This window comes from Phormidium tenue FACHB-1052 (assembly GCF_014696675.1).
Taxonomy (GTDB): domain Bacteria; phylum Cyanobacteriota; class Cyanobacteriia; order Phormidesmidales; family Phormidesmidaceae; genus Nodosilinea; species Nodosilinea tenuis_A.
Window position 1 is genome coordinate 112,415 of the sequence record NZ_JACJQN010000007.1, and the last position, 55,889, is coordinate 168,303.

Consider the following 55,889-nt stretch of genomic DNA (forward strand, 5'->3'; position numbering starts at 1 on the left):
GCACAGTCCGCGCGTCCTGGGTGGGAATGTAGCCCTGGCAGATCAATTCGCCCTGGGCAGCCTGACGCCAGTCGTCGCCCACCACCAAAAATTTGCGCTCAATTTCCTGTCCCATTGGCTTACGCTATGGAGCTACCTTCGCAGCCTAGCCTAACCTGCTCTGGCCGCAGAAATTTGGTTACAGCCGTGCATAGGTGCTCCACACCCCTAAGAAATTCGCCGCAGCACGTAGCTAGTCAGGTCTTGGAGAGCCTGGCGAGCAGCGGAAGGGGGCAGATGCTCCAGACAAGCTGCCGCTAGGCGGGCATGGGTGGCGGCGAGTTCGCGCGATCGCACAATACCGCTGCTCTGATGCACTAAGTTAATCGCCTGGTCAAAGTCATCGGTCTCAGAAAACTCCCGCTCAATCAGAGTCGTGAGAAAGGGATGCTCAGCCATGGCGTAGAGCACAGGAGCTGTCAAATTGCCGCTCCTGAGGTCAGAGCAGGCAGGCTTACCCAACACCTCATCAGAACTGGTGAAGTCGAGAATGTCGTCAACGATCTGAAAAGCCAGACCCAAATGCCGACCGTAGTCGTAGAGCTGCTCGATCACGGTTTCCGACATGTTGCTCAGCACCCCTGCCGCCTTGGCGCTGTTGGCCATCAGCGATGCAGTTTTGAAATAGCTCTTGTCTAGATAGGCATCAATCGAGAAGCTGGTATCAAAGCGGTTCAAACCCTGCTGGATCTCGCCCTCGGCCAGATCCATAATTACCTGGGAGAGCAGCTTGACCACCCGCAGGTTGTCGAGATTAGCCAGATACCATGACGCCTGGGCAAACAAAAAATCACCGGCCAGCACCGCAATGCGGTTGCCAAAGCTGCTGTGCACGGTGGGCACTCCACGCCGCACGCTGGCTTCATCGACCACATCGTCATGCACTAGGCTAGCCGTGTGGATCATTTCGGTGATCTCGGCCAGGCGGCGGTGCTTGGGAGTGATCTCTTGCCCTGGCAGGGTGGCCTTAGACAGCAGCAGCACGATGGCTGGACGCACCCGCTTGCCCCCAGCGCCAAACAGGTGTTCGGCCGCCGCCGACAAAATGGGATGCCGTGACCCAACTAACCCCTTGAGATTTTGGGTCATCAGGTCAAGGTCGGACTCAACCGGCGCGAAAAGAGAAGTTACTGAAGTCATAGACCCCGGCAAGAGCGCTAAAGTTACGAATTTTTACATATTCTATCGTCATTCTAAGACAACCCCAGGAGGAGTATTGGTAAAAGCTCAGCCTTTTTTGTTGTCTACCAGACTATGACCGCAGCTTAGTGAGCTGTTGACACTAGTGCTAAACCCGCCGACAGACCTGGGTTACACCCTTAAAGCCGGTACCGCAGCGATGGCTAAATGGCCCAAACCAATTGGCAAAATCAGCCCAAAATTTAAGCGATTTTACACCTCATATTTCTCACCCGACCGCAAAATACCGTGATAGGATTAATTTAAGAATTTCTCAAGAAACAAGCAAAGCCCGCAAGCTTTTTGTCTGACTTTGTCTTGTTCACTTAATTGAGTCGATCGCGGTGCTAAGTGGGTTTCTCACTGGTTTCCTAGGCGCTCGGTCGTTTTTACTAGCTTCTACGGGCGTGCCAGCGCCCAAAATTGTTGGCGAGCAAAGTTCCTTCTGCGCAGAAGGATCTGGTTTTTGGTAGCACCTGCTGCTGCCTTTGGCCATATCTATGCTCGTCAGACATTGATGGTCTTCTTCTATCTGCTGCTGCCGACTATGACCTATTCTGCCTCTCTAATCGTTATTCCTCTGCTAGCGATCGCCTATCTACTCCTGATCTACGCCATGCTCGTGCTCGCCCAGCGCTTGAGCATCCGGCGTCGCTCCCAGGGTTAGCCCTTGGGGTTAGCCACCAGTTCTGGCAGACGAACCTGGCGCACGGTGGGCTGGTGGCCCAACCATTGCACCGCCAAGCGCTTAAACTCAGGAGCCGAGCCACTCACGTAAAACTCTGTCGACCAAGCAGGGGTACTGCTGCGCAACCCTAGGGCATCAAGCTCTTTGGCAGCCGCTGCCACCATAGAAATCGCTGGATCAACGTACTGCATGGTGGCAGGCAAAATTGGCTTCAACACTGGAGCCAGGTGAGGATAGTGAGTACAGCCGTACACCAGGGTATCAATGTTGGCGGCAATTAGCGGTTGCAGATAGGTAGCGGCAACCCGCTGAGCCTGGACATCTTTAATTTGATTTTGCTCGACAATGGGCACAAAGTTGGGACAGCCGACCTCCCACACCTGACAGGTCGGGTTGATCTCTTGAATGGCATGGGTATAAGCGCGGCTGGTGACCGTAGCCTGGGTAGCAATCACACCGATGCGACGCCCCTGCAAAGCTGCCGCTTGAGCCCCTGGCCGAATTAGCCCCAGCACCGGAAAGGGAAACTCACCCTGCACCGGATCAAGGGCCAAGGCTGAGCTAGTGTTACAGGCCATGATTACCATCTTCACCCCCTGCTCAGCCATCCAGGTCAAGATTTGGCGCACAAAGTAGAGAATTTCTTCGGGCGATCGCGAGCCGTAGGGCAGTCGCGCCGTATCGCCAAAATACAGGACTGACTCGTTGGGCAACTGGCGATAGATTTCTCTTAGCACGGTGAGGCCACCTACACCGCTGTCGAAGATGCCAATAGGAGCCGGGCGCGTAGCCAGCAGGCGATGGTCTAACCCGTTGTTCATGGGTGCTTATGCTTAGGGATGAAAAATAATCTCACTGAGTCTACCGGTTTTTGAGCAGTCGCTAACAGGTTGTGTGCCAGTGCCGGGAGATCAGGTTGAGGGAGTTGCCAGGTTGTAGTATGCTGCCAGACCTGCCATAGAGTTGCCATACCGCCGACACACCCTTGCTACACAGTTTCAGTAACCTGGGGCTTGAAAAGTTGCGATCTACTCCTACAGCTAGTTACTTCAGCAGGTTCGGTTTTCTCAGGAGGGAAACCCCCATGCCTCAAGGCCTCGATCGTTGAAAATGAAGATGTTCTTAAAAGCATCAACCTCAAGCCCAGTTCGGAACTGAAACATCTGATGCAGACCGCTCTGCCGCAGTTGGCTAACCTAACTCCTTCGGGAAACAAAGTGACCCCTACCCCCGTCAAACGCATAACTACACCTGTAGCACTTTACGCAACCAGAAAGTTGTTATATTCTGGAGGAGTAAACTCGTAATGGCTTCGAGTTTTGTTGAGAACTCTAGCCATCTGTGTCAGCCTTAGGCTTTGCAACGTTGATCAACCGCAGCTTCAGCAGATACAAGTCTGGACAGCCGTTAGATTGGTGACTCTGTATTGCAAGTGATTAACTTAGTCCTGATCTTTAAGGATCAAGGATGAAAATTGCAGAACCGCATCTTGTTAGAGCAGCAAGGATGCGTGTCGAGGCAGAACTCGAGTTTGATTGCTCTCAGTTCAGTATTGGAGCCGATATAAGGCCGAGAAGCTCGCTATCTCTCCGTGATTCGGCCTAGGCATTTTTGAAAGGTGATCGTTTTTTTATCAGTTTTTGGGTTTCAGCATTCAGCGTTTGCCGCATCGTCAGTGGAGGACAAAGGTTAATTCATGGCTAAAACAAAGACCCGTACGTTAAAAAGCAAGCCCCTCTACAGTGCTGACGCTGTACGAACCTACCTCCATGAGATTGGCCGAGTACCGCTGCTCACCCACGAAGAGGAGATTATCTTCGGTAAGCAGGTGCAGGCCTATATGGCGCTGCTCGAGCAAAAAGAAGGTCTGACTGAGACATTGGGCCATGAACCCAGTTCAAACGAGTGGGCCGAAGCCGCTGGTTTAGACGAAGCTCAGCTTAACCATACGGTGCGTCAAGGCGAGCGAGCCAAGCGCAAAATGATTGAGGCGAATCTGCGTCTGGTGGTGGCGATCGCCAAGAAATACCAGAAGCGCAACCTAGAATTTCTAGACCTCATTCAAGAGGGCACCCTGGGCCTGGAGCGCGGTGTTGAGAAGTTTGACCCCACTAAGGGCTACAAATTCTCAACCTATGCCTACTGGTGGATCCGCCAAGCTATTACCCGGGCGATCGCGCAGCAGGCGCGCACCATTCGCCTGCCCATTCACATCACCGAGAAACTCAACAAGATCAAGCGAGTGCAGCGCGAGCTGTCTCAGCAGCTAGGCCGCAGCCCCAACGCCAACGAAATTGGTGAGGCGCTAGAGCTAGAGCCCAAGCAAATTCGTGAGTTTTTGGTGCTGGCGCGGCAGCCCATTTCGTTGGATGTGCGCATTGGCGACAACCAGGATACGGAGCTGCAAGAGCTGCTGGAAGACGACGGCATTTCGCCTGAAACCTTCACTGCTCAGGAGTCGCTGAAGCAGGACATTCGCAATCTACTGTCTGAGCTCACCCCTCAACAGAAAGAGGTGATCACTCTGCGCTACGGTCTTGAGGATGGCAACGAGCTGTCGCTGGCCAAGGTTGGCAACCGTATGAACATCAGCCGCGAGCGGGTGCGTCAGCTAGAGCAACAGGCTCTCAAACACCTGCGCCGCCGCAAATCCACCATGCACGGTTACATTGCCAGCTAGGTGATTGCGCCGACTGCTTACCGCCCCTTGCTCAGGACAGGCTGTCCTAGCAAGGGGCGGTTTTTGCTCTATACAATTTGGCTGCTCACTGTAGAACCAAGCTACGCCATAGGTAGCGCTATTGGGGTACGAGCGCTTAATTTCGCCACCTCTAAAGGGATTAGGCGGACTAAAACTCGCCAGTGACGCGCTTCTCAAACTCTTGCCGCACGTCCTCAGCAATTTCGAGCGCTTTGGGATAAACGTCAGCATGAGATTCCTTGAGCCAGGCGAGCAGGCGACTGAACTGGGCGTTGCGCAATTCTAAATCGGCCTGAAAAATAGAAGCAGTAGCCATGTGCTGGGCATAGCTAGGGGGATGGCCCTGCTTAACAAACTGGGCTGTCAAGGCCACAAGGGCTTCTTTGCGAACATCGGGCTGGCTAGAGGCCATCGGAAAGTCCATGTGCAATCTCTCCTTGGGTACAAAAGCCCGCAGCCGTCAGTCAAGTCTGTGACTCGAGCAATAGGCTTAGGGTGCCCATCCTTCAGCCACTACCCTGATATGCAAGAAAATGTAACTCGGCAATCCAGCACTTAACGACAGCGGCTATGCCCTTTTGCTAGCGGCGTTTGAAAAGGATTGAGTTTTAAAACGCTACAGCTAACTATCAATTGTCTCCAGTTTGGCAGGATCTGCGTTAGACCCTAGGGGTGGTTATTTTTTTGGGAAGTCCTGATTTCTTGACGACTTTAGAAGTTACGTAACTTTACAAAGATGACGCGGTTCGTTGACAGAGTTGAAGCAAATCAGAAGTTTCTTAAGCCAGACTGGATCTGACCTTTAGCATGCAAAGAGACATGGCTGATGGTTTTTTAGCCCTGGTAGTTAATTCGCACGTTCCAGGTGCATATCCTCACGAGGCTGAGGTTTGCATCTTTCGCAACATCTCCCTAGGAGAGTAGCCATGAAACAAATTCCCGCCCCCTTTTGGACGCTGGTTCTCGGTATCGTTGTCACCCTGGTCAGTCTTTGGGTGGGGCAAAACCACAATCTACTGCCGGTGCAGGCGTCTGAGCAGGCCCCATTGGTGGATGACCTGTTCAACGTCATGATGACTATCGGCACAGCCCTGTTCATTGTGGTGCAGGGAGCGATCGTCTATTCACTAATTCGCTTTCGCCAGCCCAAGGGCGATGATACCGACGGCCTGCCCATTGAGGGTAACCTGCCCCTAGAGGCATTTTGGACCGCCATTCCCGCTGTGATTGTGGTGGGCTTGGGCCTGTACAGCGTTGTGGTCTTTCAGGAAATGGGCGGCTTTTCGCCCGGTGGCCACCACGGTCACGGGGCTATGGTAGCTATGGCACCACAGCAATCGGTGATTGATGTAGCGCCCCTGCTACTAGCCCAGGGCGTTGACGATGACACCGTCTTTGGCAAAACCCAGGTCTATGGCTTTGGGGCCAGCCCCTTGGGAGCCATGAACTCGCCAGACGTGACGGTAAACGTTACCGGCATGCAGTATGCCTGGATCTTTACCTACCCTGGCACAGGCATTGTTGATGGTGAATTGCACATACCCGTGGGTCAGGATGTGCAGCTATTGATCGAAGCTAAGGACGTGATTCACTCCTTTTGGGTACCGCAATTTCGCCTGAAGCAAGATGCTCTGCCTGGCGAACCGGCTGAGCTACGCTTTGTGGCCACCCGCGAGGGCACCTATCCCGTGGTCTGTGCCGAACTTTGCGGCGCGTATCACGGCGGCATGCGCACCCAGGTTATCGTGCAGTCTGCAGAAGATTACGCCGACTGGGTAGCCAGCCGGGTAGCTGAAGCGACGCCTACCACCACTGTGGCTCAACCCAGCGAGAATGCCACTGATGCCGAGTACTTGGCGGGAATTGCCCCCGATCTCGCGAGATCTCCGGTTCAAATTGCTCAAACCGGTTTAACGAATCATTAACGCTAATCTCGTCGGGTTCATGCAAAACGGTCTAGGACTGGGTCAGGGTTAATTTGTAAGTTGACAGCCACCTTAGCCGCCGTGCCCCGCAGTTTTTATAGCCTTCATTAGCAAACGATCTATGGCTCAAGCAGATATTTCGATCAAACCCACGGAGCTCCAGGGTGGCCACGGCCATCCGGACAAGTGGAAGTGGTACGACTACTTCACCTTTAACGTTGATCACAAGGTGATTGGCATTCAGTACCTGGTGACATCGTTTTTGTTTTACCTGGTGGGCGGCTTTATGGCAGTGCTGATGCGCACTGAGCTAGCCACCCCCAACTCTGACTTTCTGAGCCCCGAACTCTACAACGCCTTTTTGACTAACCACGGCACCATCATGATCTTTTTGTGGATCGTGCCGGCGGCGATCGGGGGGTTTGGCAACTTCCTGATTCCGCTGATGATTGGGGCGCGGGACATGGCGTTCCCTAAGCTCAATGCCCTGGCTTTTTGGCTTAACCCACCTGCGGGTGCGGTACTGGCCGCCAGCTTTTTCTTGGGCGGTGGTGCCCAGTCGGGGTGGACTTCGTATCCGCCTCTGAGCGAGATTACCGCCAACCTGCCCCAGACTCTGTGGTGCGTGGCCTTGATTATGGTGGGTACCTCATCCATTTTGGGGTCGGTGAACTTTCTGGTTACGATCTGGAAGATGCGGGTGCCCAGTATGGCCTGGGATCAGATGCCGCTGTTTTGCTGGGCCATGGTGGCCACATCTGTTTTGGCGCTGTTTGCAACGCCGGTACTAGCGGCAGCCATGGTGCTGCTGCTGTTTGACATCAACTTTGGCACCTCGTTCTTTAAGCCCGATGCGGGCGGCAACGTGGTGGTGTATCAGCACCTGTTCTGGTTTTACTCGCACCCGGCGGTGTATCTGATGATTTTGCCGATTTTCGGCATTATGTCGGAGGTGATTCCGGTGCATGCTCGCAAGCCGATTTTTGGCTATAAGGCGATCGCCTACTCGTCGCTCACCATTTGCCTGGTGGGGCTGTTTGTGTGGGTACACCACATGTTCACCAGCGGCACCGCCCCCTGGATGCGGATTTTCTTCACTATCTCAACGCTGATTGTGGCGGTGCCGACGGGGATCAAAATCTTTAGCTGGGTGGCGACGCTGTGGGGCGGCAAGATTCGCTATACGACCGCCATGCTGTTTGCGGTGGGCCTGCTGTCGATGTTTGTGTTTGGCGGCCTCAGCGGCGTCACTCTGGGTGCAGCGCCCTTTGACATTCACGTGCACGATACTTACTACGTGGTGGGCCACTTTCACTACGTGCTGTACGGCGGCTCGGTGTTTGGCATCTACTCGGGGATCTACCACTGGTTCCCTAAAATTACCGGGCGCATGCTGAATGAGCCCCTGGGCAAGGTGCACTTTGTGCTGACGTTCATCGGCACCATTCTCACCTTTACCCCCATGCACAACCTGGGTATGCAGGGCATGCCTCGGCGGGTGGCGATGTATGACCCGCAGTTTGCTGGCCTGAACCAGCTGGTGACGGTAGGAGCCTACATTCTGGCGGTGTCGGTGATTCCTTTCTACTTCAATGTGATTTGGAGCTGGATGAAGGGTAAGGAGGCTGGCCCTAACCCCTGGAATGCGATGACGATGGAGTGGACTACCGACTCGCCGCCGATTATCGAAAACTGGGAGGTGCTGCCGGTGCTTACCCACGGGCCCTACGCCTACGGTATGGAGCAAGCCGACAAGGTTGGCCCAGCGGGTGAGCCTTTGCCAACACCGCGATCGTAGCGATCGCATCCCCCCATCTACTCCCTGCCCTTTACCCCGGATAACCTTATGCAAGGCGCAATTGATTCTACCCCCGTGGTCACTGGCCACGAGGTGGCGGCCCACGAAGAGCACCAGGATTTGCGGGTGCTGGGCCTGATTACCTTCTTGGCCTCAGAATTTTTGATGTTTGCGGGCTTTTTCGCCGTCTTTCTCGTCTTTCGCGGCAGCCATGTGCAGTGGCCACCGGAGGAAACCGAGGTTGAGCTACTGCTACCGGCGGTGAACACCCTCATTCTGGTGTCGAGCAGCTGGGTGATTAACCTGGGTACCAAGGCGATCAAGAAGAACGACCTGGCGGGCATGCGCAAGTGGTTTGGCATTACCGCTGCCATGGGCGCAGTATTTTTGGTTGGCCAGGTGTATGAGTATATGAACCTGGGCTACGGTCTCAAAACCAACCTGTTTAGCAACTGCTTTTATCTGACAACGGGCTTTCACGGAGCCCACGTGTTTATTGGGCTGGTGCTGATTTTGGGGGTGCTGTGGCGATCGCGCCGCGCCAACCACTACACCGACATCACCCATACTGGCCCTGAGATGGCCGAAATCTACTGGCACTTTGTGGACGTCGTGTGGATTGTGCTGTTTAGCTTGATCTACCTGCTGACGCTGATTTAGGCTCATTGGCTCACAACAAAGAACCCCGTTTTCTTGAGAAACCGGGGTTCTTTTTGCGCTATGCCCTACCGTTTGGGTTGCTTAGGCGATCGCTACTTCTCTAGCGCGGTGAAGCGGTCTTTGGGAATCACGCCGTGGATGCCTTTGACGATATCCACCACCTGAGACACCTCAAAGTCAATATCGGCACTGGCGTAGAGCAGCGCGTCAGCTTTGGTGAGACCATACTTCTCGTTCACAATGCGCAGGTATTCGCGCACCGACTTCTTCATGGCTTCGTTGAGGTCAACGTCGAGGCCTACAGCAATCCAAGAATCTGCGGTTTCGCCCATGGGAGCGGGCAGCTCCATATCTTTGTGCAGTACCAGCTCAAAGGTCGGCAACAGAGAACATTCGATCGCCGTCAACGCCACTTCGCCATTGCCCTGGGCACAGTGCGGGTCGCCCGAGTAAAACAGCGCTCCCGGCACCTGCACCGGCAGGTAGAGGCTGCTGCCTCGACCCAGGTGCTTGATATCGACGTTGCCACCGTAGAGGCCAGGGGGTACGGAGTTAGCCGCGTCTTCTACCGCCGCCGGTACTACACCCATCAGACCCATGAACGGTTTGAGGGGAATTTCGAGATCGGGTAGCCCGTTAGAAGGTTTAAAGATACCAATTTCTCGCTCAGCGTCGATGGGAATGATTTTGGTGTAGATCGGCGCTTCGTTCTCGGGATATTCGCCGGGCAAAGCGCCCTTGCCGTGGCGGTTTGAGATCACGCCGTAGGGTGCCCGATACTCAATATCGACGGTTCTGATTTCCAACACGTCGCCAGGTTCTGCCCCTTCGACGTAGATCGGCCCAGTAATCACGTGGGGGCCTGGCCCAGATTTGGGCACGGCACCCTTAATGGTGATCTGATCGGGCAAAATGTCTTCTTCTTTGATGCCACCGCCGGTGAGAAACGCAACGGTATCCCCCTGGTCGGGGACGATGCCCTCGTGGGAGACGGTTTCCATACGGATGCGATCGCCCGATTTGACCGTGAGAATCGGCTCGCTGTCGGGCTTGAACAGTTCGCCCCAGATCACATTGCCGGGGACTGACTTGACCTCATAGGTTTCATACTGGGCGGCGGCGGGCGAGAACCACGACGACCAAACCGTCGCCACTAGCAGACAAACCCCTACTCCACTCACAACCTGTAACAGCCGTTTAGACGCTTTCAGGAGCGGCTGGCGCTTAATTCGCTTCAACAATTTCATTGCGTAACTGACCATAAATGCCTAATTGACCAGATCCAGTGAACAGGCTTCTAGGCACCGCCGTTGTAATCTTTACTACCTAAACTGCAGCAAAAAGCACCTTTAACCCCACCTTTGCAGTCAAGACAGGAAAAACAGCCGTTTTTGCGGAGTGCACTTCTACAAACGCTCAGCACTCAATCAGAACGCTGGGGCTGAGAGGCGATCGCTTTGACCGTGAACATTAACCAGCACAAGCTTTAGGGCCTCCTCTGCCCCCTGTACCTGAAACCCTAGCTACGGCGAAGTGTCTGGAGCACTAAATTCCCAGCCGACCCTTCAGTACCTCGTAGAGCACGCGAGACAGTTCGCGGCGCTGGAGATTCTGGCGATCGATGGGGGTGCGGCCAAAGGCCTTGTCGTAGACCTCGGGCATGGCTCGCTTGACCAAAAACGAGAGCTGTTCGCGGGTGATGGGAGCATCGGGGGCAAAGCGGTCTTTGCCGACTCCGGCGATCATGCCATGGGCGTAGAGGGTTTCGATGGGCATGTAGGCCCAGTGTTTACCGGGAAGCACGTCCTTAAACGTCGGCCCCGAGGTGGACGGGTCAGGCAGGGTTGTAGGCAGCTTGAGCACGTTGACCAGAGCTGTGGCTACCACCGCTCGGTTAACCGGGGCATGGGGTCTGAAGCGGAGATGCCTGGGGTCTTCGCTGCGGATAATGCCTGCCGCCGCCAGCACCTGAATGGCCTCAAAGTCGGCGTCATCGTGGCTGATGTCGTTGAACCAAAAGATAGGAATGCCGCTGCGAGCCATGAAGCCCTGGATCTTGCGAATGTGTCGTTCTTCGGTGGCTAACACTCTGGGATCCAGCCCTGTCCACACAGCAAATACTGCTAGGAAGCCGCTGGCTTCGCCGATCGCCCACTCCATCGGGTGCATGCGGTAGGCAGCGTTGGTAATGTGGGTGGTGCCCAGGCTCTTGGCCGACAGCACCAGGCCATCGGTATCCCGAGGCACTAGAGAGCCTAGGGGCAGGCTAAAGGGCAAGGCCACCACATCTTTGCCCCGAGGGCTGACGTGGCCCTTGGCGTCGTTGCCGTGCAGATCCATGTAGTGGTATTGGCCAATGCCTACCGAATCGTCGAAGCACCGCGCCCGCGCCTGGTCAGGGAAAAAGGTTTCAGCTACATCCTCATGGCGAACGGTGGTGAGGGCAATGCCGCGTCGGGCTTCGCGAATGTAGGGTTCGAGGGCAATGCCGTCGTTGGTCCAGGTGAGGTCGCCCCGGGGTTTGAGGTCGGCAGCGCCGTGGGTTTGCAGGTAGTGAACGTAGGCCCGCGCCCGCTGCCGCGCCCGCTGGATATGCAGCTGCCGCTCTTCGCGACTCACGCCCACCAGCCGCCCAGGACGGTAGTCGTTGCCGCAGCAAAAAGCGCGATCGGGCTCGCTAGAGGTGCCCCAGTTGAGTACGGCAACATCGCCGGGGACGACCTTTTTCTCATTGGTTTGCGACCTGAGCAGCCTGCGATAGCGAAAGATGCCAAAGTCGCTAAAGAAGCCCCACTTTTGCCACTGATCGGGCTTAGCTTTAGTCCAAAAGTTGCTGGTAAATTCTTTGAGGCCAATCCAGCCCTCGGTTTCAAACCCGTCGGGCTTGCCGATGGGCACCCCCTTACCCCGCGCCGTGTGCTCGACCACCACATCGAAGGTGATCGACTGCTGGCATTGAGGCCGGGCATCTTCGGGCAAAATGGCCTCGCCGGTCTCATGGCGGGCCTCCTGACCCACGCGGGAGGGGATGTTGCCGACCTCCAGCAGATCCCCCAGGTCGGTGGCTTCGACGGTGACTTTGGCATTGACGGTGAAGGTGTGGCCCGCCTGGGTGTCGCGGCAGACAACGGCCTGCACGCGCGATCGCCCGTTCACCGTCTGCATCACCACCTGCACTGGCTCCGCAAACGGAATCAGGGTGAGGCGACCATCGCGCAGATAGGGCAGCAGCGCCTCGTTCATGGCTGTCGCGGCCACCACTGGAGTGGTTGCCAGCGGGCTCACCCAGCCGCCACCGGGGTTGGCTACCTTTTGACCACCCACCGGTTGCAGCTCACGCTGGCGATCGCGAAAGGCCCGCTGCGCTTTAGAAATCGCAAATTCTTCGCCATCGACCGTGTAGAGCGTCGCCTTGGCCTGGAGCAGGTCACCGTCGTCGGAGGCGGGCAGCGCCTGGGCGGTAAATTGTCCCCCCACCACTTTGTGGGGCTGCACCAGGCACACATCTAGATTGAGCCTTAAAGCGGTCAGCGTCGTGGTGTAGGCCGCCGTCGATCCACCGACCACGAGAATCGAGCAGGTCAGCGCTGCCCCGCTGGCTGGGCGAGTAAAAGCCCCCTCCGAAAAAACGCCATTTCGCTGGGTGATCGGGTTAGAGGCATTGGCCATAGTGAGGGTAAGACTTTAGATTGCAACGATTTTAGGCTAGGCGACCCGTGGTGCGCTAGAGCTGCCCACGGGCGACACGAAGATTTATGGCACGAATATTTTGTTGATAGAGCGTCAGTCAAAAGTAAGAGACAGGGTAGCTTCAATCTGTAACTAAATTGCTAAATCAGATCTACCCGCTGAGCGAGGTCTTGCTGCCCCTGCTGGCCCTATAACAAGACAAGCACCAACACTTTACTCTTTACTAATTACTGGTGAGTGTGACTTTTCTCAGGAGACTTTTCATGACTGTTAATGCGATCGCGTCAAAACTTCAGCGCCTTCTGTGCGTTGGCCTCGCTACGCTGGTAATTGGCTCTGGCCTGTTGTTTGGCTTTAGTACCCCCGCCACCGCCCTGGGTAACGAAGCTGGAGATATTGTGCAAGGGCGGGCTGAGCGTGAACTTGACCGCATTACTAAGGACGGCGACACCGTCAATCAGGTCAAGCTCCGACTTCAAGAGGGTCTGGGTGGTGTGCCCGCTGATGTAGACAAAGGCACCGATCGCGGCCTCAGCGATCGTGAGATCAACCGGGCCAAGCAGGGTCTTGATCGCAGCCAAAACGCTGTTGAAGATGCTGGCAACGCCGCTAAAGACTCCGCTGAGGGCGTTGTCGATTCTGTCAAAGGTTTCTTTAACCGGTAGGGCAGTTGCCTCGGCAAAATTGCTTTTAATTTTTCGTAATTGCTCAACTACCCCCTCCTCCCTGGAATCCCTTATTTGGTGTGCTTTTTAGATGATTGTCAATAAGCCATCTTATAGAGAATTTGAACGTAAAAATGCCTGAAACCCTCATTCTTTCGTTGAATCGCCTCTAACTAGGTGGATTTGCCCAGTCCCTGAATCCCTTGCCATTAATAGGTTTCAGATTTGTCTACCTAGTTGAGCAATTACAATTTTTCATTTTCGCTGATTTGCTTGTAGCAGCTTCAACTTTGAGGCTGCTTTTTTGTCGTTTTTTATCACTACCCTCAACTCAACAGTGCTGTGTAACTACTGCCGATTCGAGAGCTAGTAATTAGGCGTTGCTGAATTGAGGAATGAATCTGCAAAAGCAACATACTTTTGTAGCCCCCTAAATCCCCCAATTCTGGGGGACTTTGAGATTCCGGCTCCCCCCAAAATTGGGGGGCGGGGGGGCAAATCATACCTGCGTTAAGCAACGCAAGTAATTGCCAGGTTAGTTCGAACAGACTGGATTGCTGCGATCGGCGATCGTCTATGCGCTGGCGGCCCCAGGTTTGCCAGCGCCAGCCCCGTAGTTCAAGTGATTTAGTTTTAGACTGGAAACAGTATTCTCTGGCCTTTTGCGGCATTTTATGAGCCTGACTGAACAAATGCTCTCTGGCCTACCAGGCCATCCTTTAGCAGGGCTTCAGCGGGCTGACGACCTGTGGCTGCGCTATCGCACCGGCAACCTACCCGAGCAGCAAGTAATTCACCCAACTGAAACACTGCTGGAATCGGTTGAGTGGGATGTCGTGATTTGCGGCGGCACTCTGGGGGTGCTGGTGGGGGCGGGGCTGGCCCAGCGGGGTTGGCGAGTGGCGCTGCTCGAGCGCGGCCCGTTGCAGGGACGCGAGCAAGAGTGGAACATCTCTCGCCGCGAGTTGGCGGCCCTGACCGAATTGGGATTGCTGACCTTAGACGAACTAGATGCCGTCATCGCGTCGGAATACAACCCGGCCCGCATTCAGTTTGGCGATGGTGAACTGCTGTGGGTCGAGGACGTACTCAACGTCGGGGTTGATCCCAAAGGCTTGCTAGAGCGGCTCAAGGCCAAGTTTTTGGCCGCTGGGGGCAAGCTGTTTGAGCACACTGCCTTCGACTCTGCCCAGGTACACCCCAATGGCGTAGCGGTGACAGCCGGACAGCTATTCACCACTCGCCTGCTGATTGACGCGATGGGCCACTTTTCGCCCCTGGTGCAGCAGGCGCGGGGCAACGCCAAGCCCGATGCGGTGTGTCTGGTGGTGGGCACCTGCGCCCAGGGCTATGCCCAAAACGACACGGGGGATCTGATCGCGTCGTTTACGCCGCTGCGGCACCAGTGCCAATACTTTTGGGAGGCGTTCCCGGCTCGGGATGGCCGCACGACCTATATGTTTACCTACACGGATGCCGACCCGCGGCGGCTGAGCCTGACAGATTTTTTTGAAGAGTACTGGACGCTGCTGCCGGACTATCAGGGGGTGAGTCTGGCAGATCTACGGGTGCAGCGGGCGTTGTTTGGCTTCTTTCCCTGCTACCGCGATAGTCCGCTGCGATATCCGTGGGGGCGTACCCTGGCGGTGGGCGATAGCAGCGGCAGTCAGTCGCCCCTGAGCTTTGGCGGCTTTGGGGCGATGATTCGCCACTTGGAGCGGTTGGTGGCGGGCATTGATGAGGCCTTGGGGTGCGATCGCCTCGACTCCACCGCCCTAGGCGCGCTCCAGCCCTACCAGCCCAACCTGTCGGTCACCTGGCTCTTTCAAAAATCAATGAGCGTCGGGATGGATCAAACCCTCGCCGAGCAGCACATCAACCGCATGCTGACGGCGATCTTTGCCGCCATGGCTGGGCTGGGCGAGCCTACCCTCAAGCCCTTTTTGCAGGATGTAGTGCAGTTTCCGGCCTTGGCCAAGACTTTGGCAGTTACATCTCTCAAATATCCGGCGCTGGTGGCCAAGATTATTCCCCAGGTAGGTTTGGGGGCTTTGGTTAGCTGGCTGGGGCACTATAGCAATCTGGCTGGATACAGCGCGTTGGAACCCCTGGCCCGCGTCCTGAGTCCAGTAATTGAGTCACTGCCACCGGTGCCGCGATACTATAGCCATCGGTGGCGCGATCGCCTGCTCTATGGCAGCGGAAAGGATTACGACGTTTAAATGACCTATTCTGCATTGCCCCGCGAGCGCCTCTATCAAGAACTGCAACGGCCCACAGCTCAGGTGAGCCTGGCCCGAGCGGCGCTATACATTGCCCAAGAAGAGTATCCCCGTCTGGTGGTGAACGACTACCTGGCGATGCTCGATCGCATGGCTGAAACTCTGCAACAGCGATTGCCGGAGGATCGCTACCCCCTCAAAGTGATTCAGGCGATCAACGACTATCTGTTTGGCGATCTCAACTTCAGCGGCAACAGCGTTGACTACTACGACCCACGCAACAGCTTTTTCAATGACGTGCTTGAGCGCCGGGTAGGCATCCCGATCACGCTGTCGCTGGTGTATTTGGAACTCGCCGATCGCATTGGTTTCCCCATGGCGGGGGTCAGCATGCCGGGGCATTTCTTGATTCGCCCCACAGTCCAAGAAATGGACATTTTTGTGGACCCGTTCAATCGGGGCGAAATTATGTTTGAGCAAGACTGCCGCGAGCGGCTCAAGCAGATGTTTGGCGACCCCGCCCAGCTAGAGCCCCAGCAACTGCTCCCGATTACCCCGGCCACCTTTTTGGTGCGCATGCTGACTAACCTGAAACTGATCTATCTGCAAAATAGAGATGTGCCCAAGGTGCTAGATGCCATCAACCGGATTTTGCTAATTGCCCCTGAGGCCGTGGGTGAATGGCGCGATCGCGGCCTGATCCACTATCAGCAGGGGATGCTCGATCAGGCTCGGCTCGACCTAGAGCGCTACCTCCACCAGCACCCCAACGCTGGCGATGCCTTTGAGATTCGCCGGGTGATTGAGCAAATCGAGCGCGTGCAAGACGAACCATGACCAACACCCTCAAAGCCCCCCAACAAAAGCCTGAACGGCCTGCCACTGGGGCCTCGCCCCTGCTGAGGTTCTATCGCTCGTCAATCGGCAAAAAGCTGATCACTGGGTTCACCGGGCTGGCGCTAGTCACCTTTGTGCTGGTGCACATGGCCGGCAATCTGCTGCTGTTTGTCGGTCGCGATGCCTACAATGCCTACGCCCTGCTGGTGAGCAACTTTCATGTTGTCTACTACGCGTTTGAGCTGGCGCTGACGGCGATCGTGGTGCTCCACGCTTGGGTTGGCATCGAGATTTTTTGGCGGCGGCGGCAGGCGCGGCCCGAGGGCTACAGCACCTACCAGTCGGCGGGCGGCAATAGCTATCAAACGCTCAGCTCGCGCACCATGATTGTCACCGGCTCGGTGCTGGCGGTGTTTTGGGTCACCCACCTGATGACGTTTCGCTTTGGCACCCACTACACCACCGAGCTAGGCGGCGACACCGTGCGCGACCTGGCTCGGCTGGTGATTGAGAAGTTTCAGACGTTGCCCTATGTTTTGGGCTACACGGTCATTTTGGTGCTGCTGGCCTCGCACCTGCGCCACGGGTTTTGGAGCGCGCTGCAATCGATGGGGCTATTAGATCGAGGGATTCGGCCTTTGGCCTATGGAACGAGTGCGGTGGTTGGCGTTGGCATTGCAGCAGGGTTTTTGCTGCTGCCCTGGGCGATCTATTTGGGTTGGGTGAGCTAAGCCTGAACTATAGACTCGCTTCGCCAATGCGCAGCCTCTCCAGCAGAGAATCGCTCGTACTTGCTTCGCGCTAGCCTGTGCTTGCTTCGCGTTGACCCGTACTTGCTTCGCGTTGACCCGTACTTGCTTCGCACTGGACTGCACTTGCTTCGCACTAGCCTGTACTTGCTTTGCGCTGGTCTGTACTTGCTTCGCGTTGGCCCGTACTTGCTTCGCGCTGACCTGTACTTGCTTATCACCAAGCTGTGATTACTTGTTACCAAGCTGTGATTCCTGGTGCCCAGACTCTGCCTGAGCATCAATCTAGTGGGGTACGACCAGTAGGGTGGGCACCGCCCACCTTCCAACGCCCTCTCTCACCAGGGATTTTGGGCGTTGCTGAATCGAGGAATGAACCGGCAAAACCTTTAGACGCTGCATGCCCCCCTAAATCCCCCAATTTTGGGGGACTTTGAGACTCTGGCTCCCCCCAGAATTGGGGGGCTGGGGTGGCAAATCATACTTGCGTTAAGCAACGCCGGATCTTGATAGCAAGGGTTTGATAGTGAGTGAATGTGTTGGGTGGTGGGCATTGCCCACCCTAACCCACTGTGCCAGTTTGCGATTAGCAACCGGGTGTCTGCCGCTTGTAGCCAGACTGGGCAAAAACAGCAGACACCCGAGTTCGCCGACAGAAACTACTCAATCAGCAAAATCTTGGTCAGTATCACCATCCACTGGTTGGGTTGGTCGGTGGGCAGCGGGTCGCTCCAGTCGTTGGGGTCAGCGTAGCCGTAGGCGTGGAGGATTTTGATGGTGCGGTCTATGGCGGCCCGGCTGCCGTAGAGCATATGGCGCACCTTCTCAGGACGGGGATGTGATTTAGCAGGCTGGGCAGGCGGAAGATTTGACGCACCAGAGGCGTCAGGGTCGAGATATTCAAACATCGGTTCTGTCTCCAGTTTTGGTGTAGGAAGACAAAACGCGAAAACCCCAGCCACCCGCAGTTGAAGTGCAAACTGAGGGGGCTAGGGTACGATGAGCCTAGCCTCGCAATCTGCTGTCTAGATTTGCGGGGTTAGCTGTCTGTTGGTGGTTCCAGCACCAACCGGCAGCGCCAAGATTTTCGAGTTCTGTGTGGTCACCGTTCTGCGCAAACGGCTTAATGGATGAGTGTACTAGTGCGATCGCTCCCCGTCAACCGTATAGAAGCAGGGGAATATTGAAGACTCTTTCAAGGTATCTGCAACACCATAATTTGTGAGATAGCCCGAGGAAAATCTGCACAACATCCCAACTTAACTAGATAGACTAATACGTCTTCTGCATAGTTCCTCAATAGGAAGCGACAGTTGACTCGAGATCTGGCTAATCACTCTGACAAGAGGTGTTATGCAGCGTACAGAAAGAGAGCAGGCTAAACAATATTAATTTGATATAGTTAATTTAGCAGCAAAATTCCCTAAGCGCTAAACTAGTATGGTTCAAGGCTTAACCTAGCGGATTTACTAAAGGCATGGGTGGTGGTTTTCTCTATACAGCGAGAGATATTTCAGCAGTTGCGAAATCTGTGGCAAGTGTTTCAGACACTTTGCAGGCACTGGAGCCTGAACGTCGAGAAAGAGTTGCTGCATACCTTAGTGAGATAGGCACAACACTTACACAAGTTTCTAGTGCTTTGCGTAGAGGTGACACTCTCAATGAATTGCAAGGTGCAATGCAAATACACGTATTGATGTTCGCAGAGATTGTTGCTGGCATTGTTGAGCCAAGTTTAATTGAAAAGCTTCAATCAATACTTGGAGAAAGTTGGACATACGAAAGCTTAGAATTACAAATCTATGACAAAGACTATCCTTACCTTACAGGCAGTGAGCAAGATGATTTTCCAGAACATGACCATCTTATGCCTAAGGATGGACTAACTGAATATCGTTTAGGGAAGCTGGATGAAGCTGCTGGAATGTTCAAAGCCCTTGCAGCAGCGCTTCGAGCGCGAGGTTGACTTGAGATAACTGAAGAGAGAATACATGAATTCAAACTCTGCACTCAAAGACTATATTCCACTTTTTCAAACGCTTATCGGCGGTCTACTCACATTCATTGGTGGGTTACTTGGCAGTGTCCTTATTCAACAAAGACAAAGACATCTTGAAAGAAAAAGTTTAGCTTCTGCCTTCCACGGAGAAATACAGGCACTAATAGGAATAGTCCAGAAGCGGCAGTATATCCAGGGAATTAAGAATGCAATTAACGACCTGAAGTCAGGCAAAAGAATTACGTATCAAATGCGAGTAACACGAAAGTATTTCAATGTCTATGACGAGAACTTAGATAAGATTGGCATACTACCTTGCCCCTTGCCTGAAATGATTGTTGAGCTTTACACAATCATGACAGCAGTTCTAGAAGATTTAGACGTAATTAATGAATCAGAATTCTACGATGCAGACCCAGAAGTAGTTATCTCACATTTGTCAGAACTGAAGTCTTTATTTGAGTATGCTATCGAATCTGGGATGAAAATTAGTCAAAAAATAAAAAGCATGAAATTATTAGCATGAAAGAACTAAGAAAATTTCAATGTTTTAGTCAGCTAATAAAGTTTGTATCCTTCGTGAAAATTCGAGCTGACAACTATGTTAAGAGTAATCAATCCGCCGCCGCAGTGCGATCGCATTCTCTGCTGTAGGTGGGTTGAGAGCGCGTAGGCTTTGCCTTCTCGCAGAGTAACCCAACACATACTCACTCCGCACCAGCCTTTCCCGATCAACAAACCTCGCCATAAACCCACCAACTTCTTTTTCTTGAAGAGATGGTGGCACGGCAATATTGCATCAGCATGATCTATCAGTCCAGCCTGGGATAGGCATGTGGGAAACTGACTTAACGGTAGGTGTTGAGTTTCGCCAGCTCAACCCAACCTACAGGTTGTAAGCACTGCGTAGATGCAGACAAGTCTAAAATGAGGGCATACGCCGCGCCTCATCTTCCCCACATCCCCATGCTCGACCCTCACATTCCCGCTGGCCCGCTGAACCAAAAATGGAGCGACTTTAAAGATCACTGCCGACTGGTCAGCCCCAAAAATAAGGCCAAGCACACCATTTTGGTCGTCGGCACCGGGTTAGCGGGGGCTTCGGCAGCGGCCACCCTGGCCGAGCTGGGCTACAACGTCAAAAGCTTTTGCATTCAAGACTCGCCCCGGCGCGCCCACAGCATTGCCGCCCAGGGGGGCATCAACGCCACCAAAAACTATCCCAACGACGGCGACAGCGTGTGGCGGCTGTTTTACGACACCATCAAGGGCGGCGACTACCGCTCTCGCGAAGCCAATGTGCATCGCCTAGCCGAGATCAGCAGCGGCATTATCGATCAGTGCGTGGCCCAGGGTGTGCCCTTTGCGCGGGAATACGGAGGCCTGCTCGACAATCGATCGTTTGGCGGTGCCCAGGTGTCGCGCACCTTCTACGCTAAAGGGCAGACGGGGCAGCAATTACTCCTGGGGGCCTACAGCGCCATGATGCGCATGGTGCAGGCGGGGAAGATTGAGGTCTACGCCCGCCGCGAAATGCTGGAGCTGGTGGTCGCCGACGGTAAGGCGCGGGGCATTGTCGTGCGCAACCTGGTGACGGGGGAGTTGGAGCGCTACGCCGGGGATGCGGTGCTGCTGTGTACGGGGGGCTACGGCAATGTCTATTATCTCTCGACTAATGCCAAGAATTCCAACGTGACGGCGGCCTGGCGCTGCCATCGACGGGGGGCCTACTTTGCTAACCCCTGCTATACGCAGATTCACCCCACCTGCATTCCGGTGTCGGGCGATTATCAGTCGAAGCTGACGCTGATGAGCGAGGGGTTGCGCAACGACGGGCGGGTGTGGGTGCCGCTAAAGGCTGGGGATGCACGCCATCCCGAAGACATCCCCGACGCGGAGCGCGACTATTACTTAGAAACTCGCTACCCGGCCTTTGGCAACCTGGTGCCCCGCGATGTGGCCTCGCGCAATTCCAAAGCCATGACCGACGAGGGGCGCGGCGTGGGCGAGACGGGGCTGGCGGTGTATTTAGATTTTCGCGATGCGATCGCCTCCCAAGGCCGCGACACCATCGCCGCCCGCTACGGCAACCTGTTCGACATGTACCAGCGGATCTCGGGCGAGAACCCCTACGAGACACCGATGCGCATTTACCCCGCCGTGCACTACACCATGGGCGGTCTGTGGGTTGACTACCACCTGATGAGCACGATCCCTGGTTTGTTTGTGCTGGGCGAGGCGAATTTCTCAGACCACGGTGCGAATCGACTGGGGGCCAGTGCGCTGATGCAGGGGTTGGCGGATGGCTATTTTGTGATTCCCTACACGCTGGGTGACTACATTGCGGGGCAGTCATTGCCTACTGTGACCACCGACGACGATGCTTTTGGGGAAGCGGAAGCTAGCGCCAAGGCCCGCATTACCAAGCTGCTGAGCATTCAGGGCGAGAAAACGGTGATGGAGTTTCACCGCGAGCTGGGCCGCATTGTATGGGATAACGTGGGCATGGCGCGGAATCGTGAGGGGCTGGAGAGTGCGATCGCCCAGATTCAAGACCTGCGGGCCGAGTATTGGAAAAATCTCAAACTCCCCGGCGAGGCCAACACCCTCAACAAAAACCTGGAGTTTGCCGGACGCGTCGCCGACTTTATCGACCTAGCGGAGCTAATGGCCCGCGACGCTCTGCAACGGGAAGAATCGTGCGGCGGGCACTTTCGCGAGGAGTATCAAACCCCCGATGGGGAAGCGAAACGCGACGACGAGCATTTTGACTTCGTGGCGGCGTGGGAGTATGCGGGGGAGGGGCGATCGCCCCAGCTGCACCGCGAAACCCTCGACTTTGAAAATGTGCAACTCACCCAGCGCAGTTATAAGTGAGCCACACAAAAGATCTTGAAAGCAATACTTTTAGGGCCTTTGCATCATCAAGCGACAGGTGCATAGCAGCGGGTATAGATGGGTAGATGTTGAGACAATTAGAGATAGAATTCATATTTTAATTTCACTTATAGCCCCTCGCTATTTTCCCATTCAACAAAATTCAATATCTCCTTACTCTCCATTTTCAAGCATCGAATAACTTGCAAAAATATTAGACAGGAGAAGGAAGCAAAAAATACTGGAGAACAACTCAAAACACTATTCTGAATAGTCCCTAAGTTAAGATAGCCTGAGATCAGAGTAACGATGAGGAGAGTAATCAAAGCAAGGATTTTTATAACTATATCAACATAAATTTGAGAAGTTATTTGATTTATGCATATCAATCCAATTTCGGATACAGTTTCTTCAAGGAAGCCAAGATATCCTAATATTTTATTGTCAAGGTTTAAATCTTCCTCATAGTCCTCAGCCTCTGTCAAATAAGTTGTTAAATCCTTGATTGTGTCACCCCAATCAAATAAGGGAAATTCGCTGAGCTTTATAAATTTAAGTTGCCATGATAAAGCTTGAGCTTCACTCACTTTTCTCTCTGTAGCAGGATAGTCTTTCAGGAAACTGTCAAATTCAAAAAGCATGGATTTGAATCTATAAAATAAATCATGCTTTCGGTTATTAGCTTGGCTAATAGAGAAAACCATAAAAGAAAAAGAGATTGACGTTGCTAAAGCTAAAATCGAGCCGATTACTCCCAGAGTAAAGTTTGTAGACTTTATGTCAATACTGATGTCTGCTTGCTGGCTCCCGAAAAACTCATAGGCAAGTGCGGCTAAAAATAAGCTCAGAGAAATAAATAATTGCCATACCGTTCGCGATAAATAATTAAGACAAAAATTGATGCCCCTAGAAAACCAGTTGCTTTTATTCATTTGGAAGTTAATTTAGAGCATGTCAGCGTGTGGATTAGCTATTAAACAGCAAACGTCGAAAGTGTATGCAGATAAATTTGAATTCGGATTTCCATATCCAATTCCTTCCTCTAACGAGGAAATCAAATGCTTTCTTGGATAAAGCCAATGGGTCGCTTGGGTTGATCTGGCTCAAGTTTAGGCAAAGCAATAAGGAGAAAACTGATTTGAGAAACGTGTTGCATCAATTCAACTTGATTACCATCTTCAGTTAATCCAACAAATAAAATTAGGCTAGGGTTAAAATATCCAACATTAGAAACATGAAATGTAACTGACTGACCAAATGAAACAAGCTTTACACCAACCTCATGCTCACCATCTAAGCCAGAATCAAATCTGTTGATTCTTGACAGTAATTTCTCCGCGAACTCGCTCGCAAGATTAGAACGCTGAAACTCTGCCAAAAAATTCGTTGATTCAATAGCTTGATTTTCACGTTCTGTTTTTTCTGACATCTGGCGACTTACTGCATTAACTGCACTCATGTCAATATTAAATTGTGGCCTAGCAGGGACAAAGTTATTTTGGCTCAAATCGGGCTGGCTCATATTAATCTCGCATTAAGTTTCAGATATATCTTAGCTGCACCTTGAAGGTCGCAAACCTCACTCAACTTGATTTCACCAACGTTCTCTGCAAAAGTAAGTCTGTCGGCTGGCAATAGCCTCTGCCTTAAATCATCACAATCGACCCAACATCCTTAAATTTTTCAGATCTAGGTCAAAATCTTCAATATCATAGATATAAAGTGGGATGTTGCGTTGTTTGAGCAATTGCCGAAATTCGTTAAGTGGCACCTCGGCAAACTGGCTGGCATAACCTATTGTCAATCGCCCAGTTTGAAACAGGTGCAGAGCAATTTCTTGACGAAATTCGCTTGGAGTTAGTTGAAAAGCTTCTACCAACTCATCTGAAATAACAACGCTCATAGCAGAATGACCTTTCTAACGCATATTACAGGAATCAAAGAATCAAGTAGCGTAGGTTTACTACAACGTCTGGCAAGAGCAGTGGTGCAATCTGGTCGTTTTCAGTGAAGGTTTGCTCGGACTGATATAAACCGTTCTGGGAGTCTTGCAATACAACGACCTGGCGTTTCTTGATATCGACGATCCAATATTCACCAATACCAGCTTTTGCATAGATTTGGGCTTTGTGGGTGCGATCGCGCTTCAGCGTCGAGTCAGCCACCTCGATTAACAGCAGCACATCCTGGGGCTGGGGATGGCGATCGCGGTAGCGATTTTCGTCGATGCGAACAATGGCAAAATCAGGTTCTGGTTCAGACCCTGGGGCCAGGGTAATAGGCAGTTGCACCCGCACCTTCGCTCGGTTAGCAAAAAGCGCTTTGAGATAGTCGCCCCCGTCATCAATACGAGAGGCGTGAGGCGGGTCTTGTGGTGCCATTTCAACAATTTGACCATCCAGAAGCTCCACCCGATCCTCTGGGGTCAAAATCCCAGCAGAAATCATGCGGTGGTAATCATCAACCGTCCATCGCTTCAGAAATAGATCAGCGCTAGTTAGAGAAGACGCCTGCGCCATGCTGACTTAATTGCCCTCAGGGATGGCTAGATACATTTTAGACCACCACACCACAGCGCTTCTGAAGCCGCTTTAACTGGCTTTCAATCTACTGCCCCCTTACCCATCGCCCACCTGCACCGCTGGGCGAATGCTACGGTAGCGATCCTGACGAATCCAATCCAGCACTGACTGAATTTCGACCGACTTTTCGCCCAGGGTGTTGAGCAGGTGCGAGCCCAGCTCTAGGGCTGCCTCAAACTCGGGCTGCACCACTTCCCTGGCCCCGAGCTGGGTGAGCACATCGATCTCTTCGTTGTTGTGCGATCGCGCAATAATATCTAGCTCAGGGGCTCTCAGCAGCGCCCGTTGCAGCACCAGGCGGGTGGTCGTGGGGTCGGGCAGGGTAATGGCCAGAGCCTTGGCGGTTTCTAGCGAGGTTTTCTCTAGCACCAGTTCGCTGTCGGCATCGCCGTAGACAAACGGAATTTGCACTAGGGGCGCGTGGCGGTTGCGCAGGCGCTGAATCGCGGTTTCGCTGTTTTCGACCACCAGCACCGAGTAGCCTCGGCTGAGCAGCACATTGACCAGCACCTCGCCCACCCGGCCATAGCCCGCCACAATTACATGGTCGTGAATATCGCCAGGTACCGACAACAGTTTGGGTTCTTCAGCCTGGTTGAGAAAGTCTTTCACCACCGGCAGGTTGTGCAACCAGTCAGATACCTTGGGGGCCAGGTTAATCCACAGCGGGGTGAGCATGAGCGAAATAGCGATCGTGCCCAGCAGCAGGGAGTAGCGCTCCTCGTTGATCAGCCCCAGCTCTAGCCCCATCAGCGCCAGCACAAAGGAAAATTCGCCGATTTGGTTGAGGCCAAAGCTCGCCCTCACCGCCGTTTTGAGCGAATAGCCAAACCCCAGCACAATCGGCAAAATAATCAGCGCCTTGCCCACCATAATCAGCGCCACCAGCTCCAAAATTCGTCCCAGATCGTTGAAGATTAAGTGGGGGTCGATCAGCATGCCGATGGAGGCAAAAAACAGGCAGGCAAAGGTGTCGCGCAGAGGCAAAATCTTGCCCAGGGCCTGGTCGGCGTAGTCAATTTCAGAAATCATCAGGCCCGCGACAAAGGCTCCCATGGCGATCGACAGGCCCAGGAAAGAGGTGATCCAGGCAATGCTCAGGCAGAGGGCAACCACGGTGAGCAAAAACAACTCGCTGCTCTCAGTGGCGGCAATGTGCTGAATGAGCTGGGGCACGACCCAGCGGCCCAGGGCGATCGCCCCGGCTAAAAACAGCCCGAACTTGAGCGCAGCGATCGCCAGCGCTGGCCCCAAAGCATCGGGCTGGTTGAGCACCGGCAGCACCGCCAGCATCAGCCCCAGAGCGATGTCTTGGGAAATCAGCAGACCCAGCATCACCTGGCCGTGGACAGTGGCGGTTTCGCCGCGATCGGTGAGGGTTTTGAGCACCACCGCCGTAGACGACAGCGACAGCACCAGCCCCAAAAAAATGCCCTGGAGCAGAGAATTGGCTGTGCCCGACAGCAGCGACACTGAGCACACTAGCAGTGTGGTCAGTCCTATCTGCAAAAAGCTGCCCTTGAGGGCGATATCTTTGACTCGCTTGAGTTCTGTCAGCGAAAACTCGACCCCCAGGGCAAACAGCAAAAAGGCAATGCCTACCTCCGCCAAGGCCTGAATTTGCTCTACATCGGTCTGTAGCCCAAGACCAAAGGGGCCAATGATCAGCCCCGTAACCAGGTAGCCCAGCAGCGCCGGCTGCTTGAGACGATGGGCAATGTAGCCGCCGATGGCAGAGCACCCCAGAGCCAGGGTGAGATCAAGAACAAAGTTGGGTTCAGCGGTCATACACGAGCACAGTAGGGCAATGAGAGGACAGGGTCTACAAAGCCCCCTGCACCAGTAGACGCAGGGGGCTAACAGCAAAAACAGCAGCCTGGGTTAACGAGAGCCGGATGTTGCCCTGAATAACCATCAGCCAATCGAAAGGAGCGAGATCCCCGCCTTCTATTGTCACTAATAAGTGGTGCGCGCGCTATGAACTGGTTTGAGTTAACTTACCTCCGGTTAGCGCCTCCAGGGTTGCGATCGCGCCATTAAACCACCGTGCCTAGGTTCAACCCCGCCGATTAGAGCCTCAGTCTGCTCTCGCCCAGGCGATGCTCCAGCTCTTGACGCTGCTGTGCCGCACGGTTAGTATGCGGGTGTTGTGCAATGTTGCGCCGTAGCTCGTCGATGTCTTCTTTGCAGCTATCCCTCGCCCCTCTCTTCAGCCTGCTCCTAGGGCTGGGGTTGCTGCTGCGCCTTGGGCGCAACTAATTTTTAAAACAAAGGCGAATGCCCTGAATAGCTCGACTCCCCAGGTCACAGGTTTTCCCTAGACCTAGCTACTGCTAGGGAATTTAGCTGCTTGCTGCACGAGCAATTTACCATTCCGGTGGCAACTGGGTACAGGATATGGGGTTTACGGTCTGCATCTGACCCTATACCTTGCACCTTCAAACCTCCCTTGCACCTAAACCCCTTCTCAACCTTGTCATAGTCAATGACTGGGCAACTTTTTTACTGCTGAAATTTTAGAGACAAAACCCATGTTGACCAATCCTGCCGAAAAGTATCGCCCCTTTGCACCGATCGCATTGCCCAATCGCACTTGGCCTAGCCAGGTGATCGCCAAACCTCCAATCTGGCTGAGCACCGACCTGCGCGATGGCAACCAGGCGCTGATCGAGCCCATGTCTGTCGAGCAAAAGCTGCGCATGTTTGAGCTGCTGGTGGCGATCGGCTTTAAGGAAATCGAGGTGGCGTTTCCCTCCGCCTCAGAAACCGACTTTAACTTTGTGCGCCGCCTGATCGAAGAAAACCGCGTGCCTGACGATGTGGAAATTCAGGTGCTCACCCAGGCGAGGGAAGACTTGATTCGCCGCACTTTTGATGCCCTTGAGGGAGCCAAGCGGGCGATCGTCCATGTCTACAACGCTACGGCTCCGGTATTTCGGCGGGTGGTGTTTCGCAATGACTCAACCGCAACGATCGCATTGGCGGTAAACGCCGCTACGCTGATCCGTGACTTGGCGGCAGAGCGACCGGCAACTCAGTGGCGCTTTGAATATTCGCCGGAGGTATTTTCGCAAACCGAGCTGGAGTTTGCGCGGGATATCTGCAATGCGGTGTTGGAAGTCTGGCAGCCGACCCCCGATCGCAAAGCCATCATCAACCTGCCCGCCACGGTCGAAAGCGCTACCCCTAACGTCTTCGCTGACCAGGTGGAATGGATGCACCGCCATCTAACCTACCGCGACAGTGTGGATCTCAGCGTGCACAACCACAACGATCGTGGCTGTGCGATCGCCGCCGCCGAGCTGGGCCAAATGGCCGGGGCCGACCGGGTCGAGGGCTGTCTGTTTGGCAACGGCGAGCGCACCGGCAATGTCGATATTGTCACCCTGGCGCTCAATCTCTACACCCAGGGCATTCACCCCGGTCTAGATTTTTCGCGCATCAACGAGGTGGCTCGCATTGTCGAAGCCTGCACCCAGTTGCCCATTCATCCCCGTCATCCCTACGTGGGTGACCTGGTATTTACCGCCTTTTCAGGCTCCCACCAAGATGCGATTCGCAAAGGCTTTGCCGCCCGCAACCCAGAAGATCTTTGGGATATGCCCTACCTGCCCCTCGACCCTGCGGATCTGGGCCGATCCTACGAATCGGTGGTGCGGGTGAATAGCCAGTCGGGCAAGGGAGGCATTGCCTTTTTGCTAGAGCGTGACTACAACCTCAGTCTGCCCCGCCGCTTGCAGATTGAGTTTAGCCAGATCGTGCAGCGGGCCATGGATGCCACCGGCAAAGAGATGACCGCACCGATGCTGTGGGATCTCTTTGAACAGGAGTATCTGCGGGCCAACCTGCCGTTTAAGTATGTCAGTCACCACTGGCAGGACGATGAAATCCCGTCGGCCATTTCCACAACTCTGGAATGCAACGACGTCAGGCTCACCCGCGCTGGCCAGGGGAACGGCCCCATTGATGCCTTTGTCGATGCGCTGAATCTAGGCATTCGGATCCATAGCTACGAGGAAAAGGCGATTGGCCATGGCAGTGACGCCGATGCGATCGCCCTGATCGAGGTCGCCGCCAACTGGTTAGAGGGCACCATCCACGGGGTGGGCATTCACAGCAGCATTGTCACAGCCTCGCTGCTGGCGGTGTTGAGTGCGGCTAACCGAGGGCTGGCGACCCTAACCCCTAGTCAACGACAGGCGGTTTTGTCCTTGCCGCAGACCGTTTTCTAGACAGCGCTTTTACGGGTGAATGCTGGCTGCCAACGGTCGAGCTGTATTCACCCGTAGATTTCTGCTACCTATTTGCTGCCAACTCTGGCTCAGACCTCACATAGTTGATGGCAAAGGGCGTGAGCTGGGTGACGACCTGCTCAATGAGTTGGCGATCGCTATGGCTCCACACACGGGGTTCTTCAAAGACACAGGCCTGCAAAATGCCCCACAGGGTTTGCTCCGAGCACAGATGAGCATGAATCAAGGCGCGATGCCCAAAGGTTTGGTGCTCAAACTCGCGGTTTAACACCTCTGGCCCAGCAGTTTCCACATCCTCTACAAAAACACTGGGCTGAGCCTTAAGAGCCGCCGCAAACATGGGGTCATCCTTCGCCAAAGCGGGATCTTCCGGTTTCCACGCCGGGTCATAGATGGTTGGTACCGATGGCCGCTCTATCCAGCAAAAGGGCACTCGCCCAACCTGAGTATCGGGAGAACGCAGGTATAAAAAGACGCGATCGCACTGCAACTGCTCTCCTAACCTAGCCAAAATACTGTCCACTAACTGGGTTGAATGCTGGCTATGGAGCGGTGCTTCAAACAATTGATGGATAAGTCTTTCGACCCTATCGTTGTGGGTCACATCAGGAATGAAGTTGTTTAGCTTGGGCATAGCTCTCTCTAAGGATTACATCAGTACCTTAGAACCGACTCCTGCTGCTTTTCCCCTGTCATGATGAGGTTTTAGTCTCGTTCTTTCGAGAGAGATACTTTAGTTGAGGCATATGAGCATCTAGAACATTCAGCGATTTTTTACACCTGTGAAGATATACCTTTTGAGCGATAAGCTTCTTAAGCGAGTTACCTAACGTGTCACTAGAGGTTCAGCAAGCAGTTCGCTTACTGGCATGTCGTATTGAATGGATATTAGGTAACTTGTGATGAAAAATATTTTTGGTGCTTTAAAGGAAATGCTGAGCCGCGTTTACTGGAAGCAGTTTGCGGTAGTTTGCTCTGCTGTGGTTATTCTGCTAACTGCTAATGGCGTCAAAGCTGAGCAAAATACTGGCAATCGCGCTTATTCTAATGAACTACCACCTACGCAAGAGGTTGGTCGCCCCCGCACTATGGGTCAGTGGGAAGCTGAAAACGAAGCTTTGGAAGGTCAACCTGGCAAGAAGCTGAAGCGCATTGCTGAAGAGTCAGCAGATGCGGTCAAGAACATGGCCGGAATCTATCCCCAAAACGCTCGGACTCTGACACCTGGAGTAGACAATGGCGAACTGCCTAACGACGACTAATCATTAGCCGTATTAGTCACTTAGGCTTTAGATAAATCATCGTGCTCCGTTGAGGTTTCTTAGCGGAGCACGATGAATTTTTAAGGGAAGACCTGATACACTTCAAGGCTCCAAAACTGAAGCAGTTTTTGTTCTTCAGATTCATTTAACATCGTGGGTCAAGAATTTGGGAAGCTTGAGAACTCCTTATTTTGCGATTGTGTAAGAGAGTCTGTAAGTTTGCTGCTAGGTGCGATCGCCAACTTTTCAAAACTATCGTAATTCTTCTACAACACTGGCATTTTCTTGGTAGCAGCGACAGAAAAGATTATTGAAAAATGCTGTAGACAGGGAATTAACTCCCACCAGAAAATTCACTCTACCCAATGACCTATCGACAACTATTTCTCTTTAGAGAGGCTCAAACCCACCAAAATTCCTAAAGTTTAGTTAATTGTTGCGGGTTCACTCCTAGCTAGGTGGTGACAGGCTTTGCCAAACTGCTGCAAGCTTACCCAAAACCGCTATCTGACGTTTACCTTAGAGTTACCATGAAAGCTGCACAAAGATTTGCATTGATTATCGGCATAGTTTACCTCGCCATAGGTATTTTGGGCTTCATCCCTGCCCTAGTTTCTCAGGCTGGCGGCATGCCCCCTTCGATTGAGAAGCTGGGCGTTGTTTCTGGATTTGGCTATTTGATGGGCCTATTTCCAGTTAATACACCTCACAATATTATTCACCTCGTTACAGGTTTGTTGGGAATCGTTGCTTCTATCGCGTTAGACAGCTCTCGTTTATTCTCTGGACAGTTAGGTATTTACTACACGACCCTGGCTGTCCTAGGTTTAGTGCCGGTTGCCAACACTTTCTTCGGGCTTTTTCCGCTCTATGGAGCCGATGTTTTTCTGCACGGTCTGACGGGTGCACTGGGTATTTATTTCGGCTTCTTTGCTACCCCTTCCTTGCTGAGTCTGTTTAAGAAAGAGCTGAAGGAAGACGCCACTTCTGGCGAAATTCTATAGCCAATGCTTGATTAGTAGATGAACCAGCCTGCCTTAGACCTAGGTCGTTGGAAGATGATTCGACCTCCACCGCGTTTAGCTTAAGCAGACTAAGCTCCATCTAGTACTTTCTAGTACTTTAAAACCAATTCAGCTCAGGCTGGTCTACTGTCATCACACTGGCAGTATTCACTAATCGTTGAATAATAGATGAGTTCAGGTGATCGTCATGGAACAAGGTTTCAAAAAAGGGGACAAAGTTTCTTGGAGTACAGCCCAGGGAAAAACCGTGGGTACGATAGTCGAAAAGCTAACGTCTCGTACTGAAATCAAAGGTCACACCGTTGCTGCATCTAAGGAAAGTCCTCAGTACCTAGTGGAAAGTGAAAAAACTGGTAGCCATGCGGCTCATAAGCCAGAGGCTTTGACAAAAGAAGACTAATTGTCTTTGCCAGAGCTACAAAGCACAAAACTAAGCCCGCTAGAGAAAGTAAATTTCTCTAGCGGGCTTAGTTTTGTGAGTAATTTTTGGGTGATTTGATGATCTACGACATCATCTACAGCCAGCCAAAAGTAGCTCTAGCGACCGGTAGAGCCTGGCAGAATGGGTTGCTCGACAGCCTGGCGGAAGATTTCGGTCTCTTCGTTGAATTCGATTGGCAACACGGCCACCACGTTTTCGTGGGGACGGGGGATGATTACCCAGGTTTCGAGGATGCCACCGGGGGTTTTTTCGGCGGCTTCTACCCCAGCGGCCATGGCGGCTTTGACTTCGGAGACGTCGCCACGAATGTTGATAGCGAAGCGAGCACTACCGGCGCGAATGTAGCCGATTAGCGTAACGCGCCCGGCTTTTACCATCGCATCGGCGGCGGCAAGCACCGGGGGAAACCCTCTGGTTTCGAGCGACCCGACAGCCTGTGGCATGGTTGTACTCCTGAGAAAGTTTTTGTGGGTAAAAAATTCAACCTTCATTGTACGGGGCGGTGGTAGCGATCGCGCCGTGTCGATTTATTAAAGACTGTGGGGGGGTTGTAATAGTAGCGCTTATACCCGGAAGGGTTCTGAGGCTGAAGTAAAGCCAATGGGCAGAATTGCGTCGATGTTGTCGGTGGGGTTAGGAATGATCACATGGGAGGTGACTTCGGCCAAGTTGGGGCAGGCCTTGGCTGCGACCAGCCCGGCTTCCATGGCGCGCTTGACCTCGGCCACCAGGCCACGGATGACCACAAACTGCCGCCCACTCTCGGAGCGATCTTGCACGGAGACAGTGACGTTGGCCGCTTTGACCATGGCATCGGCGGCGGCCAGCACTGCGGGAAAGGTTTGGGTTTCGATGACGCCGACGGCAATGGCCATGGGGGTGCTCCTAGGGAAAAGCTGCGTTATTCAACTCCCAATCATACCTTGATGCCGCTGGGTTCTCCGGCGGTGGCAATGATGCGATCGCACCCTGATTCCGGCTTGGCCCAGTCGCAGTGGCAGTCCTTGGGGTCGCCCCAGCACAGGCTGAGGTACAGCTCATCTCGCGTGGCGGATAGCTCGGCCCATTCGCTGGCGGCAATACGTTTTTCTACGGCGGCTAGGGTGGTGGGTTGGGGGTCGTGGCCCGCGATCCACAGGCGCAAGCCAGCGATGGATTTTCGCCAAAACTCGACGATGGCAGGCTTGGCCCCCACCAGGGCCAGTTTGTCGGCGGGGATAGCGATTAGCTGGGGATGCAGCTCGGGTACGCGCAGGCTGCGGCCCTGAAACCGGCAGGTGTGCCACATCAAACCCGACACCCCGTGCTCGTGCTGGTAGTCATGAATTTGGGCGCGAAAGTCTTGAATGGCGAACACTTTGCTGAGCTTGTCGGCCCCGATCGCCTTCGAGAGCACCGGATTATCGATGCGATCGGCGGAGGACAGCACCACCCGCTCGCCCTTCCAGGTGGCGCGAAGTTCCTGATCGAGAAAGTCCAGGAGTTGCTCGGTGGTGTAAGCCATAGGGCTATCTTATCAAGCGTGCTGGGGGAAGTTTTGTGCCCAACTATAGTTTCCCAAGCCGTTCTATCAAAAGTGCATAGATACCGTCGGCATCGGCGGTTTCAATGACGGTAGCGTTGGCGGGGTCGGTGGGAGTTGGGTGGTCGTTGGCCACGGTGCGCCCCAGGCAGAGGGTGCCCTCGGTTTCAATTGCCAGGTACATGGGCCGACCGGCAAACAGGTCGGGGCGCAGCAGATAGGCGATCACACAGGGGTCGTGGAGGGGTGGTGCGGTGAGGCCGTGGCGCTCCACATCAAGCTGGCCGTAGTAGCACAGCATGCCCGCAGCGGCTTTGCCCACGGGGGTACCCAAAGCCTCAAGCGCTGCCAGGCGATCGGGAGTGGTGACAACCTGGTGGGTGACATCCAGGCCAATCATGGTCAGAGGCAAGCCCGCATCGACGACCACCTTGGCAGCATGGGGATCCACATAAATATTGAACTCGGCGGCAGGGGTGATATTGCCAGCCCCTAGGGAACCGCCCATCATCACCACCTGGCCAATGCCCTGGGCGATCGCGGGGCACTGAATCAGGGCTACAGCCAAATTGGTCAGCGGGCCGAGGGTAGCTAGGGTAATCGGAACCGAGGTCGTGGTGAGCTGTTCAATCAAAAACGCGACGGCATGCTGTGATTGCAGTGGCAGGGTGGGTTCGGGCAGATCAGTCCCCTGCAAGCCGGTTGCGCCGTGGATATCTTCGGCGGTGGTCAGCGATCGCAGCAGCGGCCTAGGGCACCCCGCATATACCGGCACATCGGTGCGCTGGGCCAAGTGGCAGATGCGGCGAGCATTGGCCTGGGTGAGCGCCAGCGGCACGTTGCCCGCCACGGTGGTGATACCCAGCAGGTCGAACTCGGCGGGGGAGGCGAAAGCGAGGAGGAGAGCGATCGCATCGTCAACCCCAGGGTCACAGTCAATAATCAGCGGTCGGGGCAGCATAGACAGGTTCCCAACGGGGTTCTCAGGGGGTGGCACAGCGTAGCCAGCAGAGGCCACGGGCGCTGTCTTAAAATACGCTGTGTAGGTACTGCATCGATTTTTCCCCGCTAAGGAGGTTGCCCCTTGTCTGCTGCACTGCGTCTCACGGTCATGGTATCTGGGCTGAGTCTGCTGCTGGTCGCCGGTTGTGCGGGCAGTTCCCTAGAGCAGTCCCTAGAGGCCGATCCGCAACTGCAAGATCGGCCTATATTCACTGGTGAAGAGCCTGAAACCCCGGCGGCAGAGGCCGAACCCGCCCCGGCTGACCCAGCCGCCGAGATCCCTGACGCCGCCGAGGCCGAACCCCCAGAGCCAGAATCCTCACCCGAGGACAGCGCCACAACCCTGGCCGAAGTGCCCGAAGACCTGCGCCCCTATGTACAAAACTGGCTAGCCCTTGGGATTGTCGAGTCAGCGCGTCCAACAGCCGCTGGCACCGCAGTAGAGCCCGAGTTCGCCCCTAACCAAGCCATTACGCGGGGTGAGTTTGCCCACTGGCTGCTCACTGCCAACAACCGGTTCTATCAAGACGTACCGGCCAAGCGCCTACGCCCCGCCGCCGCTGGCACCACCCCTGCTTTTCAGGATGTGCCCGCTTCGCACCCCTACTTTGCCGCCATTCAGGGGTTAGCCGAAGCGGGAATTATTCCCAGTGCCAAGACTGGCAATGCCACCGCCGTCACCTTTCGGCCCGATGCACCCCTCACCCGCGAAACCCTAGTACTGTGGAAGGTGCCCCTCGATTCACGCGCGCCGCTGCCGACTGCTGCTGCCGACGCGGTAGCCACCACCTGGGGCTTTCAAGATGCCGCTAAGATTGAGCCGTTGGCGATGCGGGCGGTGCTAGCCGATCACCAAAACGGCGATTTTGCCAATATTCGCCGTGCCTTTGGCTATACCACCCTGTTTCAGCCCCAGAAAGGCGTTACCCAGGCTGAGGCCGCCGCCGCTCTGTGGCGATTTGGCAACCAAACCGAAGGGGTTTCTGCTGAGGACTTGCTGAGACGACCGACCGACCCGTCAGGTTCCCAAAATTCGCCTAACTCTACAAACTCTCTTTAAATTCCGCGAAATTACTGACAGGTTGGGTAACAGATATCCAGGACACAAGCCCGGCCCTCCGATCGCCTAGATAACGCCAAACAGCGATAGCCCCATACCCACGAATGCCAGCACCCCCGCCACAATCATGATGGCGGCGGGCATGGCTTTGCGGGTCTGCATCCAGCGGCGAACGAAAATAAACACTAGGGACGCTGTAACGCCCATCGCCATGCCCGCTCCGCCAGCCGAGCCAGCCTGCCACAGCCAGGAGCCAGTCAGCAGTAGGACAGCGCTCACCAACCCAGTGAATAATGACGCCTGGCTGCGGGCTTGGGCATACCCCATCAGGCCGCCGATCGCAGAGAGGGCAGCATAGGCGATCGCACAGAGGACTCCAGTGGGCATAGCGGTCTGCACAGTCAGAACAGTCTCAGGCTAACGAGGTTTTTGCCATCGCACAACCCTAGCGAGCAGACTAATTTGAGTGCGATCGCAACAGTTACAGCCAGATCTCACAAAACCAATCATGTATTAAGGAACACGTATTTTTTGTATTTCTTAATACTTCAAGCTTCACTCAGGAACAATCTTAGTGCATTTTAGTCTCAGTCTTGACACCCATCTGAAGATAGAGATTTAGATAATCTCCTGCAAAAAAATAATTATAAAGGAAGTGTAAAGATGAGAATTTTTTCATGATTCTTGTAAAATGACCGTGATAACTTTTCTGTCAAGAGCGCTTTGAACCATCTCCAAGCCTTAAAAAAAGCCAGACATAATAAGCTTTTCTGAAGTTGTTTAATAAATCAATAAAGGCACTAGATCTTGCTAATGAATGCTCCCTATTTCGAGAATAGTTAGCGAATTAGTCCCCTGCATAATCACATTTTTTGTAGGGTGAAGCACTTGCTCTTAGGAATAATTGGTTCATGAATTTCAGCCCAGGCCATGCATCAAGATTCAACATTTCTGTCATTATTCCTGTGCATAACGGCGGCGAAAACTTCCGCTGCTGCCTTGAGAGCCTGAAACAATCCAGCCGACAGCCTGATGAGGTGATCGTGGTTGCCGATGGCGACACCGACGGTTCATGGGAAGTGGCAAAAGAGTTTGGCGCTAAGGTGTTTCGCTACGACTCTGCGGGTGGGCCAGCCCGCGCCCGCAACCGAGGGGCGTCTATGGTCCAGGGAGACATTCTGTTCTTTGTTGATGCCGATGTCACCATTGCTCAAGACACTATCCTCGATATCGAAACGGCCTTTCAAAAAGATGTCAATCTAGCAGCGCTGATTGGCTCCTACGACGACGAACCGGGTGCCGCTAATTTTCTCTCGCAGTACAAAAATCTGTTTCACCACTACACCCACCAGGTGGCATCCGAAAAGGCTTCGACCTTTTGGGGAGCCTGCGGGGCCATTCGCACTGAGGCGTTTAATGCCGTGGGCGGCTTTGACGAGCGCTATCTCAAGCCCTGCGTCGAAGACATTGAGCTGGGCTACCGGCTGCGGCGGGCAGGCTACACCATTCGCCTGTGCAAGCACATTCAAGTCAAGCACCTGAAATGCTGGGAGCCGGTCTCGCTGCTGCGGGCCGAGATTTTTTATCGCGCCCTGCCCTGGGCAGAACTCATTCTCAGCCAGGGGCAACCAATGAACGACCTCAACCTCGATCGCACCAACCGCCTCAGCGTAGTGCTCACCTTTGCGGCCCTGGGCTGCCTAGTGGGGGGCTGGGTTGAACCCTTTTTGTGGATTGTTGCCGTTGCCATTATGGTCGGGCTGCTGATCATCAACCAGCGGGTTTATCGCTTCTTTTGGTACAAGCGCGGGCCGCTGTTTGCCCTACGGGTGATTCCCTGGCACTGGCTTTATTTTCTCTATGGCGGTGCCGCCTTTGCCTACGGTTTTGTGACCTATCGGTTTCGGCAATTTTCGACCCTTGCCGACTGATTGGCCAGCTTTTTTCAATTTTTAGTCAGTGCAGTTACCCCATTTTTTGGAGTTAAACCAATGCAGTCTTTACCTGTAGTGATCATTGGTGGCGGGCCAGCGGGTCTGACCGCAGGCTACGAACTCATGAAGCACGGACAAAAGTCGGTGGTGCTGGAAAAAGCCGACAAGGTGGGGGGCATTTCTCGCACTGAAACCTATAAAGGCTACCGCTTTGACATCGGCGGCCACCGCTTTTTCACCAAAGTTACCGAAGTACAGGCGGTGTGGAAAGAGATTTTGGGCGACGACTTTATCCAGACGCCGCGACTGTCGCGGATTTATTATGACAACAAGTTTTACGACTATCCGCTGTCGCTGATGAAGACGCTCAAAAATCTCGGCCCCGTCACCAGTGCCTTGATTCTCTTTAGCTATCTCAAGGCCAAAGGGCAAAAATATATGAACCCAGACTTTGAGGCCGAAACCTTTGAAGAATGGGTAATCGACTGCTTTGGCGAACGGCTCTATCGGATTTTCTTTAAGACCTATACCGAAAAGGTTTGGGGCATTCCGTGCAGCCAGATTCGCGCCGACTGGGCGGCCCAGCGCATTCAAAACATGTCGCTCAAGCAGGCAGTGATTAACGCCATTTTTGGCAGCCAAAATGCCAAGAGCCTGATCAAAAAGTTTGACTATCCCCGGCTTGGCCCCGGCATGATGTGGGAGCGCTGTCAGGATCTGCTCGATATGCACGGTTCGCCCGTCCACCTCAACACAGAGGTAGTGCGGGTCGAGCGGCAGGGCAAGCGCATTACCAAAGTGGTGGCGAAACAGGGCGATCAAACCTTTGACCTGGTGGGCGAATATTTCATCAACTCCATGCCCATTTCTCTGCTGCTGAATCGCCTCGATCCGCTGCCCCCCGAAGAGGTGCTGGCGGCGGCGCGGGGGCTCAAATATCGCGACTTTTTAATTGTGTCGCTGATTATCGACAACCCCGATCTCTTCCCCGACAACTGGCTCTACATTCACAGCCCTGAGTTTAAGGTGGGGCGCATTCAAAACTTTAAGAATTGGAGCCCCGAAATGGTGCCCGACCCCAGCAAAACCTGCCTGGGCATGGAGTATTTTTGCAGCGAAGGCGATGACCTGTGGGAAATGCCCGACCAGCAGTTGATTGAGCTGGCGTCGGCAGAAATTGCTCGCCTGGGGCTGGGGGTCAAGCGCGAGGATGTGGAAGACGGCTGCGTGATTCGCCAATTTAAGGCCTACCCAGTGTACGACGGTGAGTACCGGCAGCATCTTCAGGTGCTAGAAGACTACATTCGCGGCTTTGAGAATCTACAAACCGTGGGCCGCAACGGCATGCACCGCTATAACAATCAGGATCACTCAATGCTGTCGGCGCTGCTGGCCGCCAAAAACATCGTGGGCGAAAACCACGACATCTGGAACATCAATGTCGAGCGATCGTACCACGAGAACTTTACCGACCAGGAGTGGTCAAAGCTGCGTGGGGGCAAACTGGTGCCCGATGGTCAATCAGTGCCCCAGGCCGTCTAGCTGACGAACCGCAGGGACAAACGGCGGCTTTTCCTGTAAAAGAAGCGGCGTTATCGATACCTTTCGGTCTCTATAACTCTCCCCCAAAAGACTCTCAATGCGGAAGGATGGTTGATCTATGACAGTGCCAAACGTAACCCTGGTGGTCTCGCCCCGGGAGCGCTTTAGCTATACGCAAACCTCTTTAGAGAGCATCTATAAGCACACTCAGATGCCCTTTAAGCTGGTGTACGTAGATGGCAACTCGCCCAAACCTGTGGCCGAGTATCTGGCAGCCCAGGCCATCGAAAAAGGATTTGAGCGGGTGCGGGTGAATCACTTTCTTACCCCCAACCAGGCCAGAAATATTGGCTTGGCCCGAGTTGATACGCCCTACGTTGTCTTTGTAGACAATGATGTAGTGGTATCACCGGGCTGGCTTGAGGCGCTAGTGCAGTGCGCCGATGAAACGGGGGCTGCCATTGTGGGGCCGCTCACCTGCCAGGATGAGCCGGTGCATGAGACCATTCACTTTGCCAACGGTGAGGCCCGCATCATTGTCGATGTGAAGGGGCGGCGGCGACTGCGGGAAAAAATGTGTCGCCAGGGGCAGCGGGTCGCCCAGGTGGCCCACAAACTAGAGCGCACTCCGGCGGAACTGGTGGAGTTTCACTGCATGCTGGTGCGCACTAGCGTGTTTGAGCAGCTGGGGCCGCTCGATGAAGGCTTTCTCAACACCAAGGAGCATGTGGATCTGTGCCTGGGGGTGGCCCAGGCGGGGGGGACAATTTATTTTGAACCCACGTCGGTGATTACCTACGTGCCGGGCATTGCCTGGAGCTGGGCCGATCTGCACCTCTACATGCTGCGCTGGAGCGACGCTTGGGAGCAGGAGAGTTTGGTGCACCTGCGTCAGAAGTGGAATTTGCCTGAGGATGTCTACTTTAGCCAGAAGCTCAAAGCCCTGGGCTGGCGGCGGCGCAGAATGATTCTTTCGCCGCTGCTGCACCGGATGACCTTTGGGCTGGTGAAAAATCGGCTGGTAGAAAAGGTGCTGATGTACGGGGCGCTGGCACCGGTCGATCGGGTGCTCAACCGCTATTTGACGAGTCGCCACGCTCGTCTGTGGCTACAGCCGCAGCGAGCCAGTGCCGTGGAGCCACCTCGCCTGGTGGCTGAACTACCGGCGCGATCGCCCCAGGAGACGGTGCATGAAAATTCTTCTGCTGCATGATTACGGCACCGCCAGCGGCGGGGCTGAGCTGCAAATGCTGTCGCTGCGCCAGGGGTTGAGCGATCGCGGCCACCAGGTGCGGCTGTTTGCTAGCAGTGCCATGCCCGTAGCAGGACACGATCAGCTGGCGGATGACACCTGCTTTGGCACCACCTCGCGGTTGCAAGTGCTGACTCAAACCGCCAACCCCTCGGCCTACTGGCGGCTACGACGGGTGCTGCGGGAGTTTCAGCCCGACGTGGTGCACATTCGCATGTTTATGTGGCAGCTATCGCCGCTGATTTTGCCGCTGCTGCGGCAGGTGCCCTGCATCTACCAGACGGCGGTGTACAAGGCCATTTGTCCGGCGGGCACCAAAGTGCTGCCCGATGGCAGTCCGTGCCAGGTGAACCCTGGGCGGGTGTGCCTAACCACCGGCTGTCTTACCCCCCAAACCTGGACGGCGCTGATGGTGCAGCACCAGCTCTGGCAGCGCTGGCGCGGAGCCATTGACCGAGTCGTGGCCCTCAGCCAGGGGATGAAAGCCCAGCTAGAGCAGGCGGGGCTGAGCCCGGTGGAGGTGATTTACAACGGCGTGCCGGTGCGCGACCCGCGCCCCGCTCTCAGCGACCCGCCCACGGTCGTTTTTGCCGGGCGGTTGGTACCCGAGAAGGGGGTGGATGTACTGCTGAAGGCGTTTGCTGTGGCGCGTTCCCACATCCCTACCGCCCAATTGCTGATCGCGGGTCAGGGGCCAGAGGCAGAATCTCTCAAGGCCTTGGCCCAGCAGCTTGGCCTGGGAGGGAGCGTTACCTGGCTGGGGCATGTGTCGCGACCTGAGCTCGAAGCCCACTTTGACCACGCCTGGGTGCAGGCGGTGCCCTCCCAGTGGGAGGAGCCCTTTGGCAATGTCACCACCGAGGCGATGATGCGGGGGACGACGGTGGTGGCCAGCGCCGTGGGAGCCCAGCCCGAGATCATCCACGCCGATCGCACCGGATTTTTGGTGCATCCCAGCGATGCCGAGGGCTGGGGCGATCGCCTCACCCGGCTGCTGCAAGACCGAGAGCTGGCGGAGGCGATGGGCAGGGCAGGGCGCGATCGCGCCCTAGCGCAGTTTAGCGAAGCCAGCCGCACCGACCAGTTTTTAGCTCTTTATCGGCAAATTCAGGCCCAATATGCCAAAAATCTGGTTCCCGTTGTCCATCCAAATCTCAGCTCGCTATGACTAGCCCACAGCTCAGTATCATCATTCCCACCCACAACCGGCCTGAGCTGCTGCGCCGCGCCGTGGCCAGCGCCCTGGGTCAAACTGTGACCGACCTGGAGGTGATCGTAGTCGATGACGGCTCTACTCCGGCAGTGAGCCTTCCCCCCCAGGAGCGGCTGCGGGTGATTCGCCTAGAGCCGAATCAGGGCGGGGCCATGGCCCGCAACCAGGGTGCCCTGGCCGCCAGCGCCCGGTGGATCACCTACCTCGACGACGACGATGTCTTGCAGCCCGATATGGCCGAAAAAGCCCTGGGAGCAATTCAGCGTATTCCCTCAGACCTCCCCACTCCGGTGGGGCTGCTGTTTGGCCTCAGCATTGTCAACAGCCGAGGACGAATTCTCGAAACCCATCTGCCCCCCACCTTGCCGAAAGGATCGCACTTCTGCTTGGAGAAAATTCCCCCCGGTACGTCCTTTTTTACTAAGCAAAGTTTGGTGGTGGAGCGCGAGGTGCTGCTGGGCATGGGCGGCTTTGACCCCAGCTTTAGCTCACGGGTGCACACCGAACTCTTTTTGCGGCTCAACCCGGTGTGCTCGCTGTGGGGCATTCCCGAGGTGACCTACCACCTGTCGACCCACGAGGGCAATCGGGTGTCGTCAAACCCCCAGCGGCGGCAGCAGAGTTTTGAACAGCTTTTGGCCAAGCACTGCGAGGTGTTTGCTCACCAGCCCCGCCAGACCGTGGCCGATTTTGTCTTTAACCACGCCGTCATGCTTCAGCGCAGCGGCCAGGGGTGGGCAGCCACTCAAGCCTGGGGCCAGGCGTTTGCCATTCACCCGGTGCAGGCGATCGCCCGGCTGGGCTCTCCTTACAAGCGGCGGGTGCTCAAAACCCTGGCTACCCTCAGGGCCAGCCTTCCCCAGCTCGCATCGAACGCGCGTTGAGCAGGACGTTGACATTGCCGTTTTCACCATCAGCGGAGGTTACATGATTACCGACATGTTGGCCATGGGGGAGCAGACCCAGCGGCAAGCGCAGGTGGTGGTGATCGCCTCCATCGCTGGAGTGGAGGTGAACGTGGCGTTTGCCCTTTTGGCCCAGCGGCTGGGCGAGCAGCGGCCAGCCGTTGCTACCTCCCTCGATCGTGGCGTTTAGTCAGGCAAAATCCACCCAGGACACCTAACGCTATGACTAAATCTGAACACCACTTTGAAACCACGGCACTCCAGGCCAACTTGACTAGGCGATCGGTGCAGTCGGGCATGGTCGCCATAGCGGCCCAGCCGATTAAGCTGGTAATTGGCATTGTAGGCACGGCAGTGCTGGCCCGTCTGCTGGTGCCTGCCGATTTTGGCCTGCTGGCCATGGCGCAACCCCTGCTCACCATGGTCGATAGCCTCAGTAATCTAGGCCTAGAAACGGCCACCGTGCAGCGACAAGACCTCAACCAGGAGCAGGCCAGCGCCATGTTCTGGCTGTCGCTGAAGATCAACGCCCTGGTAATTGGCGGCATGGTGCTGTGCGGCCCGCTGCTGTCGCGGTTCTATGGCCAGCCAGAGCTGACGGCCATGGTGCTCTGTCTAGCGATTGGAGCCAGCAGTCTGTGCCTGTCGTTTCAGCACCTGTCGCTGCTGAAGCGGCAGATGAAATTTGAGCTGCTGACTACCGTGGAAGTGGTGGCGATGGGGCTGAGTACGGTGGTGGCGATCGCCGCTGCCTGGTACGGCTTAGGCTACTGGGCCTTGGTGTTGCAGCTCACCGTGCTTCAGGTGGTGAAAGGTGTTGCCTACTGGCTGGTCTGCGACTGGCGGCCCCAGCGCCTGACGGGGGAGTCTTCGTTTAAAACCGATCTGCGATCGACCCTCTCCTACGGGGCTCATCTAACCGGCTTTCGGGTGATCAGTCGCCTGGGTATGAAAATGGATCAGGTGTTGCTGGGCTACTCGGGTGGAGCCAGCGCCCTGGGGATTTATTCAATGGCCTATCAGTGGGCCTATTTTCCCTTTTGGCAGATCTACTACCCACTGTTTGACGTGGCGGTGTCGAGCCTGAGCCGCAGCCTGGCTGAGCCTGAGCGCTACCGCCTCTACTGTCGGCGGGGGCTGATGCTAATTTTTGCAGTGTGTATGCCAGCGCTGGCCTACCTATTTGTCACGGCGGATGCGGTGACGCGGCTGATGCTGGGCGACCAATGGCTGGAGATGATCCCCATGTTTCGGGTGTTGCTGGTGGCCGTGTTTGTAGGGGCCATGTACCGCGTCACCAAATGGATCTATGTCTCCAGTGGCGAAACCAAGCGGCAGTTTCACTGGAGCCTGATTCACACCCCGGTGATGATTGTCGCCACGGTGATTGGCCTGCGCTGGGGGGCCTTTGGGGTAGCGGTGGGCTACACCGTCAGCATGGGCCTGCTGAGCTACCCGGCGGTGGTGCACTGCGTGCATAAGTCGCCCATTACCCTAGGGGATTTTTTGGGATCGCTGGTTCGACCGGCGATCGCATCCCTGGCGTCAGCGGTGCTGCTGTACCTGGCGACCTGGGCGCTGCCCCCAAGTTCGGTCTTGGTGGTGGGTCTGCTGATTCAAGGATTGATCTATAGCTTTGCCTACATCAGTATTTGGCTGCTTTTGCCGGGCGGCTACCGCGAAGCCAAGGGCATGATTCAGCTTTTGCTCAAGGCCAAATCAAAGCCCGCTCGATAACGTTTTGGGGTTTCTCAGCCCAGGGCTAACAGCCCACCCGTTCTGCCTGTCTGTTCCTCGTAGATTTATTGAAATTCAGCAATGACACCCTACATCTTTTCCATTGTGATTCCGACCTACAATCGGCCTGAGCGGCTGACTAGCTGCTTGCAAAGCCTCACCCGGCTTGACTACCCGCGCGATCGCTTTGAGGTGATTGTGGTCGATGACGGCAACGCCCAGCCCCTGGCCCCCACGGTCAAACCCTTTGAGGCGCACCTCAACCTGACGCTGCTGCGGCAGGTCAACAGCGGCCCGGCCCAGGCCCGCAACGCCGGGGCCGCCCGCGCCCAGGGCCAGTACCTGGTGTTTACCGACGACGACTGCCAGCCCCACCCTGGCTGGCTCAATGCCATGGCCGCCCAGCTAAAGCATCAGCCTCGGGCCTTGGTGGGCGGCCACACCATCAATGCCTTACCCGACAACCTCTTCTCTACGGCTAGCCAGCTGCTGATCGACTACCTCTACGACTATTACAACAGCCGACAGGCACCCAGTTTCTTTGCCTCTAACAACTTTGCCATGGCCACCGAGCAGTTTCGGCAGGTGGGGGGGTTTGACACGTCCTTTCCGCTGGCGGCGGGGGAAGACCGGGAGTTTTGCGATCGCTGGCTCCAGCAGGGGCTACCGATGGCCTACGCCCCCGAGGCACGGGTTGACCATAGCCACTACCTATCGCTGCGGCGGTTTTGGCGGCAGCACTTTAACTACGGGCGGGGGGCCTACTGCTTTCACCAGGTGCGGGCTCGTCGGGCCGCTGCCCAGGTCAAGGTTGAGCCCCTGGAGTTTTACTGGCGGCTGCTGACCTATCCCCTCGCAGGGCAGCCCCAGATTCAGGGCATGCTGCTGTCGGGGCTGCTGTTTTTATCCCAGGTGGCCAACGTGGTGGGCTTTTTTTGGGAGCGCACCCAGCAAAAACTGCCCCCCGCATCGGCCCCCGCTGCCTCTTGCTGAGTTTTTCTGATCCGCCTGCATCGCCAGCCTGCTTTACCTAGGGGTTCTCCCATGAAACTGCAATCCTTTAGCCATTCCCAACAAAAAGTCTTCTTTCTCTGCGCCATTACAGCCATTTATCTAGCGATCGTGGCCTGGCTCGATTTTTTGCAGGGCCCTGCCTGGTGGGATGAAGCCGATTTTTGGAAGTCGAGCCTGACCTTTAGCGATAGCTTGCTGCCATCGCTCGCTGACCTGCGGGAGTACTACAGCCTCAACACCCCGCTGCCCTTCATGGTGTTTGGGTTTTTAGAATACCTGTTTAAACAGGGTATGGTGGCCGGTCGCCTGCTAAATTTAGTGCTGTCTTTGGGGATTGTGGCCACCATCGGCTGGCCCAGCAAAGACCGGGGCGGGCGAGCGCTGCTGTGCCTGCTGGGCCTGTTTTTGTGCCCCTACTTTCTCTTTCTCAGCGGGCGGCTCTATACCGAGATGATTGCCTGCACCTGGGTGCTGCTGGGGTTGGTCGCCTACGTCCGCGATCGCCACTGGGTGAGCTGCCTGGCCTTTGTGCTGGCGATCGCCTCGCGGCAGTACATGCTGGCCTTTCCAGCGGCGATCGCCACCTACGAATTTTTGGCGATTGCCAACCAGTACCGCAAGGGGCAGCCCGTCAGCCTGCGCCAGCACCAGTGCTGGCTGGCCCCGGCGGTCGCCAGCCTGTCGTTTTTGGGCTGGGTGGCCCTGTTTGGCGGGCTGGCCCCCGCTGATGCGATCGCCGACAAATCGCCCGATGTGCAAAAGAGCACCCTGGCCCTCACCCCCGGCGGGGCGATCAACTTTCTGGCCTTTGTCGGAGCCTACATTGTAATTCCAGAATTTTTGCTGTTTCGCCCCGCCGCCCCCCGGCAAGCCCTGCGCCACCACTGGAAAAAATGGCTGCTGATTGCGGCGGGCCTGCTCGTGGCTTGCCTGGTGTTTCCGCCCCTAGACACCCCCTACGGCAACATGGGCAAGGTGGCCGACCTGCTGCCGTTTTACGGGCTGGTGATGGCGATGTACTACGGTCTGGCCCTGATCACCTGCCTGCGCTTTGCCAAGCCAGATCTGCTGTTCTGGATCCTGGCCTTCAATGCCCTGATCATGATGAAAGCCATCCCCTGGGATCGCTACGTGCTGCCCCTAGTCGTGGCCTTTTGGTATCTCAAATCCATCCGCTATCCTGGCACCGACGCCCAGCCCACAGGTGACAACGGCCCCCAGCCCGCGCTAGAGCAGACGCTAGCAGAGCCATAGAGGCAGCGATCGCTCAATTAACCTCTAATCAGCGCAGCGCTTGGCCTAGCACCAAAACAAATCCCCAGGAGGTTGTTCACCTTTCCTGGGGATGAAAAAGCTAGCTCAAGCCAGATTAGAGAACACCCAGATTCGCCAGGCCCAAAATTACCCCAGTCCCAATTAGGTGGCCAAAGCTAGTGGTAGCCAGCACGGCGGGTAGGCCAAAGTTCCCAAAGAGGGATGGCGAGGGCATTGCGGGCGGTGCACTCGGGTACTTGATGGTGAACTTGCCGATGGCGATGGCCAAGATATTGCAGAGAATCATCACGACGGCCACTTTAGGGCTCCATTCGAGCGTATTTGGAACCGCAGCTAAAATCGGTAGGAATGCCAATGTACCAGCCTCCATAAATGCAGTGGAACGGCAAATCAATTGCCTAGGCCCACTTTTTCATGGAGCCAGGAAATTCTGTCGGCAGCTGTTGCAAGACTTTACAATTTATAGGACAGATGCTCACGGCTGAGCCAGGAGAATTGAGCGAATAGACGCCTAGGATCGCTGCTCTAACTCCTGAATTATTGGGCGATCGCGACCAACCAAGGCCGCCCCTAAACCTGTTCAGCCGACGGCTCACCCGCGAGGTAAACACAATTTTATGGAACGAGGACTTCTGTGGCTGCCCCTGCTGGCGGTGTTTATTGGCTTGGCCTGGGCTGGGTGGCACGAGTTTCAAAAGGTGCAGGCCTACGAAGCGTGGGCCACCGAGTTCGATCGCAGCAAGTATGACATTCGCTCAATGCTAGGGCAGCGGGGTGATGAACTCACCTGGGGCCGTCCCACTCGCCAGGGGCCTATCGACCTCACTACGCTGTCGCTACAGCAGGTGACCACTCTCCAGCTCGAAATTGACGGCAAGGCCGTGCCCGCCGACCAGACTAACCCCACGGGCAAATCGGTCGAGCTAGCTTTGGCCACCACTGGCGGCGAAACCTACCGGATTCCCTTTACCGACGGCGATTTAGCCCGCCGTTGGGAAAAAGCGTTGCATCAATCTCTTCAGGCGCTAAAATCGGCATCAGCTTAACGGCAGCTTGGTATTAGCAAGAGTTTTCAGCCCTTTCTAACCCTTGAGTCGTTAGCGGCAGATCCGATCGCCGGGCTCCTTAGCCCCTCAACCCCAATGCCATGACCCGTGTTTCTTCCCTGTCTCGCGATCAACTCAAGACCCGGCGAAAAAGCCTCCGCCGCCAGCGACGCGTTTCGATTAGCCAGGCGCTCTGGCGATTTTGGGCGCTTTCGGGGCTGACAGCCGCCATTTTTTGGGGGGCCACCCGGCCAGCATGGCTGATTAACAGTTCCGCGCAAATCAACGTAACGGGCAACGAACTGCTTAGCGACGAAATGGTGCAAAGCCTGGTACCGCTGACCTACCCTCAGCCTTTGATGAAGGTGGAGCCGGAGGTGCTGGCCCAACAGCTGCGCGATCGCGCCCCCATTACCGCCGCAGAAGTCACCCGGCAACTGCTGCCGCCGCGCCTCAACGTCAAGGTGCAGGAGCGGGTGCCCGTAGCGGTGGTGCAACCCGTAGGCAAGACCGACGGCAGCGACACTCAATATCTCCAGGCCGGGTTTCTCGACGCCCACGGAGCCTGGATGCCCCTAGCCAGCTTTGGTTTGGGCAGCGCCTCACCGCAGCTACCCACGCTCCAGCTGCGAGGCATTCAGCCCCACTACCAACGCTATTGGCCGCAGATCTATGAAACCATCGTCGGCAGCCCGGTGGCCATTACCGAAATTGACTGGCACGACCCCAACAACCTGGTGTTTGAGACGGCCCTAGGCACGGTCTACCTGGGTCCCTACAGCCCAGAACTAGAGCAGCAGCTAGCCACCCTCGACAAGATGCGCAACCTGCCCAGTCAGCTCACCGAGTCTGAGGTAGCCCGCATTGACCTCAGCAATCCCGACGCGCCCTCGATCGCCGTAGTCGACACCGTCGACCCGACGGCAAGCCCTGCGCAGACCGATGCCAACGCTAGCCCATAAACCGCTGAGCACACCCTGGTTTCCTAGAGCGCTCCTGCATTTGATATAGATAGGCATGCTGCATCTAAATAGATATGCGTCCTACACCTAAATAGAGATATATAAAGGATGACGCTATCAACGCAAAGGGGCTCGTTTTTCTTATTTCAATGGTTAAATCAAGTAGTTTAAGACTTGCCAAGGCAGTTTGGTTTTTTCCAATGAAGTACTCTATAGTTGTCTAGCATCAGCCAGGGTTTAGACTTTTAGGGCTTAGGTGTTATCTTCGGTTATCTAGTACGGGTAATTACTATATTTCTAGGGCCTTCAACTCTATGACCCCCGACAACCCCCACGGCAATGGTGCTGGCCACAGCAACGCTGACTACGAGTCTTACTCGACTCATCAGGCCGAGACTGCAACCTCTGACCTGATTCCAGCGGCTGATGCTGTGACCGCCTTCGCTGGCCCGTCTAACCCGTTTAGCCACGGCGAGCTTAACTCCAGTCAACCCCACAATGCCAGAGCTATGCCCGGAGAAACGTACACCAAAAACACGGCTTTGCCCAGCAGCGTCGCCCGCATTAAGGTAATTGGGGTCGGCGGCGGTGGCTGTAATGCCGTCAACCGCATGATTAGCAGTGGCCTGTCGGGGATTGAGTTTTGGTCGATCAACACCGATGCCCAAGCCCTCGACAACACTACCCAGACCAACAGCCTGCACATCGGTCAAAAGCTGACCCGCGGGCTGGGCGCTGGGGGCAACCCCGCCATTGGCCAAAAGGCAGCCGAAGAGTCGCGCGAAGAAATTGCCGCCGCCTTAGAAGAGTCTGACCTGGTGTTTATCACCGCTGGCATGGGGGGCGGCACAGGCACGGGGGCAGCGCCCATTGTGGCCGAGGTAGCGAAAGAAGCCGGAGCGCTGACCGTTGGCGTAGTCACTCGCCCTTTCACCTTTGAGGGCCGCCGCCGCATGAACCAGGCCGACGAGGGCATTGCTGCCCTTCAGGGTCGGGTCGATACGCTGATTATTATTCCTAACGACAAGTTGCTATCGGTGATCTCTGAGCAGACCCCAGTGCAGGAGGCCTTTCGCACGGCTGACGACATTCTGCGCCAGGGGGTGCAGGGCATTTCCGACATTATTACGATCCCCGGTCTAGTCAACGTTGACTTTGCCGATGTGCGAGCGATTATGGCCGACGCAGGCACGGCCCTGATGGGCATTGGCATGGGGTCAGGCAAGTCACGGGCGAGAGAAGCCGCGATCGCCGCCATTTCCTCCCCATTACTCGAGTCTTCCATCGATGGTGCCTCCGGAGCCGTATTTAACATCACCGGCGGGTCAGATCTCACCCTCCACGAAGTCAACGCCGCCGCCGAGATTATCTATGAGGGGGTCGATCCCAACGCCAACATCATCTTTGGTGCAGTGATTGACGAGCGCATGCAGGGCGAAGTCTGCATCACGGTGATTGCTACCGGGTTTAACACCCGCGCCGGGGCTCAGCCCGAGATTGAGGTAGCCCGTGTTACACCCTTTAAGCGCACCCTGGCTACGCCGCCGCCCGCCAACCCTCCCGCCAGCAGTGGAGGCGGTTTGGGGGCCGGTCTAGATATCCCCGAGTTTCTGCAGCGGCGGCGGCCTAACGGCAACCGCTAGCCATGACGATGACGCCTACCTGGCCTGCGGCTATGACCATTGCTGGTTCTGACAGTGGTGGTGGGGCCGGCATTCAGGCCGACCTGCGCACCTTTGCCTTTCACCTGATCCACGGCACCAGTGCTCTGACCTGCGTAACTGCCCAAAACACCGTGGGGGTAATGCGGGTTGACGCCTTGCCGCCCGACGCTGTGGTAGCTCAAATTGAAGCGGTGACCAGCGACATTGCTGTGCAGGCAGTCAAAACCGGCATGCTGCTCAACCAGGAAATTATTCAGGCAGTTGCGCTGGCGTTGAAAGGGTTGCCCGACACGACTCCGGTAGTTGTGGATCCGGTGATGGTGTCACGCACGGGTGCGCAGCTCATTGACGACGATGCGATCGCCACTCTGACCCGCCACCTCATCCCCCAAGCCCGCATTCTCACCCCCAACCGCTATGAGGCCCAGCTGCTCAGCGGTTTAAAGATCGCTACCCTAGCCGATATGGAAGCGGCGGCCCGCCAGATCCACCAGCTTGGCCCCCAGGCTGTTCTAGTGAAAGGGGGCGGTATGGCGGATGCTCTGCGCAGTACCGATGTCTGGTTTGACGGCAGCGAGATGACGGTTTTAGAGGCTGAGGTCGTAGAAACAAAACATACCCACGGCACCGGCTGCACGCTATCGGCGGCGATCGCCGCCAACCTGGCCCTGGGCAAAGCCCCCCTAACCGCTGTTAAAGACGCCAAAAACTACGTCACCAACGCCCTCAAGCACGCCCTCGCGATCGGCAAAGGGCAAGGGCCTGTCGGTCACTTCTTCCCTCTGATAGCTCAATAGACTACTAGGCCTTGTCGGCGTTGCTGATCAACGGTATGATTTGCCCCCCTAGCCCCCCAATTCTGGGGGGAACCAGACGACTTAAAAGCCCCCCAAATTTGGGGGGGGTGGGGGGCGATGCAGCAACTGTTGCTTTTGCAGATTCATTCCTCAATTCAGCAACGCCGGCCTTGTCTACGGAGCCAAAGGCGGTAGATTGACGAGATTTAAGGTTCATGGTCTTCGGTTGAAGGCAGATCATGAACCTTACCTAGAGCCTATTCACACCTAACTTAGTCGGATCCTAGCCTGAACCCCGCTTACTGATCTTTCGGTTCCGGCCAAACGGATTCCCAGTCGGGGCATTGACGTTCTTCTTCAGGGCCATAGGGGTGCATAGCGCACACCAGCGTATTACCACCGTAGGACTGGCCGCAGAAATTACGACAGCCCACACAGGCCGGATAGTTTTGCAGCAGAGGTTCTACAGTGCTGTTGAAGGGGCCTGAGACCTCTTCAAACCACTGGTCAATGCCCGATAGGCCTGCCAACAGCGGCCCTAGGATTTCGCTGAGCTCGTCAGCCACATAATCAATTTCAGCATTGACCGTAACCCGAAGCGGCTCGACTACATGGTTGAACTCGACTGCAATGCGATCGATTTCGGGGTCAATGGCTTCTTGCACCTGCTCAGCCCACTGATCCGTCGTCTGCACCAAAGCGTCAGAAGCACTAGCTATCTGTTCAACCAGGTTATCGAGCCAACGCTCTGCATCCTCAGAAACCTGCTGAGTAAAATCCTGCACGGCGTTGCCAAAGGCATCAAACAATTGCTTAGACCAGTCATCCATAGGGCTAGTTGCTCGACTTTTGTTTCAGGGTTTCTAGTTCTTCGCGCAGGGCAGCCACCTGCTCACGCAGGGAAGCCGTTTGGGCCTCAGTGGGGTTGGCCACAGGGGCATCGTCATCCAAAATTTCGATGGGTCGGGGCTGCGGTAGATTTTCAGTGGGGGGAGTCGCCGCATCCTGGGCGCGGTTGACCATCTCATTCACCAATCGCTGAGCTTCCTCAGCCGTGATCTCGCCCCGCGCCACCAGTTCATTGACGATGCCCTGGGTCTGCTCACGCAAATCTTTGAGGGTGTCGCCCGCTTTCTCACCCGCGTAGGAAGCAACCCCGACCCCTAGATAAAACGCTTTTTTAACCAAATCTCCAAAACCGGCCATGGCTGGCAGCCTCCCCATTGCTCTGTGTACCCTGCCAGCTTAGAAAAGATGCTGGCCCAATGACCAGGGGCAATGGCACGCCGTCTCAGGCGGAAAACCCCACCCCCCTAGCCCCAGGCTAAGCAAAACTAGCAACAATGAGGATAGTCAGAAATCTTACGTTACTCTAGCGGCTTGAGCGGTGTAGCGAATTGCCCGTTAAGCGCACAAACTAAAAGACCCGGAGTCCACGCCTGCCACAAGCATCCCGTAATGCTGCTACCTTCCGGTCCTGACATGATTTGGGCGTTGCGACCGCATGGGTCCGAGTCTTCTCCATTATAACACTTGCCTCTATGACCAACCAACGACTCCAGCAACAAATCGCCTTCGTGGTCGAAATCGACCGGCTCAAGCAGGTTTTGCGCCAAACCCAGCTAATGGATGCCTCCCGCCGCGAGAACAGCGCCGAGCATTCCTGGCACCTGGCGATGATGGCCCTAGTGCTGGCAGAATACGCCCCCGCCGAGGTGGATATCCAGCGGGCGATTCACCAGGTGCTCATTCACGACCTGGTAGAAATCGATGCGGGCGACACCTTCTGCTATGACGCGGCAGGGCATGACGGCAAGGCCGATCGCGAGCAGAAAGCGGCTGAGCGCATCTTTGGTCTGCTCCCAGGGGCGATCGCCCAAGACCTCCGCCAGTTGTGGGACGAGTTTGAGGCCCAAGCTACCCCCACCGCTCGCTTCGCCGCCTCGCTGGATCGCATTCAACCGCTGCTGCACAACTGGCAAACCCAGGGCGGCACCTGGAAGCAGCATGGCATCAGCCGCACCCAGGTGATGCAGCGCATGGCTCCGGTAGAAAAAGGTGCTCCAGAGCTGTGGCCCTTTGTGCTGGAAGTCATCGAAGAATGTGCAGCAGCGGGCTACTTATCGTAGATCTAGTCAAACCAAGGGTAAGGCCAAACGAACCGCAGCTCCCCATCTATCGACGACTAGAATATAAGCCTAGGTCTAAGAGGCATTGCCATGGTTCAGCAGCTACAGCCCGACGCCTTAGCCAAAACTGATTACCCCGACAGCGATGGGCAGCCTATGGCCGATAACACCAAGCAGTTCCGCTGGATCGTGGTGATTAAAGAAAACCTGGAGCTGCTGTTTGTAGATGATCCCCAGGTGTTTATCGCAGGCGATCTGCTGTGGTATCCGGTCGAGGGCGACAACACGATTCGCCAGGCCCCCGATGCCATGGTGGTAGTAGGGCGGCCTAAGGGAGACAGAAGCTCTTATCGCCAGTGGGAAGAAGACGGCATCGCTCCCCAGGTCGTGTTTGAAATTTTGTCACCGGGCAACCGCTTTGGCGAAATGCTGCGCAAGTTGGGCTTTTATGACCGCCACGGGGTCGAAGAATACTATATCTACGACCCCGACAAGCTAGAGCTAACCGGCCTTCAGCGTGGTGAAGCGGGGCTAGAAGTGATTGAGACTATGGATGGCTGGGTGAGCCCCAGGCTGCAAATCCGCTTTCAGATGGCAGACGCAGGGCTGGAGATCTATCGACCCGACGGCCAGCGGTTCCTCACCTACACCGAGTTGGGGCAGTTGCTAGCGAGCGAACGGGAACGGGCCGATCGCCTCGCGGCCCAGCTCCGAGCAGCAGGGTTAGAACCCGAAGCGTAGCACGGTGGGCTTCACTGCATGCGATCGATGGTGCGGTACTGGATGGCTTCAGCGATATGGTGGGTTTGCAGATCTTCAGCGCCATCCAGGTCAGCGATGGTGCGACCGACTTTGAGAATGCGATCCATGGCGCGGGCTGACAGCCCCAGCTTGCGCACGGCCCCCTCCAGCAAAGTCTTGCTGGTGTCATCCAGCGGGCACCAATGTTTGAGGTGGCGGCTCTGCATGTCGGCATTGCATTGCAAGCCGGGTTCGGTTTTGAAGCGATCATGGGCTCGTTGGCGGGCAGCTTGGACGCGATCGCGCACCGGCTCCGACGCTTCCCCAGTCTGGTGCTGGGTCATCTCTTCGGGCTTAATGCGGCTGACCACCACCTGCAAATCGATCCGATCCATCAGGGGGCCGGAGAGGCGTGACCAGTAGTTTTCGCGGCTGCGGGGGCTACAGGTGCAGGGCTGCACCGAGTCACCGTAAAAGCCGCAGGGGCAGGGGTTGGTGCTGGCGATCAGCGTGAACTGGGCAGGGAAAACCACGGACTGGCGGGTGCGGGTGATCGTGACGTAGCCGTCTTCGAGGGGCTGGCGCAGATATTCCAACACGTCGCGTTTAAATTCCGTCAGCTCATCAAGGAACAGAATTCCTCGGTGGGCCAGAGAGATTTCCCCTGGCTTGGGGTAGCTGCCGCCGCCAACCAAGGAGGGGCCAGAAGCCGAGTGATGGGGACTGCGAAAAGGGCGCATATTGACCAAAGTGCCTTTCTCCTTGAGCAGACCCGCCACAGAGTGAATCTGCGTTACATCCAGGGCTTCTTCAAATTGCAGCGGCGGCAGAATGGAGGGTAGACGACGGGCCAGCATGGTTTTACCGCTGCCTGGTGGGCCAACAAAAATCAAATTATGTCCCCCCGCAGCGGCAATCTCCAGGGCGCGGCGGGCCTGGGCCTGACCCTTCACATCCCGCAAATCCAGAGTGTTTGCAACGGAATTCATTGCTAGTTTGGTGTCAACCACCACGGGGTTGTGCCCTGAAGGGTTGTTGAGAAAATCCGCGACTTCCGATAAGTGGTTAAAGCTGTAGACCGTCAGCCCAGGCACCACAGCGGCCTCGCGACCGTTGTCGGTGGGCACCACTAGACCGCGAATGCCGAGTTTTTGCGCGGCGGCTGCGATCGGCAGCACCCCAGCCACCGCCCGCAGGCTGCCGTCGAGGGAGACTTCTCCCAAAAACAGTAGGTCGTTGAGGGCGTCAGTGTTCACCTGTTCTGAGGCGGCGAGAATGCCAACGCTGATGGGCAGGTCAAAAATTGGGCCTTCTTTGCGCAGGTCGGCGGGGGTGAGGTTGATCACCACCTTGCGCATGGGGAAGGGGAAGCCAGCATTTTTGAGCGCGGCTTTGACCCGCTCACGCGACTCTTGCACGGCGGTGTCAGGCAGGCCCACGACAACCACGCCGGGTAGGCCACCAGAAATATCGACTTCGACCCCAACTTTGAGGGCATCGATGCCCACGAGTGCCGCGCTCCAAACCCTTGCCAGCATGTTGTGTTTCCCCTGATTCTGAGGTTTAGGGTGCCCAAGGGTAGGGGTGCGATTGGTAATCAAAAGCTGTCATCTGCGATTTGGCTGATTGCGCTACCGTGCGGATGTTGTAGCCCAAGATCTTGCAGATTTGATACTTAATACATAGCTATGCCCCTTCCCTGAGTTCAGTGCATGAATGAGATGCCAAAGTACACGCTCCTCGAAATCGAGCGTCGCTGGCTCGTTGATCTATCTGCTTTAGATCTCGCGCCGCTGCCTTACCGTGAGATTGAGGATCTCTATATTTCCGACTCGCGGCTGCGATTGCGGCGAATTGCCGGGCCACGGGAGGTCGTTTTCAAGCTCGGCAAGAAATACGGCAAATGCACGCCGCTTGGCGAACCGATAACCAATATCTACCTGACAGAGAGCGAGTACTCACAATTCGCTGACCTTGCGGGTCACCGTGCCCGCAAGCGTAGATATACGTTGTGTGGCGGTTCTTTGGACATTTACCTAGAACCACAGAATGAGCTGGCAATATTTGAAGCAGAGTTCTCAGACGAACGAGCAGCGAGGGGCTTCGTGCCGCCTTTCTTCGCTACACGCGAGATCACAAACGACGCGGCTTTTAGTGGTGCTACGATTGCGGCACGTATCGCAAGGGCATGACATCCCGTTGCAGAGGACGGCTATGGATAAACTGCCACAGCACATGCGGTATCATGCCGCCTCTGAACCAGAGCTTTAACTGACGGCATCAAAAAATCTCAAGGTTTGGGAACTTGTTCTGTGGGCAATCTAGCGTTGAGATACTATCCGCGCGATCGCATTCCCCATGGCCCCTACCGCAGACATCATTATCATTGGCGCTGGCATCTCTGGGCTAGCCGCCGGGTGCTACGCCCAAATGAATGGCTACCGCAGCGTCATTTTTGAGGCCCACGACCAGCCGGGGGGACTCTGTACGGCATGGACGCG

At 55.5% G+C, this 55,889-nt stretch carries 56 protein-coding genes and 1 other RNA gene (2 of these 57 running past the window's edge); 34 read left to right on the top strand and 23 right to left on the bottom strand.

The genetic code is table 11. The annotated features are described in order from the left end of the window. Both H6G07_RS11585 and sds read right to left on the bottom strand, forming a co-directional pair. A protein-coding gene (locus H6G07_RS11585; protein WP_073609889.1) for a CYTH domain-containing protein crosses the window boundary here: on the bottom strand, positions 1-115 show its 5' portion. It extends 356 nt beyond the left edge of the window; the window shows 115 of its 471 coding nt (coding positions 1-115); its start codon is at positions 113-115; the stop codon falls past the left edge of the window. Positions 116-207: 92 nt separating this feature from the next. Further along, positions 208-1,179, bottom strand: a complete 972-nt coding sequence (gene sds / locus H6G07_RS11590; protein WP_073609888.1) for a solanesyl diphosphate synthase — start codon at positions 1,177-1,179, stop codon at positions 208-210. Between the two features lie 505 nt (positions 1,180-1,684). Here sds and H6G07_RS11595 point away from each other — a divergent pair. Next, complete coding sequence (locus H6G07_RS11595; protein WP_139297126.1) at positions 1,685-1,885, top strand: hypothetical protein; 201 nt, start codon at positions 1,685-1,687, stop codon at positions 1,883-1,885. On the opposite strand, the gene murI is transcribed toward H6G07_RS11595, so the two are convergent. Next, entirely contained in the window at positions 1,882-2,727 is an 846-nt protein-coding gene (gene murI, locus H6G07_RS11600) for a glutamate racemase (protein ID WP_073609887.1), read from the bottom strand. The genes H6G07_RS11595 and murI overlap by 4 nt on opposite strands. Positions 2,728-3,602: 875 nt before the next feature. On the opposite strand from murI, the gene H6G07_RS11605 reads away from it, so the two are divergent. Next, positions 3,603-4,586 (top strand): RNA polymerase sigma factor, RpoD/SigA family, encoded by a 984-nt coding sequence (locus tag H6G07_RS11605; protein ID WP_073609886.1) that lies wholly within the window; start codon positions 3,603-3,605, stop codon positions 4,584-4,586. A gap of 169 nt (positions 4,587-4,755) precedes the next feature. Here the strand turns inward: H6G07_RS11605 and H6G07_RS11610 are convergent, their stop codons facing one another. Continuing rightward, positions 4,756-5,031, bottom strand: coding sequence for a hypothetical protein (locus H6G07_RS11610; RefSeq protein ID WP_073609885.1), 276 nt, complete (start codon positions 5,029-5,031; stop codon positions 4,756-4,758). 502 nt (positions 5,032-5,533) lie between these two features. On the opposite strand from H6G07_RS11610, the gene H6G07_RS11615 reads away from it, so the two are divergent. The 3 genes from H6G07_RS11615 to H6G07_RS11625 all read left to right on the top strand — a co-directional run bounded on the left by H6G07_RS11615 (position 5,534) and on the right by H6G07_RS11625 (position 8,990). Next, positions 5,534-6,532, top strand: coding sequence for a cytochrome c oxidase subunit II (locus H6G07_RS11615; protein WP_073609884.1), 999 nt, complete (start codon positions 5,534-5,536; stop codon positions 6,530-6,532). Positions 6,533-6,653: 121 nt separating this feature from the next. Beyond that, positions 6,654-8,330, top strand: a complete 1,677-nt coding sequence (ctaD, locus tag H6G07_RS11620) for a cytochrome c oxidase subunit I (RefSeq protein WP_073609883.1) — start codon at positions 6,654-6,656, stop codon at positions 8,328-8,330. A gap of 48 nt (positions 8,331-8,378) precedes the next feature. Continuing rightward, complete coding sequence (locus H6G07_RS11625) at positions 8,379-8,990, top strand: cytochrome c oxidase subunit 3 (protein WP_073609882.1); 612 nt, start codon at positions 8,379-8,381, stop codon at positions 8,988-8,990. A 92-nt stretch (positions 8,991-9,082) separates the two neighbouring features. Here the strand turns inward: H6G07_RS11625 and H6G07_RS11630 are convergent, their stop codons facing one another. Then, on the bottom strand, positions 9,083-10,144 hold the full coding sequence (locus H6G07_RS11630; RefSeq protein ID WP_199312038.1) for an acetamidase/formamidase family protein: 1,062 nt from the start codon (positions 10,142-10,144) through the stop codon (positions 9,083-9,085). 391 nt (positions 10,145-10,535) lie between these two features. Further along, positions 10,536-12,659, bottom strand: coding sequence for an FAD-dependent oxidoreductase (locus H6G07_RS11635; RefSeq protein WP_073609881.1), 2,124 nt, complete (start codon positions 12,657-12,659; stop codon positions 10,536-10,538). Between the two features lie 284 nt (positions 12,660-12,943). Between H6G07_RS11635 and H6G07_RS11640 the strand changes: the two genes are divergently transcribed. The 4 genes from H6G07_RS11640 to H6G07_RS11655 all read left to right on the top strand — a co-directional run bounded on the left by H6G07_RS11640 (position 12,944) and on the right by H6G07_RS11655 (position 17,135). After that, on the top strand, positions 12,944-13,345 hold the full coding sequence (locus H6G07_RS11640) for a hypothetical protein (protein WP_073609880.1): 402 nt from the start codon (positions 12,944-12,946) through the stop codon (positions 13,343-13,345). 674 nt (positions 13,346-14,019) lie between these two features. Then, on the top strand, positions 14,020-15,567 hold the full coding sequence (locus H6G07_RS11645; RefSeq protein ID WP_073609879.1) for an FAD-dependent oxidoreductase: 1,548 nt from the start codon (positions 14,020-14,022) through the stop codon (positions 15,565-15,567). Further along, positions 15,568-16,404 carry a SirB1 family protein gene (locus H6G07_RS11650; protein WP_073609878.1) on the top strand — a complete coding sequence of 279 codons (837 nt, stop codon included), beginning with the start codon at positions 15,568-15,570 and terminating at the stop codon, positions 16,402-16,404. After that, positions 16,401-17,135 (top strand): succinate dehydrogenase cytochrome b subunit, encoded by a 735-nt coding sequence (locus tag H6G07_RS11655; RefSeq protein ID WP_084173381.1) that lies wholly within the window; start codon positions 16,401-16,403, stop codon positions 17,133-17,135. The genes H6G07_RS11650 and H6G07_RS11655 overlap by 4 nt, the downstream gene beginning before the upstream one ends. Positions 17,136-17,812: 677 nt before the next feature. On the opposite strand, the gene H6G07_RS11660 is transcribed toward H6G07_RS11655, so the two are convergent. Then, positions 17,813-18,061, bottom strand: a complete 249-nt coding sequence (locus H6G07_RS11660) for a hypothetical protein (protein ID WP_073609877.1) — start codon at positions 18,059-18,061, stop codon at positions 17,813-17,815. Between the two features lie 569 nt (positions 18,062-18,630). Between H6G07_RS11660 and H6G07_RS11665 the strand changes: the two genes are divergently transcribed. From H6G07_RS11665 to H6G07_RS11675, 3 genes are all read left to right on the top strand, one after another. Further along, positions 18,631-19,119 (top strand): hypothetical protein, encoded by a 489-nt coding sequence (locus H6G07_RS11665; RefSeq protein WP_073609876.1) that lies wholly within the window; start codon positions 18,631-18,633, stop codon positions 19,117-19,119. A 25-nt stretch (positions 19,120-19,144) separates the two neighbouring features. Further along, positions 19,145-19,678, top strand: a complete 534-nt coding sequence (locus tag H6G07_RS11670) for a hypothetical protein (protein WP_073609875.1) — start codon at positions 19,145-19,147, stop codon at positions 19,676-19,678. Positions 19,679-20,118: 440 nt separating this feature from the next. Then, positions 20,119-22,029 carry a fumarate reductase/succinate dehydrogenase flavoprotein subunit gene (locus tag H6G07_RS11675; RefSeq protein ID WP_073609874.1) on the top strand — a complete coding sequence of 637 codons (1,911 nt, stop codon included), beginning with the start codon at positions 20,119-20,121 and terminating at the stop codon, positions 22,027-22,029. Between the two features lie 128 nt (positions 22,030-22,157). Here the strand turns inward: H6G07_RS11675 and H6G07_RS11680 are convergent, their stop codons facing one another. From H6G07_RS11680 to H6G07_RS11700, 5 genes are all read right to left on the bottom strand, one after another. Beyond that, a complete protein-coding gene (locus H6G07_RS11680; protein ID WP_073609873.1) occupies positions 22,158-22,961 on the bottom strand; it encodes a hypothetical protein in 804 nt (267 codons plus the stop codon). 122 nt (positions 22,962-23,083) lie between these two features. Then, a complete protein-coding gene (locus H6G07_RS11685) occupies positions 23,084-23,551 on the bottom strand; it encodes a DUF6173 family protein (protein WP_199312040.1) in 468 nt (155 codons plus the stop codon). 132 nt (positions 23,552-23,683) lie between these two features. After that, entirely contained in the window at positions 23,684-23,932 is a 249-nt protein-coding gene (locus H6G07_RS11690) for a UPF0175 family protein (RefSeq protein ID WP_073609872.1), read from the bottom strand. Positions 23,933-23,966: 34 nt separating this feature from the next. Next, positions 23,967-24,548 (bottom strand): Uma2 family endonuclease, encoded by a 582-nt coding sequence (locus tag H6G07_RS11695; protein WP_073609871.1) that lies wholly within the window; start codon positions 24,546-24,548, stop codon positions 23,967-23,969. A 99-nt stretch (positions 24,549-24,647) separates the two neighbouring features. Further along, entirely contained in the window at positions 24,648-26,399 is a 1,752-nt protein-coding gene (locus tag H6G07_RS11700; RefSeq protein ID WP_073609870.1) for a cation:proton antiporter, read from the bottom strand. A gap of 743 nt (positions 26,400-27,142) precedes the next feature. Between H6G07_RS11700 and leuA the strand changes: the two genes are divergently transcribed. Then, the gene (gene leuA / locus H6G07_RS11705) at positions 27,143-28,843 is read left to right on the top strand and encodes a 2-isopropylmalate synthase (protein WP_073609869.1); all 1,701 of its coding nucleotides are present in this window, start codon (positions 27,143-27,145) and stop codon (positions 28,841-28,843) included. 64 nt (positions 28,844-28,907) lie between these two features. Here leuA and H6G07_RS11710 read toward each other — a convergent pair whose 3' ends face one another. Next, a complete protein-coding gene (locus tag H6G07_RS11710) occupies positions 28,908-29,498 on the bottom strand; it encodes a GAF domain-containing protein (RefSeq protein ID WP_084173379.1) in 591 nt (196 codons plus the stop codon). A gap of 268 nt (positions 29,499-29,766) precedes the next feature. Here H6G07_RS11710 and H6G07_RS11715 point away from each other — a divergent pair, with 268 nt between their 5' ends. From H6G07_RS11715 to H6G07_RS11725, 3 genes are all read left to right on the top strand, one after another. Beyond that, complete coding sequence (locus H6G07_RS11715) at positions 29,767-30,126, top strand: hypothetical protein (protein WP_073609868.1); 360 nt, start codon at positions 29,767-29,769, stop codon at positions 30,124-30,126. A 530-nt stretch (positions 30,127-30,656) separates the two neighbouring features. Continuing rightward, the gene (locus H6G07_RS11720) at positions 30,657-31,130 is read left to right on the top strand and encodes a DUF4383 domain-containing protein (protein WP_073609867.1); all 474 of its coding nucleotides are present in this window, start codon (positions 30,657-30,659) and stop codon (positions 31,128-31,130) included. Between the two features lie 208 nt (positions 31,131-31,338). Beyond that, positions 31,339-31,551, top strand: a complete 213-nt coding sequence (locus tag H6G07_RS11725; RefSeq protein WP_073609866.1) for a hypervirulence associated TUDOR domain-containing protein — start codon at positions 31,339-31,341, stop codon at positions 31,549-31,551. A gap of 137 nt (positions 31,552-31,688) precedes the next feature. Here the strand turns inward: H6G07_RS11725 and H6G07_RS11730 are convergent, their stop codons facing one another. From H6G07_RS11730 to H6G07_RS11745, 4 genes are all read right to left on the bottom strand, one after another. Continuing rightward, positions 31,689-32,036, bottom strand: a complete 348-nt coding sequence (locus H6G07_RS11730) for a carbon dioxide-concentrating mechanism protein CcmK (RefSeq protein WP_073609987.1) — start codon at positions 32,034-32,036, stop codon at positions 31,689-31,691. A 120-nt stretch (positions 32,037-32,156) separates the two neighbouring features. Then, positions 32,157-32,468, bottom strand: a complete 312-nt coding sequence (locus tag H6G07_RS11735; protein WP_073609865.1) for a BMC domain-containing protein — start codon at positions 32,466-32,468, stop codon at positions 32,157-32,159. A 41-nt stretch (positions 32,469-32,509) separates the two neighbouring features. Beyond that, a complete protein-coding gene (locus H6G07_RS11740; RefSeq protein ID WP_073609864.1) occupies positions 32,510-33,097 on the bottom strand; it encodes a hypothetical protein in 588 nt (195 codons plus the stop codon). 43 nt (positions 33,098-33,140) lie between these two features. Continuing rightward, positions 33,141-34,133, bottom strand: a complete 993-nt coding sequence (locus H6G07_RS11745; protein ID WP_338420696.1) for a nucleoside hydrolase — start codon at positions 34,131-34,133, stop codon at positions 33,141-33,143. Between the two features lie 66 nt (positions 34,134-34,199). Between H6G07_RS11745 and H6G07_RS11750 the strand changes: the two genes are divergently transcribed. Beyond that, positions 34,200-35,177: an S-layer homology domain-containing protein gene (locus H6G07_RS11750; protein WP_242026737.1), complete on the top strand. Its 978-nt coding sequence runs from the start codon at positions 34,200-34,202 to the stop codon at positions 35,175-35,177. 66 nt (positions 35,178-35,243) lie between these two features. Here the strand turns inward: H6G07_RS11750 and H6G07_RS11755 are convergent, their stop codons facing one another. Then, positions 35,244-35,564, bottom strand: coding sequence for a TMEM14 family protein (locus H6G07_RS11755; RefSeq protein ID WP_073609861.1), 321 nt, complete (start codon positions 35,562-35,564; stop codon positions 35,244-35,246). A gap of 524 nt (positions 35,565-36,088) precedes the next feature. Here H6G07_RS11755 and H6G07_RS11760 point away from each other — a divergent pair. The 9 genes from H6G07_RS11760 to H6G07_RS11800 all read left to right on the top strand — a co-directional run bounded on the left by H6G07_RS11760 (position 36,089) and on the right by H6G07_RS11800 (position 46,028). After that, on the top strand, positions 36,089-37,108 hold the full coding sequence (locus H6G07_RS11760; protein WP_073609860.1) for a glycosyltransferase family 2 protein: 1,020 nt from the start codon (positions 36,089-36,091) through the stop codon (positions 37,106-37,108). 60 nt (positions 37,109-37,168) lie between these two features. Then, a complete protein-coding gene (locus H6G07_RS11765; RefSeq protein ID WP_073609986.1) occupies positions 37,169-38,653 on the top strand; it encodes an NAD(P)/FAD-dependent oxidoreductase in 1,485 nt (494 codons plus the stop codon). A gap of 118 nt (positions 38,654-38,771) precedes the next feature. Then, on the top strand, positions 38,772-39,866 hold the full coding sequence (locus tag H6G07_RS11770; RefSeq protein WP_073609859.1) for a glycosyltransferase family 2 protein: 1,095 nt from the start codon (positions 38,772-38,774) through the stop codon (positions 39,864-39,866). Continuing rightward, positions 39,844-41,073: a glycosyltransferase family 4 protein gene (locus tag H6G07_RS11775; RefSeq protein ID WP_073609858.1), complete on the top strand. Its 1,230-nt coding sequence runs from the start codon at positions 39,844-39,846 to the stop codon at positions 41,071-41,073. The genes H6G07_RS11770 and H6G07_RS11775 overlap by 23 nt, the downstream gene beginning before the upstream one ends. Next, on the top strand, positions 41,070-42,002 hold the full coding sequence (locus H6G07_RS11780) for a glycosyltransferase family 2 protein (RefSeq protein WP_073609857.1): 933 nt from the start codon (positions 41,070-41,072) through the stop codon (positions 42,000-42,002). The genes H6G07_RS11775 and H6G07_RS11780 overlap by 4 nt, the downstream gene beginning before the upstream one ends. A 43-nt stretch (positions 42,003-42,045) precedes the next feature. Next, positions 42,046-42,213, top strand: coding sequence for a hypothetical protein (locus H6G07_RS11785; RefSeq protein ID WP_171973063.1), 168 nt, complete (start codon positions 42,046-42,048; stop codon positions 42,211-42,213). 32 nt (positions 42,214-42,245) lie between these two features. Beyond that, entirely contained in the window at positions 42,246-43,760 is a 1,515-nt protein-coding gene (locus H6G07_RS11790) for a lipopolysaccharide biosynthesis protein (RefSeq protein ID WP_073609856.1), read from the top strand. An 81-nt stretch (positions 43,761-43,841) separates the two neighbouring features. Next, entirely contained in the window at positions 43,842-44,753 is a 912-nt protein-coding gene (locus tag H6G07_RS11795; RefSeq protein WP_073609855.1) for a glycosyltransferase family 2 protein, read from the top strand. Between the two features lie 51 nt (positions 44,754-44,804). Continuing rightward, a complete protein-coding gene (locus H6G07_RS11800) occupies positions 44,805-46,028 on the top strand; it encodes a glycosyltransferase family protein (RefSeq protein ID WP_073609854.1) in 1,224 nt (407 codons plus the stop codon). 115 nt (positions 46,029-46,143) lie between these two features. Here the strand turns inward: H6G07_RS11800 and psaK are convergent, their stop codons facing one another. After that, positions 46,144-46,419, bottom strand: a complete 276-nt coding sequence (gene psaK / locus H6G07_RS11805) for a photosystem I reaction center subunit PsaK (protein WP_073609853.1) — start codon at positions 46,417-46,419, stop codon at positions 46,144-46,146. Positions 46,420-46,666: 247 nt separating this feature from the next. Here psaK and H6G07_RS11810 point away from each other — a divergent pair, with 247 nt between their 5' ends. The 4 genes from H6G07_RS11810 (at position 46,667) to thiD (ending at position 50,518) form a co-directional block, all read left to right on the top strand. Beyond that, positions 46,667-47,095 (top strand): hypothetical protein, encoded by a 429-nt coding sequence (locus tag H6G07_RS11810; protein ID WP_073609852.1) that lies wholly within the window; start codon positions 46,667-46,669, stop codon positions 47,093-47,095. 101 nt (positions 47,096-47,196) lie between these two features. Beyond that, positions 47,197-48,057, top strand: coding sequence for a cell division protein FtsQ/DivIB (locus H6G07_RS11815; protein WP_073609851.1), 861 nt, complete (start codon positions 47,197-47,199; stop codon positions 48,055-48,057). A 509-nt stretch (positions 48,058-48,566) separates the two neighbouring features. Then, entirely contained in the window at positions 48,567-49,700 is a 1,134-nt protein-coding gene (ftsZ, locus tag H6G07_RS11820) for a cell division protein FtsZ (RefSeq protein WP_139297130.1), read from the top strand. A gap of 2 nt (positions 49,701-49,702) precedes the next feature. Next, positions 49,703-50,518, top strand: coding sequence for a bifunctional hydroxymethylpyrimidine kinase/phosphomethylpyrimidine kinase (gene thiD / locus H6G07_RS11825; RefSeq protein ID WP_073609850.1), 816 nt, complete (start codon positions 49,703-49,705; stop codon positions 50,516-50,518). A gap of 299 nt (positions 50,519-50,817) precedes the next feature. Here the strand turns inward: thiD and H6G07_RS11830 are convergent, their stop codons facing one another. The 3 genes from H6G07_RS11830 to ffs form a co-directional block, all read right to left on the bottom strand. Then, positions 50,818-51,348 (bottom strand): methyl-accepting chemotaxis protein, encoded by a 531-nt coding sequence (locus tag H6G07_RS11830; protein ID WP_073608206.1) that lies wholly within the window; start codon positions 51,346-51,348, stop codon positions 50,818-50,820. A 4-nt stretch (positions 51,349-51,352) separates the two neighbouring features. After that, a complete protein-coding gene (locus tag H6G07_RS11835; RefSeq protein ID WP_073608205.1) occupies positions 51,353-51,724 on the bottom strand; it encodes a phasin family protein in 372 nt (123 codons plus the stop codon). Between the two features lie 214 nt (positions 51,725-51,938). Further along, an RNA gene (ffs, locus tag H6G07_RS11840) (signal recognition particle sRNA small type) lies at positions 51,939-52,035 on the bottom strand. 24 nt (positions 52,036-52,059) lie between these two features. Here ffs and H6G07_RS11845 point away from each other — a divergent pair. Then, the gene (locus tag H6G07_RS11845) at positions 52,060-52,647 is read left to right on the top strand and encodes an HD domain-containing protein (RefSeq protein ID WP_073608204.1); all 588 of its coding nucleotides are present in this window, start codon (positions 52,060-52,062) and stop codon (positions 52,645-52,647) included. A gap of 90 nt (positions 52,648-52,737) precedes the next feature. Further along, positions 52,738-53,388 carry a Uma2 family endonuclease gene (locus H6G07_RS11850; RefSeq protein WP_073608203.1) on the top strand — a complete coding sequence of 217 codons (651 nt, stop codon included), beginning with the start codon at positions 52,738-52,740 and terminating at the stop codon, positions 53,386-53,388. Positions 53,389-53,399: 11 nt separating this feature from the next. Here the strand turns inward: H6G07_RS11850 and H6G07_RS11855 are convergent, their stop codons facing one another. Then, positions 53,400-54,926, bottom strand: coding sequence for a YifB family Mg chelatase-like AAA ATPase (locus tag H6G07_RS11855; RefSeq protein WP_073608202.1), 1,527 nt, complete (start codon positions 54,924-54,926; stop codon positions 53,400-53,402). A gap of 174 nt (positions 54,927-55,100) precedes the next feature. On the opposite strand from H6G07_RS11855, the gene H6G07_RS11860 reads away from it, so the two are divergent. Both H6G07_RS11860 and H6G07_RS11865 read left to right on the top strand, forming a co-directional pair. Continuing rightward, complete coding sequence (locus tag H6G07_RS11860; protein ID WP_073608201.1) at positions 55,101-55,580, top strand: CYTH domain-containing protein; 480 nt, start codon at positions 55,101-55,103, stop codon at positions 55,578-55,580. Positions 55,581-55,746: 166 nt separating this feature from the next. Next, positions 55,747-55,889, top strand: partial view of a phytoene desaturase family protein gene (locus H6G07_RS11865; RefSeq protein ID WP_073608200.1) — the beginning only. Its footprint extends 1,357 nt past the window's final position; only the first 143 of its 1,500 coding nucleotides appear in the window; it begins with the start codon at positions 55,747-55,749; its stop codon lies beyond the right edge, outside the window.

Excerpts from the sequence above, each read along its gene's own strand:
- H6G07_RS11770 (WP_073609859.1), top strand. The coding sequence starts at position 38,772 with ATGACAGTGCCAAACGTAACCCTGGTGGTCTCGCCCCGGGAGCGCTTT.
- H6G07_RS11790 (WP_073609856.1), top strand. The coding sequence starts at position 42,246 with ATGACTAAATCTGAACACCACTTTGAAACCACGGCACTCCAGGCCAAC.
- H6G07_RS11610 (WP_073609885.1), bottom strand. The coding sequence starts at position 5,031 with ATGGACTTTCCGATGGCCTCTAGCCAGCCCGATGTTCGCAAAGAAGCC.
- H6G07_RS11635 (WP_073609881.1), bottom strand. The coding sequence starts at position 12,659 with ATGGCCAATGCCTCTAACCCGATCACCCAGCGAAATGGCGTTTTTTCG.
- H6G07_RS11690 (WP_073609872.1), bottom strand. The coding sequence starts at position 23,932 with ATGAGCGTTGTTATTTCAGATGAGTTGGTAGAAGCTTTTCAACTAACT.
- H6G07_RS11740 (WP_073609864.1), bottom strand. The coding sequence starts at position 33,097 with ATGGCTTACACCACCGAGCAACTCCTGGACTTTCTCGATCAGGAACTT.
- ctaD (WP_073609883.1), top strand. The coding sequence starts at position 6,654 with ATGGCTCAAGCAGATATTTCGATCAAACCCACGGAGCTCCAGGGTGGC.
- H6G07_RS11760 (WP_073609860.1), top strand. The coding sequence starts at position 36,089 with ATGAATTTCAGCCCAGGCCATGCATCAAGATTCAACATTTCTGTCATT.
- H6G07_RS11800 (WP_073609854.1), top strand. The coding sequence starts at position 44,805 with ATGAAACTGCAATCCTTTAGCCATTCCCAACAAAAAGTCTTCTTTCTC.
- psaK (WP_073609853.1), bottom strand. The coding sequence starts at position 46,419 with ATGGAGGCTGGTACATTGGCATTCCTACCGATTTTAGCTGCGGTTCCA.
- H6G07_RS11795 (WP_073609855.1), top strand. The coding sequence starts at position 43,842 with ATGACACCCTACATCTTTTCCATTGTGATTCCGACCTACAATCGGCCT.
- H6G07_RS11675 (WP_073609874.1), top strand. The coding sequence starts at position 20,119 with ATGCTCGACCCTCACATTCCCGCTGGCCCGCTGAACCAAAAATGGAGC.
- H6G07_RS11710 (WP_084173379.1), bottom strand. The coding sequence starts at position 29,498 with ATGCCCAAGCTAAACAACTTCATTCCTGATGTGACCCACAACGATAGG.
- H6G07_RS11640 (WP_073609880.1), top strand. The coding sequence starts at position 12,944 with ATGACTGTTAATGCGATCGCGTCAAAACTTCAGCGCCTTCTGTGCGTT.
- H6G07_RS11755 (WP_073609861.1), bottom strand. The coding sequence starts at position 35,564 with ATGCCCACTGGAGTCCTCTGTGCGATCGCCTATGCTGCCCTCTCTGCG.
- H6G07_RS11835 (WP_073608205.1), bottom strand. The coding sequence starts at position 51,724 with ATGGCCGGTTTTGGAGATTTGGTTAAAAAAGCGTTTTATCTAGGGGTC.
- H6G07_RS11695 (WP_073609871.1), bottom strand. The coding sequence starts at position 24,548 with ATGGCGCAGGCGTCTTCTCTAACTAGCGCTGATCTATTTCTGAAGCGA.
- H6G07_RS11845 (WP_073608204.1), top strand. The coding sequence starts at position 52,060 with ATGACCAACCAACGACTCCAGCAACAAATCGCCTTCGTGGTCGAAATC.
- H6G07_RS11780 (WP_073609857.1), top strand. The coding sequence starts at position 41,070 with ATGACTAGCCCACAGCTCAGTATCATCATTCCCACCCACAACCGGCCT.
- H6G07_RS11605 (WP_073609886.1), top strand. The coding sequence starts at position 3,603 with ATGGCTAAAACAAAGACCCGTACGTTAAAAAGCAAGCCCCTCTACAGT.
- H6G07_RS11725 (WP_073609866.1), top strand. The coding sequence starts at position 31,339 with ATGGAACAAGGTTTCAAAAAAGGGGACAAAGTTTCTTGGAGTACAGCC.
- H6G07_RS11810 (WP_073609852.1), top strand. The coding sequence starts at position 46,667 with ATGGAACGAGGACTTCTGTGGCTGCCCCTGCTGGCGGTGTTTATTGGC.
- H6G07_RS11860 (WP_073608201.1), top strand. The coding sequence starts at position 55,101 with ATGAATGAGATGCCAAAGTACACGCTCCTCGAAATCGAGCGTCGCTGG.
- H6G07_RS11735 (WP_073609865.1), bottom strand. The coding sequence starts at position 32,468 with ATGGCCATTGCCGTCGGCGTCATCGAAACCCAAACCTTTCCCGCAGTG.
- H6G07_RS11765 (WP_073609986.1), top strand. The coding sequence starts at position 37,169 with ATGCAGTCTTTACCTGTAGTGATCATTGGTGGCGGGCCAGCGGGTCTG.
- H6G07_RS11660 (WP_073609877.1), bottom strand. The coding sequence starts at position 18,061 with ATGTTTGAATATCTCGACCCTGACGCCTCTGGTGCGTCAAATCTTCCG.
- H6G07_RS11670 (WP_073609875.1), top strand. The coding sequence starts at position 19,145 with ATGAATTCAAACTCTGCACTCAAAGACTATATTCCACTTTTTCAAACG.
- H6G07_RS11645 (WP_073609879.1), top strand. The coding sequence starts at position 14,020 with ATGAGCCTGACTGAACAAATGCTCTCTGGCCTACCAGGCCATCCTTTA.
- H6G07_RS11680 (WP_073609873.1), bottom strand. The coding sequence starts at position 22,961 with ATGAATAAAAGCAACTGGTTTTCTAGGGGCATCAATTTTTGTCTTAAT.
- H6G07_RS11815 (WP_073609851.1), top strand. The coding sequence starts at position 47,197 with ATGACCCGTGTTTCTTCCCTGTCTCGCGATCAACTCAAGACCCGGCGA.
- H6G07_RS11625 (WP_073609882.1), top strand. The coding sequence starts at position 8,379 with ATGCAAGGCGCAATTGATTCTACCCCCGTGGTCACTGGCCACGAGGTG.
- H6G07_RS11850 (WP_073608203.1), top strand. The coding sequence starts at position 52,738 with ATGGTTCAGCAGCTACAGCCCGACGCCTTAGCCAAAACTGATTACCCC.
- H6G07_RS11665 (WP_073609876.1), top strand. The coding sequence starts at position 18,631 with ATGGGTGGTGGTTTTCTCTATACAGCGAGAGATATTTCAGCAGTTGCG.
- H6G07_RS11775 (WP_073609858.1), top strand. The coding sequence starts at position 39,844 with ATGAAAATTCTTCTGCTGCATGATTACGGCACCGCCAGCGGCGGGGCT.
- H6G07_RS11830 (WP_073608206.1), bottom strand. The coding sequence starts at position 51,348 with ATGGATGACTGGTCTAAGCAATTGTTTGATGCCTTTGGCAACGCCGTG.
- sds (WP_073609888.1), bottom strand. The coding sequence starts at position 1,179 with ATGACTTCAGTAACTTCTCTTTTCGCGCCGGTTGAGTCCGACCTTGAC.
- H6G07_RS11715 (WP_073609868.1), top strand. The coding sequence starts at position 29,767 with ATGAAAAATATTTTTGGTGCTTTAAAGGAAATGCTGAGCCGCGTTTAC.
- H6G07_RS11700 (WP_073609870.1), bottom strand. The coding sequence starts at position 26,399 with ATGACCGCTGAACCCAACTTTGTTCTTGATCTCACCCTGGCTCTGGGG.
- H6G07_RS11855 (WP_073608202.1), bottom strand. The coding sequence starts at position 54,926 with ATGCTGGCAAGGGTTTGGAGCGCGGCACTCGTGGGCATCGATGCCCTC.
- H6G07_RS11720 (WP_073609867.1), top strand. The coding sequence starts at position 30,657 with ATGAAAGCTGCACAAAGATTTGCATTGATTATCGGCATAGTTTACCTC.
- thiD (WP_073609850.1), top strand. The coding sequence starts at position 49,703 with ATGACGATGACGCCTACCTGGCCTGCGGCTATGACCATTGCTGGTTCT.
- leuA (WP_073609869.1), top strand. The coding sequence starts at position 27,143 with ATGTTGACCAATCCTGCCGAAAAGTATCGCCCCTTTGCACCGATCGCA.
- murI (WP_073609887.1), bottom strand. The coding sequence starts at position 2,727 with ATGAACAACGGGTTAGACCATCGCCTGCTGGCTACGCGCCCGGCTCCT.
- ftsZ (WP_139297130.1), top strand. The coding sequence starts at position 48,567 with ATGCCCGGAGAAACGTACACCAAAAACACGGCTTTGCCCAGCAGCGTC.
- H6G07_RS11685 (WP_199312040.1), bottom strand. The coding sequence starts at position 23,551 with ATGAGCCAGCCCGATTTGAGCCAAAATAACTTTGTCCCTGCTAGGCCA.
- H6G07_RS11650 (WP_073609878.1), top strand. The coding sequence starts at position 15,568 with ATGACCTATTCTGCATTGCCCCGCGAGCGCCTCTATCAAGAACTGCAA.
- H6G07_RS11785 (WP_171973063.1), top strand. The coding sequence starts at position 42,046 with ATGATTACCGACATGTTGGCCATGGGGGAGCAGACCCAGCGGCAAGCG.
- H6G07_RS11655 (WP_084173381.1), top strand. The coding sequence starts at position 16,401 with ATGACCAACACCCTCAAAGCCCCCCAACAAAAGCCTGAACGGCCTGCC.
- H6G07_RS11615 (WP_073609884.1), top strand. The coding sequence starts at position 5,534 with ATGAAACAAATTCCCGCCCCCTTTTGGACGCTGGTTCTCGGTATCGTT.
- H6G07_RS11730 (WP_073609987.1), bottom strand. The coding sequence starts at position 32,036 with ATGCCACAGGCTGTCGGGTCGCTCGAAACCAGAGGGTTTCCCCCGGTG.